General features: G+C 47.0%; 67 protein-coding genes and 1 riboswitch (1 of these 68 cut by a window edge). Of the genes, 6 read left to right on the top strand and 61 right to left on the bottom strand.

Features of this window, described 5'->3' with window-relative positions:
- The coding region (locus ACTRXG_RS11570) for a phytanoyl-CoA dioxygenase family protein (protein ID WP_474285051.1) at nucleotides 1–243 on the top strand (243 nt) is incomplete at its 5' end.
- 111 nt (nucleotides 244–354) lie between these two features.
- Here ACTRXG_RS11570 and ACTRXG_RS11575 read toward each other — a convergent pair.
- Nucleotides 355–1,737 carry a DUF2254 domain-containing protein gene (locus tag ACTRXG_RS11575; protein ID WP_474263881.1) on the bottom strand — a complete coding sequence of 461 codons (1,383 nt, stop codon included), beginning with the start codon at nucleotides 1,735–1,737 and terminating at the stop codon, nucleotides 355–357.
- Nucleotides 1,738–1,924: 187 nt separating this feature from the next.
- Nucleotides 1,925–2,377, bottom strand: a complete 453-nt coding sequence (locus tag ACTRXG_RS11580) for a universal stress protein (protein ID WP_474285052.1) — start codon at nucleotides 2,375–2,377, stop codon at nucleotides 1,925–1,927.
- A gap of 238 nt (nucleotides 2,378–2,615) precedes the next feature.
- Here ACTRXG_RS11580 and ACTRXG_RS11585 point away from each other — a divergent pair, with 238 nt between their 5' ends.
- Nucleotides 2,616–3,062: a thiol-disulfide oxidoreductase DCC family protein gene (locus ACTRXG_RS11585; protein WP_474285053.1), complete on the top strand. Its 447-nt coding sequence runs from the start codon at nucleotides 2,616–2,618 to the stop codon at nucleotides 3,060–3,062.
- 64 nt (nucleotides 3,063–3,126) lie between these two features.
- On the opposite strand, the gene ACTRXG_RS11590 is transcribed toward ACTRXG_RS11585, so the two are convergent.
- The 5 genes from ACTRXG_RS11590 to ACTRXG_RS11610 form a co-directional block, all read right to left on the bottom strand.
- Nucleotides 3,127–4,110 (bottom strand): aldo/keto reductase, encoded by a 984-nt coding sequence (locus ACTRXG_RS11590; RefSeq protein WP_474263888.1) that lies wholly within the window; start codon nucleotides 4,108–4,110, stop codon nucleotides 3,127–3,129.
- Between the two features lie 97 nt (nucleotides 4,111–4,207).
- Nucleotides 4,208–6,028, bottom strand: a complete 1,821-nt coding sequence (locus ACTRXG_RS11595) for a UbiD family decarboxylase (protein WP_474285054.1) — start codon at nucleotides 6,026–6,028, stop codon at nucleotides 4,208–4,210.
- A 102-nt stretch (nucleotides 6,029–6,130) separates the two neighbouring features.
- The gene (locus tag ACTRXG_RS11600; protein WP_474285056.1) at nucleotides 6,131–7,063 is read right to left on the bottom strand and encodes a DMT family transporter; all 933 of its coding nucleotides are present in this window, start codon (nucleotides 7,061–7,063) and stop codon (nucleotides 6,131–6,133) included.
- A 148-nt stretch (nucleotides 7,064–7,211) separates the two neighbouring features.
- A complete protein-coding gene (locus ACTRXG_RS11605; RefSeq protein ID WP_474285058.1) occupies nucleotides 7,212–8,120 on the bottom strand; it encodes a proline dehydrogenase family protein in 909 nt (302 codons plus the stop codon).
- 149 nt (nucleotides 8,121–8,269) lie between these two features.
- Entirely contained in the window at nucleotides 8,270–9,673 is a 1,404-nt protein-coding gene (locus tag ACTRXG_RS11610) for a sigma-54 interaction domain-containing protein (RefSeq protein ID WP_474285060.1), read from the bottom strand.
- 364 nt (nucleotides 9,674–10,037) lie between these two features.
- Here ACTRXG_RS11610 and putP point away from each other — a divergent pair, with 364 nt between their 5' ends.
- Complete coding sequence (gene putP, locus ACTRXG_RS11615) at nucleotides 10,038–11,519, top strand: sodium/proline symporter PutP (protein ID WP_474263899.1); 1,482 nt, start codon at nucleotides 10,038–10,040, stop codon at nucleotides 11,517–11,519.
- Nucleotides 11,520–11,569: 50 nt separating this feature from the next.
- On the opposite strand, the gene metK is transcribed toward putP, so the two are convergent.
- The gene (metK, locus tag ACTRXG_RS11620) at nucleotides 11,570–12,784 is read right to left on the bottom strand and encodes a methionine adenosyltransferase (protein ID WP_322526294.1); all 1,215 of its coding nucleotides are present in this window, start codon (nucleotides 12,782–12,784) and stop codon (nucleotides 11,570–11,572) included.
- Between the two features lie 150 nt (nucleotides 12,785–12,934).
- Nucleotides 12,935–13,042: riboswitch (SAM riboswitch) on the bottom strand.
- Between the two features lie 47 nt (nucleotides 13,043–13,089).
- Nucleotides 13,090–13,485: a thiol-disulfide oxidoreductase DCC family protein gene (locus tag ACTRXG_RS11625; RefSeq protein WP_474263902.1), complete on the bottom strand. Its 396-nt coding sequence runs from the start codon at nucleotides 13,483–13,485 to the stop codon at nucleotides 13,090–13,092.
- Between the two features lie 179 nt (nucleotides 13,486–13,664).
- On the opposite strand from ACTRXG_RS11625, the gene pckA reads away from it, so the two are divergent.
- The gene (gene pckA, locus ACTRXG_RS11630; protein ID WP_474263904.1) at nucleotides 13,665–15,248 is read left to right on the top strand and encodes a phosphoenolpyruvate carboxykinase (ATP); all 1,584 of its coding nucleotides are present in this window, start codon (nucleotides 13,665–13,667) and stop codon (nucleotides 15,246–15,248) included.
- A gap of 82 nt (nucleotides 15,249–15,330) precedes the next feature.
- On the opposite strand, the gene ytkD is transcribed toward pckA, so the two are convergent.
- The 4 genes from ytkD to ACTRXG_RS11650 all read right to left on the bottom strand — a co-directional run bounded on the left by ytkD (nucleotide 15,331) and on the right by ACTRXG_RS11650 (nucleotide 18,389).
- A complete protein-coding gene (gene ytkD / locus ACTRXG_RS11635) occupies nucleotides 15,331–15,822 on the bottom strand; it encodes an RNA deprotection pyrophosphohydrolase (protein ID WP_474263906.1) in 492 nt (163 codons plus the stop codon).
- A 57-nt stretch (nucleotides 15,823–15,879) separates the two neighbouring features.
- Entirely contained in the window at nucleotides 15,880–16,350 is a 471-nt protein-coding gene (locus ACTRXG_RS11640) for a YwpF family protein (RefSeq protein ID WP_322526298.1), read from the bottom strand.
- On the bottom strand, nucleotides 16,347–17,534 hold the full coding sequence (locus ACTRXG_RS11645; RefSeq protein WP_474263908.1) for a MalY/PatB family protein: 1,188 nt from the start codon (nucleotides 17,532–17,534) through the stop codon (nucleotides 16,347–16,349). The genes ACTRXG_RS11640 and ACTRXG_RS11645 overlap by 4 nt, the downstream gene beginning before the upstream one ends.
- Nucleotides 17,535–17,624: 90 nt before the next feature.
- Nucleotides 17,625–18,389, bottom strand: a complete 765-nt coding sequence (locus tag ACTRXG_RS11650; protein ID WP_474285061.1) for a C40 family peptidase — start codon at nucleotides 18,387–18,389, stop codon at nucleotides 17,625–17,627.
- An 83-nt stretch (nucleotides 18,390–18,472) separates the two neighbouring features.
- Between ACTRXG_RS11650 and ACTRXG_RS11655 the strand changes: the two genes are divergently transcribed.
- On the top strand, nucleotides 18,473–19,012 hold the full coding sequence (locus ACTRXG_RS11655) for a dihydrofolate reductase family protein (RefSeq protein WP_474263913.1): 540 nt from the start codon (nucleotides 18,473–18,475) through the stop codon (nucleotides 19,010–19,012).
- 162 nt (nucleotides 19,013–19,174) lie between these two features.
- Here ACTRXG_RS11655 and ACTRXG_RS11660 read toward each other — a convergent pair whose 3' ends face one another.
- The 7 genes from ACTRXG_RS11660 to ACTRXG_RS11690 all read right to left on the bottom strand — a co-directional run bounded on the left by ACTRXG_RS11660 (nucleotide 19,175) and on the right by ACTRXG_RS11690 (nucleotide 24,860).
- Nucleotides 19,175–20,029 (bottom strand): aminoglycoside 6-adenylyltransferase, encoded by an 855-nt coding sequence (locus ACTRXG_RS11660; RefSeq protein WP_474263915.1) that lies wholly within the window; start codon nucleotides 20,027–20,029, stop codon nucleotides 19,175–19,177.
- A 15-nt stretch (nucleotides 20,030–20,044) separates the two neighbouring features.
- Nucleotides 20,045–20,431 (bottom strand): aspartate 1-decarboxylase, encoded by a 387-nt coding sequence (gene panD / locus ACTRXG_RS11665; RefSeq protein ID WP_474285062.1) that lies wholly within the window; start codon nucleotides 20,429–20,431, stop codon nucleotides 20,045–20,047.
- Nucleotides 20,432–20,436: 5 nt separating this feature from the next.
- Complete coding sequence (panC, locus tag ACTRXG_RS11670) at nucleotides 20,437–21,300, bottom strand: pantoate--beta-alanine ligase (protein ID WP_474263920.1); 864 nt, start codon at nucleotides 21,298–21,300, stop codon at nucleotides 20,437–20,439.
- Nucleotides 21,297–22,139, bottom strand: a complete 843-nt coding sequence (gene panB, locus ACTRXG_RS11675) for a 3-methyl-2-oxobutanoate hydroxymethyltransferase (protein WP_474263922.1) — start codon at nucleotides 22,137–22,139, stop codon at nucleotides 21,297–21,299. Before panB ends, panC begins: the two co-directional genes overlap by 4 nt.
- A gap of 183 nt (nucleotides 22,140–22,322) precedes the next feature.
- On the bottom strand, nucleotides 22,323–22,736 hold the full coding sequence (locus ACTRXG_RS11680; RefSeq protein WP_474263924.1) for a DUF3942 family protein: 414 nt from the start codon (nucleotides 22,734–22,736) through the stop codon (nucleotides 22,323–22,325).
- Between the two features lie 45 nt (nucleotides 22,737–22,781).
- Complete coding sequence (locus ACTRXG_RS11685; protein WP_474285063.1) at nucleotides 22,782–23,399, bottom strand: hypothetical protein; 618 nt, start codon at nucleotides 23,397–23,399, stop codon at nucleotides 22,782–22,784.
- Nucleotides 23,400–24,044: 645 nt separating this feature from the next.
- Nucleotides 24,045–24,860: an SGNH/GDSL hydrolase family protein gene (locus ACTRXG_RS11690; protein WP_474285064.1), complete on the bottom strand. Its 816-nt coding sequence runs from the start codon at nucleotides 24,858–24,860 to the stop codon at nucleotides 24,045–24,047.
- 178 nt (nucleotides 24,861–25,038) lie between these two features.
- Here ACTRXG_RS11690 and ACTRXG_RS11695 point away from each other — a divergent pair, with 178 nt between their 5' ends.
- Entirely contained in the window at nucleotides 25,039–25,203 is a 165-nt protein-coding gene (locus ACTRXG_RS11695; protein WP_474263930.1) for a hypothetical protein, read from the top strand.
- Between the two features lie 852 nt (nucleotides 25,204–26,055).
- Here the strand turns inward: ACTRXG_RS11695 and ACTRXG_RS11700 are convergent.
- The 41 genes from ACTRXG_RS11700 to ACTRXG_RS11900 form a co-directional block, all read right to left on the bottom strand.
- Nucleotides 26,056–26,769, bottom strand: coding sequence for a DUF3800 domain-containing protein (locus ACTRXG_RS11700; RefSeq protein ID WP_474285065.1), 714 nt, complete (start codon nucleotides 26,767–26,769; stop codon nucleotides 26,056–26,058).
- Between the two features lie 132 nt (nucleotides 26,770–26,901).
- On the bottom strand, nucleotides 26,902–27,129 hold the full coding sequence (locus ACTRXG_RS11705; RefSeq protein ID WP_474285066.1) for a phage holin: 228 nt from the start codon (nucleotides 27,127–27,129) through the stop codon (nucleotides 26,902–26,904).
- Nucleotides 27,130–27,144: 15 nt separating this feature from the next.
- Nucleotides 27,145–28,206: an N-acetylmuramoyl-L-alanine amidase gene (locus ACTRXG_RS11710; RefSeq protein WP_474285067.1), complete on the bottom strand. Its 1,062-nt coding sequence runs from the start codon at nucleotides 28,204–28,206 to the stop codon at nucleotides 27,145–27,147.
- A gap of 1 nt (nucleotide 28,207) precedes the next feature.
- Complete coding sequence (locus ACTRXG_RS11715) at nucleotides 28,208–28,612, bottom strand: hypothetical protein (RefSeq protein ID WP_474285068.1); 405 nt, start codon at nucleotides 28,610–28,612, stop codon at nucleotides 28,208–28,210.
- A gap of 17 nt (nucleotides 28,613–28,629) precedes the next feature.
- Nucleotides 28,630–28,914: a hypothetical protein gene (locus tag ACTRXG_RS11720; protein WP_474285069.1), complete on the bottom strand. Its 285-nt coding sequence runs from the start codon at nucleotides 28,912–28,914 to the stop codon at nucleotides 28,630–28,632.
- A gap of 156 nt (nucleotides 28,915–29,070) precedes the next feature.
- On the bottom strand, nucleotides 29,071–29,664 hold the full coding sequence (locus ACTRXG_RS11725; protein ID WP_474285070.1) for a hypothetical protein: 594 nt from the start codon (nucleotides 29,662–29,664) through the stop codon (nucleotides 29,071–29,073).
- 252 nt (nucleotides 29,665–29,916) lie between these two features.
- Nucleotides 29,917–31,362: an SGNH/GDSL hydrolase family protein gene (locus ACTRXG_RS11730; RefSeq protein WP_474285071.1), complete on the bottom strand. Its 1,446-nt coding sequence runs from the start codon at nucleotides 31,360–31,362 to the stop codon at nucleotides 29,917–29,919.
- A complete protein-coding gene (locus ACTRXG_RS11735) occupies nucleotides 31,363–31,638 on the bottom strand; it encodes a hypothetical protein (RefSeq protein WP_474285072.1) in 276 nt (91 codons plus the stop codon). It abuts the gene before it with no gap.
- A gap of 15 nt (nucleotides 31,639–31,653) precedes the next feature.
- A complete protein-coding gene (locus tag ACTRXG_RS11740) occupies nucleotides 31,654–33,555 on the bottom strand; it encodes a prophage endopeptidase tail family protein (RefSeq protein WP_474285073.1) in 1,902 nt (633 codons plus the stop codon).
- A 16-nt stretch (nucleotides 33,556–33,571) separates the two neighbouring features.
- Nucleotides 33,572–34,444, bottom strand: coding sequence for a phage tail domain-containing protein (locus ACTRXG_RS11745; RefSeq protein WP_474285074.1), 873 nt, complete (start codon nucleotides 34,442–34,444; stop codon nucleotides 33,572–33,574).
- Between the two features lie 15 nt (nucleotides 34,445–34,459).
- Entirely contained in the window at nucleotides 34,460–39,550 is a 5,091-nt protein-coding gene (locus ACTRXG_RS11750; protein WP_474285075.1) for a phage tail tape measure protein, read from the bottom strand.
- On the bottom strand, nucleotides 39,543–40,181 hold the full coding sequence (locus tag ACTRXG_RS11755) for a Gp15 family bacteriophage protein (protein WP_474285076.1): 639 nt from the start codon (nucleotides 40,179–40,181) through the stop codon (nucleotides 39,543–39,545). The genes ACTRXG_RS11750 and ACTRXG_RS11755 overlap by 8 nt, the downstream gene beginning before the upstream one ends.
- A 9-nt stretch (nucleotides 40,182–40,190) precedes the next feature.
- A complete protein-coding gene (locus ACTRXG_RS11760; RefSeq protein ID WP_474285077.1) occupies nucleotides 40,191–40,616 on the bottom strand; it encodes a hypothetical protein in 426 nt (141 codons plus the stop codon).
- A gap of 83 nt (nucleotides 40,617–40,699) precedes the next feature.
- Nucleotides 40,700–41,158 (bottom strand): phage tail tube protein, encoded by a 459-nt coding sequence (locus ACTRXG_RS11765; protein WP_474285078.1) that lies wholly within the window; start codon nucleotides 41,156–41,158, stop codon nucleotides 40,700–40,702.
- Between the two features lie 12 nt (nucleotides 41,159–41,170).
- A complete protein-coding gene (locus ACTRXG_RS11770; RefSeq protein WP_474285079.1) occupies nucleotides 41,171–41,551 on the bottom strand; it encodes a hypothetical protein in 381 nt (126 codons plus the stop codon).
- Nucleotides 41,552–41,902, bottom strand: a complete 351-nt coding sequence (locus tag ACTRXG_RS11775; RefSeq protein ID WP_474285080.1) for a minor capsid protein — start codon at nucleotides 41,900–41,902, stop codon at nucleotides 41,552–41,554.
- Complete coding sequence (locus ACTRXG_RS11780; RefSeq protein WP_474285081.1) at nucleotides 41,902–42,243, bottom strand: putative minor capsid protein; 342 nt, start codon at nucleotides 42,241–42,243, stop codon at nucleotides 41,902–41,904. Before ACTRXG_RS11780 ends, ACTRXG_RS11775 begins: the two co-directional genes overlap by 1 nt.
- Complete coding sequence (locus ACTRXG_RS11785) at nucleotides 42,236–42,631, bottom strand: head-tail connector protein (RefSeq protein ID WP_474285082.1); 396 nt, start codon at nucleotides 42,629–42,631, stop codon at nucleotides 42,236–42,238. The genes ACTRXG_RS11780 and ACTRXG_RS11785 overlap by 8 nt, the downstream gene beginning before the upstream one ends.
- A gap of 10 nt (nucleotides 42,632–42,641) precedes the next feature.
- Nucleotides 42,642–42,845, bottom strand: a complete 204-nt coding sequence (locus ACTRXG_RS11790; RefSeq protein WP_474285083.1) for a hypothetical protein — start codon at nucleotides 42,843–42,845, stop codon at nucleotides 42,642–42,644.
- Nucleotides 42,846–42,877: 32 nt separating this feature from the next.
- The gene (locus tag ACTRXG_RS11795) at nucleotides 42,878–43,771 is read right to left on the bottom strand and encodes a hypothetical protein (RefSeq protein ID WP_474285084.1); all 894 of its coding nucleotides are present in this window, start codon (nucleotides 43,769–43,771) and stop codon (nucleotides 42,878–42,880) included.
- Nucleotides 43,771–44,436, bottom strand: a complete 666-nt coding sequence (locus tag ACTRXG_RS11800; protein ID WP_474285085.1) for a hypothetical protein — start codon at nucleotides 44,434–44,436, stop codon at nucleotides 43,771–43,773. Before ACTRXG_RS11800 ends, ACTRXG_RS11795 begins: the two co-directional genes overlap by 1 nt.
- Nucleotides 44,433–44,696 carry a hypothetical protein gene (locus ACTRXG_RS11805; protein ID WP_474285086.1) on the bottom strand — a complete coding sequence of 88 codons (264 nt, stop codon included), beginning with the start codon at nucleotides 44,694–44,696 and terminating at the stop codon, nucleotides 44,433–44,435. Before ACTRXG_RS11805 ends, ACTRXG_RS11800 begins: the two co-directional genes overlap by 4 nt.
- Nucleotides 44,697–44,741: 45 nt before the next feature.
- The gene (locus ACTRXG_RS11810; RefSeq protein ID WP_474285087.1) at nucleotides 44,742–45,851 is read right to left on the bottom strand and encodes a phage minor capsid protein; all 1,110 of its coding nucleotides are present in this window, start codon (nucleotides 45,849–45,851) and stop codon (nucleotides 44,742–44,744) included.
- Nucleotides 45,851–47,350 (bottom strand): phage portal protein, encoded by a 1,500-nt coding sequence (locus tag ACTRXG_RS11815; RefSeq protein ID WP_474285088.1) that lies wholly within the window; start codon nucleotides 47,348–47,350, stop codon nucleotides 45,851–45,853. Before ACTRXG_RS11815 ends, ACTRXG_RS11810 begins: the two co-directional genes overlap by 1 nt.
- 13 nt (nucleotides 47,351–47,363) lie before the next feature.
- Complete coding sequence (locus ACTRXG_RS11820; RefSeq protein ID WP_474285128.1) at nucleotides 47,364–48,641, bottom strand: PBSX family phage terminase large subunit; 1,278 nt, start codon at nucleotides 48,639–48,641, stop codon at nucleotides 47,364–47,366.
- Complete coding sequence (locus ACTRXG_RS11825) at nucleotides 48,628–49,536, bottom strand: terminase small subunit (RefSeq protein ID WP_474285089.1); 909 nt, start codon at nucleotides 49,534–49,536, stop codon at nucleotides 48,628–48,630. The genes ACTRXG_RS11820 and ACTRXG_RS11825 overlap by 14 nt, the downstream gene beginning before the upstream one ends.
- A gap of 237 nt (nucleotides 49,537–49,773) precedes the next feature.
- Complete coding sequence (locus ACTRXG_RS11830; RefSeq protein ID WP_474285090.1) at nucleotides 49,774–50,250, bottom strand: hypothetical protein; 477 nt, start codon at nucleotides 50,248–50,250, stop codon at nucleotides 49,774–49,776.
- A gap of 220 nt (nucleotides 50,251–50,470) precedes the next feature.
- Nucleotides 50,471–50,677 carry an XtrA/YqaO family protein gene (locus ACTRXG_RS11835; protein WP_474285091.1) on the bottom strand — a complete coding sequence of 69 codons (207 nt, stop codon included), beginning with the start codon at nucleotides 50,675–50,677 and terminating at the stop codon, nucleotides 50,471–50,473.
- Nucleotides 50,678–50,811: 134 nt separating this feature from the next.
- On the bottom strand, nucleotides 50,812–51,003 hold the full coding sequence (locus ACTRXG_RS11840) for a hypothetical protein (protein ID WP_474285092.1): 192 nt from the start codon (nucleotides 51,001–51,003) through the stop codon (nucleotides 50,812–50,814).
- A complete protein-coding gene (locus ACTRXG_RS11845; RefSeq protein WP_474285093.1) occupies nucleotides 51,004–51,228 on the bottom strand; it encodes a hypothetical protein in 225 nt (74 codons plus the stop codon).
- A gap of 121 nt (nucleotides 51,229–51,349) precedes the next feature.
- Complete coding sequence (locus tag ACTRXG_RS11850; protein ID WP_474285094.1) at nucleotides 51,350–51,736, bottom strand: hypothetical protein; 387 nt, start codon at nucleotides 51,734–51,736, stop codon at nucleotides 51,350–51,352.
- 16 nt (nucleotides 51,737–51,752) lie between these two features.
- Nucleotides 51,753–52,202 carry a DUF1064 domain-containing protein gene (locus tag ACTRXG_RS11855; protein WP_474285095.1) on the bottom strand — a complete coding sequence of 150 codons (450 nt, stop codon included), beginning with the start codon at nucleotides 52,200–52,202 and terminating at the stop codon, nucleotides 51,753–51,755.
- Nucleotides 52,144–52,287 (bottom strand): hypothetical protein, encoded by a 144-nt coding sequence (locus ACTRXG_RS11860; protein ID WP_474285096.1) that lies wholly within the window; start codon nucleotides 52,285–52,287, stop codon nucleotides 52,144–52,146. Before ACTRXG_RS11860 ends, ACTRXG_RS11855 begins: the two co-directional genes overlap by 59 nt.
- Complete coding sequence (locus tag ACTRXG_RS11865; RefSeq protein WP_474285097.1) at nucleotides 52,280–52,453, bottom strand: hypothetical protein; 174 nt, start codon at nucleotides 52,451–52,453, stop codon at nucleotides 52,280–52,282. Before ACTRXG_RS11865 ends, ACTRXG_RS11860 begins: the two co-directional genes overlap by 8 nt.
- Nucleotides 52,450–52,926, bottom strand: coding sequence for an SAM-dependent methyltransferase (locus ACTRXG_RS11870; RefSeq protein ID WP_474285098.1), 477 nt, complete (start codon nucleotides 52,924–52,926; stop codon nucleotides 52,450–52,452). The genes ACTRXG_RS11865 and ACTRXG_RS11870 overlap by 4 nt, the downstream gene beginning before the upstream one ends.
- 13 nt (nucleotides 52,927–52,939) lie before the next feature.
- Nucleotides 52,940–53,389: a hypothetical protein gene (locus ACTRXG_RS11875; protein ID WP_474285099.1), complete on the bottom strand. Its 450-nt coding sequence runs from the start codon at nucleotides 53,387–53,389 to the stop codon at nucleotides 52,940–52,942.
- Between the two features lie 123 nt (nucleotides 53,390–53,512).
- Nucleotides 53,513–53,704, bottom strand: a complete 192-nt coding sequence (locus ACTRXG_RS11880) for a hypothetical protein (protein ID WP_474285100.1) — start codon at nucleotides 53,702–53,704, stop codon at nucleotides 53,513–53,515.
- Nucleotides 53,697–53,825, bottom strand: coding sequence for a DUF6011 domain-containing protein (locus tag ACTRXG_RS11885; protein ID WP_474285101.1), 129 nt, complete (start codon nucleotides 53,823–53,825; stop codon nucleotides 53,697–53,699). Before ACTRXG_RS11885 ends, ACTRXG_RS11880 begins: the two co-directional genes overlap by 8 nt.
- A gap of 16 nt (nucleotides 53,826–53,841) precedes the next feature.
- The gene (locus ACTRXG_RS11890; RefSeq protein ID WP_474285102.1) at nucleotides 53,842–54,111 is read right to left on the bottom strand and encodes a DUF3850 domain-containing protein; all 270 of its coding nucleotides are present in this window, start codon (nucleotides 54,109–54,111) and stop codon (nucleotides 53,842–53,844) included.
- A 1-nt stretch (nucleotide 54,112) separates the two neighbouring features.
- Nucleotides 54,113–54,460, bottom strand: coding sequence for a hypothetical protein (locus tag ACTRXG_RS11895; protein ID WP_474285103.1), 348 nt, complete (start codon nucleotides 54,458–54,460; stop codon nucleotides 54,113–54,115).
- A 4-nt stretch (nucleotides 54,461–54,464) separates the two neighbouring features.
- Nucleotides 54,465–54,607, bottom strand: partial view of a zinc-finger-containing protein gene (locus ACTRXG_RS11900; RefSeq protein ID WP_474285104.1) — the end only. It continues 265 nt past the right edge of the window; the window shows 143 of its 408 coding nt (coding positions 266–408); its start codon lies beyond the right edge, outside the window; the stop codon is at nucleotides 54,465–54,467.

The raw sequence follows: 54,607 nt of genomic DNA on the forward strand, positions 1-54,607 counted from the left end.
GCGACCGGCCCGGCGGGCTCGGTGCTCTTCTTTGACTGCAACACGATGCACGGCTCGGCCGGCAACATTTCGCCGTACCCGCGCAGCAACGTCTTCTTCGTGTTCAACTCGGTGGAAAACAAGCTCGTCGATCCTTTCAGCGGCCAGGAGCCGCGTCCGGAATTTCTGGCCAACCGCCAGGATACTTCCGCGATTGAACCAACCTCGGAATCCCTTACAGAAGGTACAAAATCTTTTAAGTAATATTCAAACCCCTCCCGGGCCGCAAATGCGGCCCGGTTTTTTTGTTTCTTTGCCGGCTTTACAGTACAAAAAAACCGACCCAGTCATTTTTGCTGACGGATCGGCTTCGGTTTATCCTTTTTCTTGTTTTCTGCGCTCTACCAGTTTCTTTTCCAGTAAATCTTTTTCTACAAAATCATCAATCATTTCGTAAAATTTACCTTTATCATTCACCGATCCTGAAAGCTGCTCCAAATGGTTCATAAACGTGATTTGGTCATAATCCTGTGGAAGCTTTCCGGAATAATTGCGGGCAATGCTTTTGCCGTAATGCCAGCAGCAGTTTTTGTCCTTGGTTTCCAGGGCTTTTGATAAAATGACCAACGCTTCAAGGAGCGTCAAAGTTACGCCGGGCTTTTCTTCTGCATAAGAGGCAATGTAGGTGAAAGCGGAATATACGTAATATGAAAACTGTTCGTCTTTCATAATCAACCGGAGCGTATCGTTATCGTCGGTTAAATAAGAAGTAAAGCGGGTCACCTTGGAAATGGAAAATATGAGGTCCGTAAGCTGATAGATAGCGTCCTGCGCTGTCATTGGTTCGTCGTTTCCAAGCGCTTTAATCGCAATTTCGGTCAACTTCCGGATCCCAAATTCGATATCCTGAACTTCTGTTTTACTTTTCCCGAGATACATCAGGTTACGGTACTTTTTTTCATTCACCGGCAGATCCGGCTCTTCATTTGTCTTCCAATAAGAAAAAATAGGAATGCCTTCAAGCACAAAATCTCCAATCCGGCGATCCAGCCGTACTACAATGCCGTCTTTGGCTGCTTCTTTCACGATTTTGCCAAAATCAATAACCTGGATAAAGCCCGTCGTTTCACTTGCAACAATATAAGGCTCTCCTTCTGTTTCCGGCTCACGCACCTCGTTTTTATTCTTAGCGCGGTGTGCTTCAAGATCATAAAGCAGCGTATTGAGAATCCGCTGCTGTGATTCTTCTTTCATGTTCGTCGTAATGCTTGGCACCTGCATCCATTTCGTTGCATGGTTGATAAACAAAATGAAGTTTATTACCGATACGGCTGTAGCTAATACGCCGAGTACGGGAAATACTGTGTACTGGTCCATCGAGGAATTCAAGAAGAAAAATCCGATTAGCAGGAAAAAGAAACATAAATTAAAGATACCGATAGAATGCTGGGTTCTTCGGTCAGAGATAAAATTAAACAAAACCCGTGGTGTAAACTGTCCGGAAAAGCTCGTCAAAACGACGAGTATTGAGTTAAACGTAAAGGCGTTTAACGTGAGTACGCCTGAGAGCAGCGTACTGTACATTGTCTGGGTTAATGAATACCCTGTTGATAGGATTGGTGCCATGGCGAATGCAGGCTCGAGCCCGAATTCCACGTAGTAAGCGCCAATGGCTAAAAGCACGGCCAGAATGATATAAATGGCCGGGAGCACCCAAAGACTTGATCGGAGTTCGTACCACCGCTGTCTTGAAGACATACTTTTAATCTGCCGTAATTTTTTAGGCATTAGCTGCTGTAAATAATATTTCAATTCGTTCACCTTTTCTATTGCTTTAATCTATTGGCAGCATCATCTGCTGTGGAAAATTCCCATACATGGAGCCTTCCCCCGCACAAGCGGGAAGAAGGCTCTGAAGCAGTTATGCTGCTTTAGTTATTAGCGTTTATTCTTTTACTGCTTCTTTAGTTGATACGACCTTCACGTCACACTTTGCTTTTTTCTGAATGGCTTTAGCTGTGTTACCGAGAAACAGCCGGTCCACTTTAGACGATCCAGTCTCGCCGATAACGATCATGTCGATATTATATTTTTCACACAGATTTTCCATTTCTTTTTTTGGAATTCCTACCTCAAGAACGGTTTCCACGTCTTTGACCCCGTTCTGCTCTGCCATTTCTTTATAAGCCTTCAAGCGTGATTCCGCCTGGTTTTTCAATCTTCCGAAGCCATGCGGGTCCATACGCTCCAGGGAAGCATATCCATTTTTGTCCATAACAAATGCAATGATCAGCGTCGCATTGTTTTCCTCCGCCAGTTCCTTTGCTTTATAAAATGCATCATTGGACGCGCCTTCGAGAGCTTCTACTCCTACGAGTATACGATTAATTTGTGCCAATTTCATCTTTCCTTTCTTATTTTAAATTGCCTGTTTCAGTCTTCTGCTTAAACTTTCGTAAAATAGCCCGTACCTGCTCTGTTTTTCGTCGTTTGACCCTGCTTTTCGTCTAAAAAAATATAAAAAGCCAGAAAAAGAACGATTATCCTTTTTCTGGCTTATGTTCTGGCTTTTATATCCATCCATTTCCGCCGCATATGAAATTGTCGCCCTGCCACACCCGGACGTTTTTGTTTTTATGGCGTTACTGGGAAAATACCCGTACAATATACGTGTTAAACGTTCACAGATTCATGTGTTTGAAATTCTTTCAAAGGACAGATGCTTTATCCATTACTTATTTTTCGACAAATACTGCCCGCCCTGTCGTGCAGCCGTACGTATTTTTCAATTTTTTGATCTGTACGGCCGATGCCAGTGGGTTCCCATTCAGGAAGCCCGGCTTCTTCCTGAAGACTATCCTTATCTATCCTCAAGAAATGCGGCCCACGAGCTGCACATGTGCACAGATCAGGGAGTGGTGCTTCATGGTTTTTATGCCTTACGCCGGCTGCTGCTTGCTATTCCGCTCAGCTTTCTTCCGGCTGTTCTTCTCTACCTCCCTTACGCTGATCGTATCGGAGTGCCGCTGTACAGCCTGGTCTCCAAAAGCCGTCTAAAGCACATCTCTTTTAAGAATAGTTAGCAGCCTGCACATACAGAAAAAGCCCATCTCTCCGGATACACCTGGAGGGATGGGCCTGCTTTTATTACCGGTTCACCGTCTTCATTCCTTCTTCATGATACCGCATACCTGCGGCAGCGCCTTTAGGAGCAATGTCATCAATCGCTTTCATATCGGAATCCGTAAGCGTTACCTGCAGACTGTTAATATTTTCTTCCAGGTACGTGCGCCGCTTTGTCCCCGGAATTGGCACTACCCCCTGCTCCCTCAACCAGGCAAGGGCCAGCTGGGAGGCTGTACATTTCTTTTCTTCAGCTAATTCCTTCATTTTATCCACGAGTTCAAGGTTCTTATTGAAATTTTCTCCCTGAAACCTTGGAGAAAAGCGGCGGAAATCATCTTCTTCCAGATCCTCAAACTGCTTGATCTGTCCGGTTAGAAACCCGCGCCCGAGCGGGCTGTAAGCTACAAAGGAAATTCCAAGGTCTTTGCAAAGAGGCAGAATTTCATCCTCCACGTCCCGGCTCCATAACGAATATTCTGTCTGCAGAGCTGTAATCGGATGCGTGCCATGAGCCCTGCGAATCGTTTCAGGAGCTGCTTCTGACAACCCCAGGTACCGGACTTTTCCGGCATCTACGAGTTCCTTCATCGCACCTACGGTTTCTTCAATAGGTACATCAGGGTCCACCCGGTGCTGATAATACAAATCAATGGTATCAATACCGAGCCGCTTCAGGCTGGCATCGCATGCCTGCTTAACGTATTCCGGGCGACCATTTACTTCGCCTGTAAGTTCACCTTTATTGCTGTAGACGTTCCCGAATTTTGTGGCAAGCACCACCTCTTCCCGCCGGTTTTGGATAGCCTCACCCACCAGGCGTTCATTTGTCATGGGGCCGTACATATCAGCCGTATCGAGAAAGTTAATGCCGTGGTCAAGCGCTGTGTGTATCGTTTTCTTCGATTCTTCATCGTTTAATTTGCCATAAAAAGCGGACATTCCCATACATCCCAGACCGATAGGAGACACATGCAGGTCACTGTTGCCAAGCTGCCGTTTTTCCATTACAGGTATTCATCCCTTCTGGATTGTTGACTCTGCTTTTTCAAACAGGTGTCCTTCTGTTCACGCTTCTGTTCCATTTTAAACATTTTTCAGCAGACTATTTTTTTCTTAAGTCAATTCGTTCCATCAGGCTGTCCACCCGGCGCTCCACATTTTCATCTGGAAGCAGCGGCGGTGCATGATGTGGCTTGATGCGGGCATCGATGATCAGACTGTCGCATCCCCAGTGCTTGTTTTCATAAAAGCTGTTCACGCCATGGATATCGTGGGAAGGATTGCTGCGCGTAAAAACGGCCCACAGGAAATTTCGCATCGTATCACTGACAAAGCTGCTGTCATCACAGATGATAATCATCGGCGTTTCTTTAACATCCCATTTCTGGTCGAGGCTCGAAGCGAAAACAGCTATTTCTTCAGCTGCCTGTTTGTAACTGGAAAATTCCGGTGCTTCCACCGCAATTACGCCCGGCATGACAAGCCTGGGCGAATGAATCGGACTGTCAGCCGGAAAGCCGTCCGGCACGCGTTGACAAAGATCCCGCTTCACATCCCCATAAGCTGCGATAACTACCTTGCTTCCCTCATTCAGCCCTTCTCCGCTGTAATCAAGTGTATCGATCGTCGTTTTAGTCTGAAAGTGAAGATCGCGGCGCAGATTAATCCGCTCAAGCATGTACGTGAAAAAATCCTCCTCCTGATGCGTATCGAGCTCTCTTTCCTGTTCCGCTGTGATAAATAAATATTTGGCTAGACTTAACTGGCCTGTGCCGAGAATACGATTGGCGATTGTCAACAGCTCTGCCGGCTGCTTTACGCTTTGAAACGGCGTATACCGCTCACTGCCAATTGCGAGCAGAAGTGGATGCACCCCTGCAGCGTCTACTGCGTGTACTTCTTTGACTCCGGTAATTTCCTGCTTGATCGCTTCCCCCGTCATTTCGTGGATCACTGCACCAAACGACGTGTCCTCCTGCGGCGGCCGCCCGACGACAGTAAAGGGCAGGATAGCTTTATCTTTGGCATACACCTTATGAACCTTCATGACCGGGAAATCATGCGTCAGGCTGTAATAGCCCAAATGATCGCCAAACGGTCCTTCTGGCTTCGTGTCTTCCGGATAAATATCGCCGGTAATAACAAAATCGGCATCTTGGTTAATACAGTAGCCGTCTTCGTAGCTGTACTGAAAACGACGCCCGGACAGCATGCCGGCAAACATCATTTCACTCAGCCCTTCCGGAAGCGGCATCACCGCTGAAATAGTATGAGCGGGGGGCCCGCCGAGAAAAATACTGACCTTCAAAGGCTCTCCCTTGGCTACGGCCTTCGCCTGATGCACACCAATCCCCCGCTGAATCTGGTAATGCAGGCCCACCTCTTCATCGGAGACAAAGTCATTTCCGCTAAGCTGTACCCGGTACATGCCGAGGTTGGCATTCATCGGTCCCGATTTTTCCGGATCTTCTGTATACACCTGTGGCAGGGTGAGAAACGCGCCGCCATCCCGCGGCCAGTGCTGAATCATCGGCAGGTCACTGATGCTGACTTCCCGAAAGTCTTCCGCACCGCCTTTCTTTTTCTTCGGAAGTGCTTTTACTGCCGTCAGGCCGCTCGTCATATTACGGAGCGGATGCTTCAGTGCCTGTACCGGGTCATTTCTCATCGTGATAACATTTTGAACCTGCTTCCAGTTTTTCCGAAAAATGAATTTGCTGCGTTCAACCGTGCCAAATAAATTAGAAACAGCCTGGAACGGGCTTCCTTTTACATTTTCAAATAAAATGGCCGGCCCTTCCTGTTCATAGAACCTTAAATGAATGGAAGCCATCTCCAGGAAGGGATCGACTTCTTCCTTGATTCGTACTAAATGGCCGTGCTTTTCAAGATCTTCTACGCATTCGTTGAGGTTTTGATACATATGCAGCTTTCCATCCTTCCGAATTGTATTTCACTTTCTCTACTTATTTTAGTACATTTTCCCTTCAGGCTGTGTTTATTTACCCTTTGCCTTCTGTTTTCTTTACACCGGCGCAGGCTTTGCCCGCTGCTTTTGCGGCAGTGACAAATAAACGACCATGCCAAGTATCAGGCACGTGCCCACGCTCTGATAGAAACCAAACGGTACGTGCAGCCACCATACCGAAGCCAGAATAGCGGCAAGAGGCTCCAGGCATCCCAAAACACTTGTTTCCTGCGGCTTTAAATATTTCAGACTTTCCAGATAAAACCAAAAAGCAATCATAGTGCCGAAAATAACGACAAAAATTACGCTCCCGGCCATGCTCCATGTCCAGCTCTCCCATGCGGCGTCCCACGGGGCATGCAAAAAACTTACAGCTGCTCCTCCAACAGTCATCGCCCACCCGATTACATTCATAGAGCCCCACGCTGCCAAAAGAGGGCCTGCGTAAAGAGTATAAAAGGCAAGCGCCACACCGGAAAGAATACCCCAGACTACTGCTTCCGACGGCACAGATAATTCGGCCAGCTCTCCATTTGTCAGCAGCAGAAACGTGCCGGCAAGTCCCATCAGCACAGCGCCCGCGTCCCGTATATTCCAATATGTATGCCGGACGGCAAGCAGGTAAGCAAGAATGAACACCGGAGCCAAATATTGCAGCAATGTAGCCACAGCTGCGTTTCCGCTCTCAATGGAGGCCATATATGTATACTGAACAGCGAGCATGCCGAATAAACCAAATATAAGCACTGCTCCTGCGCTCTTTTTCTGCTTCCAGATTCCGGTTACTTTTTCTTTATTTCCAAGCATTAAAGAAATAGTTAACAGAAGGATGCCGGAAAGAAGCAGCCTGACAGCCACCAGCCATTCCACAGGCAGGTGGTGAGTTTCAAAAATATACTGCGATACTGTTCCTCCAATACCCCAAAGGGAGGCTCCGCTTATCACCAGCAAAAAGCCTGCTGTCCGTCGTTTTTGTACTGTCTGCATCATCGGCGTCCTTTCTATTGCCAGTTTCAGCTGCGTGTCACCTCCATTATACGCAAAAAGCACTGCCTGGTTAAACTGTTGCCTTAAGGTTTTCTGCCTGTCTGGATACCAAAACGCCGCCCCTTTTCAGGAGCGGCGCAGCATGAACTTTTTATTTCGTAATCATCCCTTTAGCCACGGATACAAGGTTTTGCGGACGTTCCGCCAGTCTTCTCATAAAATAACCGTACCATTCTTTGCCAAAGGGCACGTAGACTCTGACATTGTAGCCTTCCTGCACGAGCTGCAGCTGCAGTTCTGTTCGAAAGCCATACAGCATTTGAAATTCAAATGTGTCGTAAGCTATATCCTGGTCTTCCACAAAAAGCTTAACCGCGTTAATAATCCGGTGATCATGTGTCCCAATAGCCGTAAAACCTTCCTGAAGCAAATGTTTTTGAATCATCAGAAAATAATTGGCGTCAATTTCATGCTTGTCTTTGAATGCAACCTCTTCCTTTTCCTGATAAGCCCCTTTTACAATCCGAAGAGGCACCCCGGCAAGGCTGTCGAGATCCTCAAGCCCCCGCCTTAAATAACCCTGTAGGACCGTGCCTACATTATCATATTCCTTTCGGAGCGTTTTCAGTACATTCAGCGTCTTTTCATAACGGGAATAGTCTTCCATGTCGATGTTTACGAAATTCTGTTTTTCCTTTGCTGCCTGCAGAATCTCCTTCATATTTTCTGTACAATAGTCTGTATCTATATCAAGACCAAGCTTCGTCAGCTTTACTGTCAGCTCTGACTGTACGTTTTTCGCATAGACGCTCTCAATAATCTCGATAGTTTTCTGCTTGGCTTCTTCCACCTCTGATTTTTCCGTTATAAATTCCCCAAGATGGTCAATAGTCGCCATCAGGCCCTGCTCGTTCATCGATTGAATGGTTGTTAATGCTTCATCAATATCTTCCCCAGCCACTACTTTTGAAGCCCCGAGGTGAATGCCCCACTTTTTGGCGCCCTTTGTCAGCGTCTTATTCTGGGAAAGAAATATAAAAAACGAACGTGAAATTGTCATAGGTGCACCCTCCTGATCTTTTCAGTACTGCCCTATACTGTTGCAAAATACGTGCCAACATGGCTGCACCGGTATCCGCAGGGGTTTCCGTAAAAAAGAAAAAGCCTGTTCGTCAAAACCGCAAGAAATTTTGCGCTTTATGCAAAAAATTATAAATGAAATTTACTCATCCGGTACTGCAGACTCTGCCGGCTGATGCCAAGCTCTTTGGCTGCCTGCATGACGTTACCGCCGCTTTGGTTCAGCGCATCTTTAATCAAAGCAAATTCCATTTCAAGCAGACGTTCCTTTAAACTTCCTTCGCGGTTGCTTATTCCAGCCGGCCCGCCTTTCTCTATCTCACCTGTTTCCAGAAGATCGGTGCGTTTGCGGAAATGGTCCGGCAGGTGGCTTTCTTCGATCATTTCTTCATCAAGCATTAAATTCATTGCTCCCTCGATGACGTGTTCAAGCTCCCGGATGTTTCCCGGCCAATGATAGGACTCCAGCCTCGCTTTCACCGCAGGTGAGACACGATTCACGTCCATTTGAAAAACACGGTTGTACTTTTCCAGAAAGGCTTCCACCAGCGGCTCGATATCTGTTTTTCTTTCCCGCAGCGAAGGGACATACAGCGTAACAACACCAATACGGTAAAAAAGATCCTCACGAAGTTCATTGTTTTGAATAGCCTCTGCCGGCTCTTTGTTCATCGTGGCGATAATGCGGACATTGATGGACTGCTCTTTGTGCGATCCTAAACGGGTGACCTTTTTTTCCTGTAGGACTCGCAGAAGCTTTGCCTGCAGTGCCACCGGAAGCGAATTAATTTCATCGAGCAGAAGCGTGCCGCCCTCTGCTTTTTCGAACAGCCCGGCCCGTTCGGATGCCCCTGTAAAAGCTCCTTTTACCGTCCCAAACAAAATGCCCTCAATCAGCGTTTCCGGAAGAGCAGCGCAGTTCTGTGATACAAACGGCTGGCCGGCCCGCTCGCTTTCACTGTGAATGCTCTGGGCAAACAATTCCTTCCCCGTGCCCGTTTCTCCTACAATTAACACCGAAGACGACGTTCTCATTGCCCGCTTCGCGTTCTGCACCACCCCTGTGATTTCAGCCGAATGCCCGATAATCTGGTCAAATGTAAAAAGCCCGCTGTCGGTTTTTTTCTGGTTTTCCCGGACCAGCTTTTCCATGCGGGTAACGTCCTTTGCGATCTCGGCTGCTGCGACAATCCGTCCCCCAGAATAAATCGGAAAAATTTCGTTGATAGTCGTGATGTTTTTCCCGCGGCTCGTTGTATAATGCTGTTTTTTTTCTCTCGTTTCCACTCCCTGTTTGATAGCCTGGAGCAGTCTGCTGTCACGTTCATGCTCGAAAAGGAAAACGTCCATCATACCTTTATTATTAAAATCTTCGTATGTCATGGACTCAATTTCACGCATTTTGTCATTATAAATAATCAGGTTTTCATCTGCATCAATAACACGGATCCCCTGATCCATTTTTACCATTAAATGATCAAACACATCGTTCAGCTCAGGATAGGATAACGAATTCGTACCTTGATATACCATGGACCCACCCTCTTTGTAATTTATTCTTGCTCTGATTTTATCATGAAGTGCGAAGTCTCCGTACGCAAAATCCCAAAACTTAGGAATGCAAAATTTTGCACCTTTAATCTCTTAATTTTTCTATTTGTGCTTCTATCCACCGAAGTATTCAATTATAATGGACGTCTCCGCCGGTTTTGTTAAGGCCTGTTGAAGTTAAGAATATTGGCACTATTCTTGCAACATATAATAGTACATTCAAGGGGAGGTGTACTGAATGGAAGGAATAACATTATTCACATGGCTGCTAATATTAATACCCATGCCGATTACTGTGGTTTTAGCAGCAATCAGTTATGTTAAATCAAAAAAGGAGAGCACCTAAATGGATATTTCTGTACCAACAATTGTGACATTTATCGTTTACCTTATTGTAATGCTTAGCATTGGTTTTTTATTCTACAAGCTGACCAATAACCTCTCGGATTACGTTTTAGGCGGACGAAAATTGAACGGACCCGTAGCTGCGCTCAGTGCCGGTGCGTCTGACATGAGCAGCTGGCTTCTGCTCGGCCTGCCAGGGGCCATGTATCTCGGCGGGATGAGTGAGATATGGCTGCCGATCGGCCTTACCATTGGAGCTTATTTGAACTGGCAGTTTCAGGCGAGAAGACTCCGCAGGTATACAATCATCGCCAACGATTCAATTACGATACCCGACTTTCTTGAAAACCGCTTCCACGATAAAACAAAAGCACTGCGGATTGTTTCGGCATTATTTATACTTATTTTCTTTACTTTTTATACCTCTTCCGGACTGGTCGGGGGCGCCACCCTGTTTGTGAGTTCGTTCGGCCTTTCCTATCAGGCAGCTCTTTGGATCGGCGGCGCTGTTATTATTACGTATACGTTCCTCGGTGGATTTATGGCCGTCAGCTGGACTGACTTTATCCAGGGCATTCTGATGTTTCTGGCGCTCGTTGCTGTTCCGATCGCTGCCGTTATAGAAATTGGTGGATGGGGAAATTCTGTCCAGACCGTGGCATCCATTAATCCGGATGCGTTAAGTGCCTTTACGAATGTGAGTGTTATTTCTGTGGTCTCCCTGCTTGCCTGGGGGCTCGGGTACTTCGGCCAGCCGCATATCATTACGAGGTTTATGGCGATACGTTCCGAAAAAGAAATTCCGATGGCCCGGTTTGTAGGTATGAGCTGGATGGTTATTTCTCTTCTCGGTGCTATTTTTACAGGATTTATCGGTATTGCTTACTTCTCCGGCAACGCCCAGCTCGGAGAAGGGAATCAGGAAACCGTCTTTATTCTGTTTACCCAGGTACTTTTTAATCCGTGGGTGTCCGGCGTTCTTCTCGCAGCCATTCTAGCTGCTATTATGAGCACGGTGGACTCCCAGCTGCTTGTATCCTCCAGTGCCCTTGCGGAAGACTTTTATAAAGGGATGCTCCGCCCCAAAGCTTCTGACCGCGAGCTCGTCTGGGTCGGCCGGATTGGCGTTATCGTCATCGCCCTCGTCGCCCTGCTGCTCGCCTCCAACCCGGGAAGCACGGTACTTGAACTTGTAAGCTACGCATGGGCCGGGTTCGGCGCAGTATTCGGGCCTGCAATGCTTTTCTCCTTATTCTGGCGCCGGACGAGCATGTGGGGTGTGCTTGCCGGGATGATCGCCGGCGGCACCACCGTCATTATCTGGGTTCAGCTTTCCGGAGGATTGTTTGATCTCTACGAAATTGTGCCAGGCTTCTTGATCAACGTCTTAATCATCATTGCCGTCAGCCTGCTTGGGCCGAAGCCTTCAGACAAAATTCAAACTGAATTTGATTCTGTCGGCACGTATACGGAGAAAAACTGAGCAAAAAATACCCGCTTCCTGATATAGACAGGAGCGGGTATTTATTATATTTATTGCTGTTTTTCGGTGAATGCCTGTTCCTGAAGCGCTGCCGCTTTGTCCGTGCGTTCCCAGGGCAGATCAACGTCATGACGTCCAAAGTGCCCGTAAGCGGCTGTCTGCCTGTAAATCGGCCGGCGGAGATCAAGCATTTTGATGATGCCTGCCGGCCGGAGGTCAAAGTTTTCATTGGCAAGCTTTACGAGCACCTCTTCTGATACTTTTCCCGTACCAAATGTAGCGATTGAAATGGAGACAGGCTGAGCTACTCCGATCGCATACGCCAGCTGAACCTCGCATTTATCTGCAAGACCTGCTGCAATAATATTTTTGGCTACATACCGGGCTGCATACGAGGCGGAACGGTCGACCTTTGTCGGGTCTTTACCGGAAAACGCACCGCCGCCGTGACGAGCATAGCCTCCGTACGTATCAACAATGATTTTTCTTCCGGTAAGGCCGGCGTCCCCCTGCGGTCCGCCAATAACAAAGCGGCCGGTCGGGTTTATGAAATAGTTGGTTTTAGCGTCGAGAAGCTCTGCCGGCACTACCGGCTCGATAACGTATTTGTGCATATCCTCTTCAATCTGTGCAAGCGTTACGTCATCCGAATGCTGGGTAGAAATAACGATCGTTTCCACCCGGAGCGGCTTCCCGTCGTCTCCGTATTCCACGGTAACCTGCGTTTTTCCATCCGGACGCAGATACGAAAGATTGCCGTCCTTCCGGACTTTTGTTAACTGACTTGCTAGCTTGTGCGCAAGCGAGATCGGCAACGGCATGAGTTCATCGGTTTCATTATCTGCATACCCAAACATCAAGCCCTGGTCCCCCGCTCCGATCGATTCCAGTTCATCCTCGGTCATCGATCCTTCACGGGTTTCAAGCGCCTCATCAACGCCCTGGGCAATGTCGGCCGACTGCTCATCTATAGACGTCAAAACCGAGCACGTTTCGTAATCGAAGCCATATTTTGCCCGTGTATAACCGATGTCTTTCAAAGTTTCCCTGGCAATTTTAGGAATATCCACGTATGTAGATGTCGATATTTCTCCTGCCACTAATACGAGACCAGTATTTACTACTGTTTCCGCTGCCACCCGGGCATTCGGATCATCCTTTAAAATTGCATCCAAAATCGCGTCGGAAATCTGATCACACACCTTGTCCGGGTGTCCTTCTGTAACAGATTCCGACGTAAATAAACGTCGTCCAATTGTAGACACGCTGCTGCCTCCTTTTTAACTGCCTGCTACGGTTGTACTCTCCCATTCTTCGGGTAGACGAAAAGAAAACGGCAGTAGGCCGTTGTGTACAAGAAAAGCCCCTTGTCCCAAAAATTGAGGGAAAAGGGGCTGTCAGTTCAGCTTTTTCGCCTCTTATCTTTCAAGGCATCTGTCTGCCTCTCCAGGTTAGCACCTTTCCGTTACCGGATGGTTGCTGGGCTTCTCAGGGACTGTCCCTCCACCTGCTCAGGATAAGAGTATCCGTTCGTACAAAATCTTAACGCAAACCCTATTTGATGTCAAACCTAGTGCCCTCCGCGCTGGCACGTTTTGTCATCGCAAAGGAAATGAAACCACTGATACCGATTTACAGAAACAGTATGATACAGCTTGCGGCCAAGCGTTTCTACTCCCGGCAGTAAAAATACTGCCTTCAGCGGCTTCAAAGCCGGAATAGTATAACATAATTTTTTCACCGTATAATAACCAGCGTATACGTACGTATTATCCTCTACACTGTGCATCTGCTCTTCAAGCGGCTCTCCCTTGAGCATCGGGTACTTTTCAAATAAATCCTCATCATATATAGGCTTCCATTTCACCCTGTTCGTCTTATCTATCGCCGAGAGATAAGTATGGAATCTGGTGCATAACGGACAATCACTATCATAGAATACAATAAATTCCGGTTGTTGTTCCATAGTTGTTCCCCTTTCATTGCTTTCCTACATCTTTTCCCTCTTAGTCCTAAAAATATTCATGAACTTTTTTAACGAATAAGTATGTACTATTAAACCAAATGTGTTACACTATTTTATATTCTATCCATCATTCATGATGAATAAATCCAACTTCCCCCTCATTAAAGGAGTGATTGTTTATGAAGCCGCCGTTCGCTTCCAAACCCGAAACAAATCTATTGAATGAAGCGCACGTCCAATGGAATCTCTCTGTCCCTGCGCTTGTGAAGCGCTCGCTGGCTCTGCAGGAGGGCTCACTTACAGCAGAAGGTGCTCTTGCCGTGAAAACAGGCAAATACACCGGACGGTCTCCAAAAGATAAATATATTGTCGATGAGCCCGGCAGTTCTCCTTATATTGACTGGGGAAACGTAAACCAACCAATGTCCGAAGAAGTGTTTGAACGGCTTTATAAAAAAGTGACGGCTCATTTGAACAGCCGGAATGAAGTATTTGCAAGCGACGCCCTGGCCGGAGCTGACCCCGACTACCAGCTTCCTGTCCGGGTCATCACCTCCTGCGCCTGGCATCAATTGTTCGCCCGGCAGCTGTTTATCCGACCAGACGGAAGAGAAAATCCTTCTGCTCCGCCCTTTACGCTCATAGCTGCACCGGAATGCAAAGCAAATCCTGAGACAGACGGCACCTCGTCGGAAACATTTATCGTCATCAGTTTTGCGCAGCGCACAATTTTAATCGGCGGCACAGAATACGCCGGAGAAATGAAAAAATCAATCTTTTCTGTCATGAACTACCTGCTTCCTGAACAAAACGTACTGCCGATGCACTGCTCGGCAAACATCGGCAGTGATGGCGCAAGCGCTTTGTTTTTCGGTCTTTCCGGCACCGGAAAAACAACCCTTTCCGCAGATCCTTCCCGGCTTTTGGTCGGCGACGATGAACACGGATGGTCCGAAAACGGTATTTTTAATATCGAAGGCGGATGCTACGCAAAATGCTCGAACCTGTCCAAACAGAAAGAACCACAGATCTGGAACGCTATCCGTTTTGGCGCTGTACTTGAAAACGTTGGGATAGACGATGCCAGTGGAAAAGTTGACTACACGGATACTCAGATCACGGAAAACACAAGGGCGGCTTATCCGATTGAACATGTCGATGGGATTGTTCCCTCCGGCACAGCCGGTCATCCTTCGGCGATCATTTTTTTAACTGCAGATGCATTCGGCGTTCTTCCGCCAATCAGCAGATTGACGAAGGAGCAGGCCATGTACCATTTCCTCAGCGGCTACACAAGCAAGCTCGCCGGCACGGAAAGAGGCGTCACTTCTCCCGAAGCAACCTTTTCCACCTGCTTTGGGGCACCGTTTCTTCCACGGCAGGCTTCTGTCTATGCAGAAATGCTCGGTGAAAAAATTGATGAACACAATGTGCCTGTCTTTTTGGTGAACACCGGATGGAGCGGCGGCGGTTACGGAGTCGGCAGCCGCATGGATCTTTCATACACCCGGGCTATGGTGCAGGCAGCCCTCAACGGAGAGCTGACTGATACAGCCACGGTCGAGGATCCTATTTTCGGACTGCATATCCCTGAGTCCTGCCCCGGAGTTCCCGAAGATATGCTTCAGCCGAAAAAAATGTGGGCAGAAGCCGGCGACTATGAGGTTCAGGCCCGCATGCTTGCCCGCAAGTTTGCGGAAAATTTCAAGCGGTTTTACGACGTGCCTGCTTCTATCGCAGACGCGGGACCAACCCAGTTGTAGGAGCTATTTTTCATCGGCGTCAGGAAGATGCAATACGTCAAAAAGGAACCGGTGCCTGTTTATATGCAGGCATCGGTTCCTTTCATTTTAATGTAATATATCCTGCTTCCTCCGCATATTTCACACTACGGGGAAGCACTTCGTCTTTCATAATAAAGCTGTAGCCGGGATGGTCACGAATATTACTTGGAAGTGTTTCTATCAGCACCGGACCGTCTGTTTCCATATAATCCTCATGAGGAATCAGCGACTCCACCACAGCGATGTATATATTTTTTATTACGTCTTCACTCCGGCCAGCCACCTTGTACTGGCCAAGAGAGCGTATCACTTCAACCCGGCCTCCGGTTTCCTCATCAACCTCCCGTACAGCTGCTTCTTCGGGGGCTTCTCCCTCTTCGATCTTCCCGCCCGGAAACTCCAGCCCACGCTGGGAGTGACGAGTGAGCAGCCACTTGCCGGCATATAAGCATATAACCCATACATGTCCCGGCTTGTCTGAAAATGGAGTGTCGTTTAACGCCAATTCCACTTCGTTATTGTAGTAGTCCCGGAATTTATAGCAGGTCGTCATATGGCCAGTTCCTCACACATACGTATCACTCCACTTCTATCATCTCTCCGGGGGCATTTATTTTTCCTGGCGGCTGTATAATCTTGCCGCCATTGCTTTAGACCAGGAGCGCTGATCGTTTTTTCGCTCGTGAAACTCTTCCATAAGCTGATCGCCTTCATACCCTTCGGTAATCAGCTCTTTCAATATCAGTTCGGTGATATTTTCATCTTTTCCAGCCATATACGCCTGGATTAAAACGCCAAGAGAATGCTCGAGTCTCGTCGTTTTTTTCACAACTCCCCTCAAAAGCGCCGGGGCATTGTCAGGATGAGTGATGACCGCTTCCATCAGCATTTCCTCTTCGTGTCTTTCCCACTCGTGAATAATGTCTTCATATTCTGTAGGTATGACCGCATCAAGGAGCCATGATCTATCAGGCTCCTCCCGATTAATAATGAGCCCTTCTTTCATTTTTATCTCATGCATTTCAATTGCGTCACCGTCTTTTTGAAACAGGCTGAGGCGGACTAGACGGAACGTTTTCATGATTTACGGCCGGCGGCCTGAATTGTTCGTTCATATGCTTCTTTTAAGCGGCGTACGCCCTCATCGATATGCGTGCGTGGGCAGGCCACGTTAATGCGGACAAAGCCAGCACCTTCATCGCCAAAGATATGCCCGTCACTAAGAGCTACCCCTGCTTCTTTGCGCAGCCATTCCTCGAGCTCTTTTTTATCCATCCCAAGGTTACGGAGATCAATCCAGACAAGATACGTCCCTTCCGGCTTAATAACGTGCGCTTCCGGGATTGCCGACTCCAGTTGATCCTTTAAATAATCAACGTTTTCCCGCAGATGAACGAGCAGTTCTTCCAGCCACTCGCTCCCATGCCGGTATGCGGCTTCCGCAGCTACTGTGGCGAACGGGTTGTCGATTCCGACAAAATTACGCTGCAGATGGGCTTCGTATGCTTTTTGTGAAGCTTTTTTCTCAAAAACCACATAGGACAGCTGCAGGGCTGCAAGATTAAAGGTTTTGCTCGGCGCCATGCAGGTGATGGTTTCCACATCATAACCATCCGCCGCCTTTGAAAATGGTACATGCACGCCGGAGAGAATAAGATCTGCGTGGATTTCATCAGATACCACCAGCACGTTGTATTTCTCTGCCAGAGCGGCGATCTGCTGCAGCTCTTCTTCGGTCCACACCCGGCCGATAGGGTTATGAGGGCTGCACAATAAAAGCATTTTCGCGCCGGCTTTCATCTGTTCTTCAAGGTTTTCCACATCAATAGTAAATCCTTCGTCTGTTTCTTTCAGCGGGTTCTTATACAGCGTTCGTTCATTATTATTTACTAGCATATAGAACGGGTAGTAGACCGGGGTCTGCAGAATAACGCCCTCACCTTTTTCCGTAAATGTCTGAATCAGATGACTGATCGCCGGCACTACGCCCGGGGTGAAGACAAGCTGCTCGTTACTTATATTCCAGTCATGGCGCGTGCGAATCCATTCGGTTGTCGCGTCCTTCAAAGATTCCGGACGACGGTGATAGCCGAAAATCCCGTGATCAACTACCTCCTGCATGGCATCAAGTACAGGCTGCGGTGCCTGAAAATCCATGTCCGCAACCCACATCGGCCAGAGCTCCGAAGAGCCATAGCGTTCGGCCGCAAAGTCCCACTTCATTGAGTTTGTATTTTTCCGATTTAATACCTTGTTAAAATCCATGCTTAAAAAGCCTCCTCGTTTCATCTTCCCATGTCTATTCCGTTCTTTATTTTATCACTTTCTTTTTAGGAAGACGAATTCAAACGGCTTTTAAACGATGAATCTTTTTGACTCCACCACGGATTCCTTCCAGTAATCCGAAAAATCAGTATAGCCGACACCGTCGGATTCTGTGGCATGAAACAGTGTTTCGTCAGAAATATACATACTTACATGATTAATGCTGCCGTCTCCATTCGTATCGAAGAAAATCAGGTCTCCCCGCTTCCAGTCTTCTTCAGCAACATCCCGGCCCTCCTGCGCCTGATCCTCCGAGACCCTTGGAAGATCCACGTTTTCTTCAGCATACATACGCTGCGTAAAGGAGGAACAGTCGAAATATTCGGTCGTAGTCTCAGACGCTCCCCATTTGTACGGAACACCTGTAAACTCTTCCCCCTTCTCAATCACTCTGGCGATTCTTTCCTGGGCCGGGCTCCAAAGCTCTGTTGTATAGCGGTTTCCGGTCTCTTCTTCTTCGAATGCCAGTTCTTTCGCGGCTTCTTTCACAGGAATATAAGATTCTCCCCTCCAATTGAACCAGGCGGGACTCTGTTCAAGCTCCCCCTCCCACGAAGCGCCGTTCACAGATAAACGCACGGCCCGGCCTTCTTGTTCCAGCTCCGCTCCGTATAAAGATGCGGCCGTTTCGGGACGAAGGTAGAGCTCTTCCTCTGCTTTTCCGCCCTCGATGTACCAGGCTTTGTCATTGCCATCGACAGTGGTGATTAAAACGTGCCGATCCGCCCAGTAACCCGCGCCACCCGCAATAACCATTGCTGCAGCAACACTTACCCAAACCCAGTTTTTCTTCATGTTTTATCTCCTTCCCGTGCAATTGTTCTGATTGTTGTTTTTTTCATGATAAAATAAACGTATTAACGGAGGGAGTGGTCGTAATGAAACCAACAATCCTGTTTATTGCCGCCAGTCTTGACGGCTATATCGCTGATGCAAAAGGAAATATTGACTGGCTGCTGAAAGCCGAAGGCGAGGGAGACAATGGCTACGATGAAATGTACCGGCGGGTGGATACGGTCGTAATGGGAAGAAAAACCTACGAAGACGTGCTCGTTTTAACAGATGCCTTTCCCTACAGTGACAAAGACTGCTATGTTTTTTCCACCAGCCGCACGGGCAACGACGGTTACGTCTCCTTTGTCCAAGGAAACGTGGCAGAATGGCTTCAAAACAAGCAGCAGGAGTCTGGAAGTGGCATATGGGTCATTGGGGGCGCAGACATTATAGATCCTCTCCTAGAAGCAGAACTGATCGATGAATATATTATTACCTTTACGCCTGATCTTTTAGGAAGCGGCGTCCCGTTGTTTAAGCAACGGACCGGGCAGCCAAAACGGCTTCATCTGCACGAAGTGAAGCGTTGGGGAGAACTGGCCCAGCTCCACTACAAACGGGCTGAAGATCTGCCCGGGCAGTAGTTTGGACCCATTCGCATCTATAGGTAAAAGCATCATTTTTTCTGAAAAGTGTGTACTTTTCTTACTCTTTAGGTAATAATAAGCATATAGAGTAGCATTCGTCCAATTTGTTGCTCTTATCCCATATTTCATTTTGCTCCTGCTGCCTGCAGGAGCCTTTTTTTATTTTACCGCGTGTTTGACCTCTTGAATATATTGCTTCACCCGTCGCCCTTCCTGCTCATTCAACGCAAACCCGCATTCGCTCGCAACGAAAGCAGATTCCCGTTCAAACATAACTATCGCCTTTTGCAACGAGGCCCACACGCTATCGTAAGAGCCCGCTGCATAAGTAGCTGCCAGTTCTTTATTATTCTTGGCCCCGAGGTGTTTTTCCAGATGCTTCGCCTCCTGGCCGAAATTTACTGATGTCTTTTTTTCGAGTACAACCTTCCACTTCAGCATTTGTATCAGCATACGGCGGATAATATTCAGGTGGGCCTGGGCGTAGAGCATTTCTCTCCGCCCCCAGCCTTTGACTACATACACCGCCACCCACCAAAACTCATTACAGCATTGGTGAAAGAATCCCTCTTCCGGCACCTTTGTTTTGTAGCCTATGTCGGTAGGAGCAGGAAAATCAGAAACTGGGCGATCTTTATCTAGCAGGCAGCGGGTCAAACCGTCCTGCTCCCAGTGCTCATACCTGTTCTCTGCGCGCTTTAAGGTTAAATCAATGCGGTTACCATCCTGAAAAAGCATCAGAAAGGCAAATGACTCTCCCAACGGTTCACGGTATAAATTCATTTCATCCGGGGTCTGCATAACCAAAGGCTTTCCAAACACTTCAAGCCAGGTCCGGTCCTGAATCATTTGTTCCATATTTTCCACAAAATAAATAATATCAAAATCACTGAAAAGATCAGGACTGCTGCTTCCGGCGGCTGCACGGGATCCGCTTAGAGCTGCGGCCCGGACCCGTTCATCGTTTCTGGCAGTCTCCATTATCAGCGCCATCACAGCCTCAGGCGTGCGCACAGGCAGCATCTCCTTTTAATCCAGGCTCGTCGATGCAGGCTCATAAGACAGCATCTGTCTGATTTGATTATGACTATCAAGCACAGCCACCGCCGGTTTGAACTCCCGGGCCGTTTCATTTTCCATCAATGCATAAGCAATAATGATGACCACATCCCCCGGCTGCGCCATTCTCGCGGCTGCACCGTTCAGGCAAATTACCCCGCTGCCCCGGGGGCCTTCAATCACGTACGTTTCCAGACGGGCCCCGTTCGTATTATTGACTACCTGCACTTTCTCGTTTTCCCACAGGTCCACCGCCTCCATCAGATCCCGGTCAATGGTAATGCTTCCTACATAGTTTAAATCTGCTTCTGTAACTACAGCCCGGTGAAGCTTTGATTTCATCATCGTACGGTACATCAGTGTCACCCCCTTTCTTTCTGGTCAGGAGAAAGAATAATATTATCGATGAGTCTCGCTCCCGAAAACTGCACCGCTCCTGCGATAATTATCTGCCCGTTCCATTCCCTTACAGGTTTAAGACCGGGATAAGTTAAAATATCCATATAATCAATCGTTCCGGAAATGTTAGCTTCTACTGTATGTTTTGCTTTCTTCAAAATGTCCCCGGGTCCATAAAACCCCTCTTCCATCCATAACGCTCCCTGCTTTAATCCTTCATACAGCCAGACAGCTTCCCGGCGCTCCCTGCTGGTTAAATTCACATTTCTGGAGCTCAGAGCCAGGCCGTCAGCTTCCCGAACCGTCGGGCCAGTAACAATCTCTGTTGGAAGATTAAAATCACGGGCCATATTCGTCAGTACAGCGGCCTGCTGCGCATCCTTCTGCCCAAAGTAGGCCCGTGCCGGCTGAACAATCTGCAGCAGCTTCAGCACCACGGTCGCCACTCCGTCAAAATGTCCCGGCCGGCTTTTGCCGCAGAGCACATCACTTCCCTCATGCACGCGCACCCCTGTCTGCATCTCTTCGGGATACATCTCTTTCGCTGACGGGGCAAACACTATATCGACGCCCCGGGCTTCGGCTTTTTCAAGATCCGCTTCGAGCGTACGCGGATACGCTTCGTAATCTTCATCCGGACCAAACTGCAGCGGATTGACAAAAATGCTCACCACTACTGCATCGTTTTCTTTCAAAGCCTGCATCATTAATGAAAAATGTCCTTCGTGCAGTGCTCCCATTGTCGGCACAAAACCAATTATTTCTCCCTGCTGTTTTCTCTCATTGATATGTGTGCGAATTTCCTGAATTGAAGTAAATACTTTCATGACGATGCGCCTCTGCTAAGATCTTTCAGCACAGAGGCATCCATGGAAAAAGTATGCCTCTCCTCTGGAAATGCTTTCGCTTTTACATCACTTACATAGCTCTCAAGGGCTTCGTCAATTTGTGCCTGCACATTAGTGTACTGCTTAGCAAAGGAAGGGACAAAGCTCTCTCCCCATCCGACAGCGTCGTGAAAAACCAGCACCTGACCGTCAACGCCGGCCCCGGCGCCTATGCCGATAACCGGAATCGAAAGATGCACTGCAATCCGGGTGGCAAGCTCTCCAGGAACACATTCAAGCACCAGCGCAAAAGCTCCCGCCTGTTCGAGTCTCTCTGCTTCTTCCATCAATCGCTGTGCTTCTTCTTTTGTTTTCCCTTGTACTTTGTACCCGCCAAGCACCCCTACGGACTGGGGAGTAAGGCCGAGATGCCCTATGACCGGGACGCCGGCAGCCGTTAAGCGGGCGATAGTCCCTCTGGTAATTTCATCTCCCCCTTCAAGCTTCACTGCCTGGGCACCGCCTTCCTGCATCAGACGTTTCACTGCTGTAAACGTGCTCTCCATAGAGGAATGATAGGTTAAAAAGGGCAGATCCACTACGATAAATGTGCCCGGAGCCCCCCTGCGTACCGCACGTGCATGCATCACCATATCATCAAGCGTTACCGGAATCGTGGAATCGTAGCCGTGCACCACCATCCCTGCCGAATCACCCACAAGTATCATATCCATGCCAGCTTTTTCCGCGGCCTTTCCCGCCGGAGCGTCGTACGCTGTGATCATCGTAATCGGCTCCTGCCGTTCTTTCATCTGTTTAAATACCGCCGTGCTTTTCATCTCTCTCCTCCTGCTTCACTCAAAAGATATAGAATTATCTGATATTTTAGCCGATACATACTGCTTAGACCGACTTGTATTTACACATGTATATTATCTGACGCCCCTGCCATTTATTCAACCGCCGCGACTTCGTTTATCCAAAAAAATTCTTCAATAAAAAAATGCCCCCGTAAGAGGACATCAATAAATATTACTTAAGTCGAGCGAATCCCCAAATGTCTGAATCAGATACCGGCGGATCAAATCACGGCTGAACGGGGTTTCGTCTGCTTCACTGCGGGCTTCATCGTCTTTGGCAATAATGTGATCTATATGGGCTTTATTACCATTCACTTTTTGAATGACAGTGATGCGGTGGGAAGGGATATGCTTCAGCTCAAAAGAAAGCTTTCGCTTATTGATCTTAATATAGCTTTCGTGAAAGCCTGCTTCAATATGAAACTTGCGGTCGTTTATATTTTTAAATTCTTCTTCAAGATCCATAAAATAATACATAATTTCTCTAGCCGTCGAATCGATTAGCTGCTGCTCGGGCAGGGCATCAATATTTAAATATTTGCGTGTTTTAGTAGCGAATGTATTTTCAAAGCTCATTGATTTTCTCCCCTTTCAATTGCGTATCAAGTATTCAGTGCCGGCTCACATTACGGGCCTGAACACCTTCACCCTTGTCTGAACCCTGGTATTAACCGCTGCAGGAAACGCTTCTGCAGCCCTCCGGATGAACCACCCGGCGGACTCCCGGACGTGGTCCGGAGTAATTGTTTTCTTATCGAGCTTTTCGTCCAGCTTTTTTCGGAACTCGGTGACCCCTTCTTTATCTTCACCAAAATACGCGTGATTGACTTCCGGCACCCGGCGGTCGAACGTATATGGGTTGAACTGCTGGTCTCCTTCATCCGTGCCGACATAGCAGAAAGCCACCTGCGGATTCCCAACTTCGTCAAACTGCATAATCGCAGCAGTCATATTTAAGCCAAGCTCCTTTTTCACGGCCAGACTTTCGTCGTATACCAGCTGCATTTTTTTATCAATTGGCTTTTCTTTATGTGATTCGAGAATCTTTACAAGCTGGGACCGGTGGGCGTCTGTTGCCACACCACTCACAGCCAGCAGCGCATTTCCGGCATCAAATACCTTCTGCGCCTTTTCATCCGCCGGCCCGCCCTCAAGGCTTGCCCCCTTTGAGTCCGTAGCAATCATCACAAAAGGATCCCCTTTGGGAGGTACGGCGCTTAGTAATAGTCCGGCAGTCATACTTTCACCTCTTCCAACATTCCTTGTGTCTATTGGTAATTACCCTCTGAGCGCACGGGCAAACGTCCCCCAGAAGCACTGTTATTTTTCATTTTTATAAGCCAATGTTGTTAATTTCCCGGAAAATCCATTTTAAATTTTTCGTAGCAAACCTTCCAAAATTCTTCAATACTCAGCATATCGGCGTTAAGTTGAGTACTTCTTTTGCCTGCTGAAGGAAAAATCGAGACAGTTACTATTTTCGGTTCACATTGATACAGGTACGAAATACGGCTCCAGCAGTTACAGGCCTGGCTGAAAACCAGTTCACGCGCAGTATAGCTCATAGAAAACTCCTTCCTGTTTCTTTTGGCTATGCTTTTCTTCTATTTGGGTGTATACCTTTATCTTACCTAATATCGAGAGGAAATGAGTTGTTTTTCCTCATTCTTCCTAAAACAGTACTTCTTTCACATGTTCTTTCGTTAACCTCCGGAAGCCAAACAGAGGAATTCGTGAAAAGCCCGGCAGCTTCCCTGCTGGTACTGAACTTTCCTCTTATAATCTACTAATTGCATTTGTAAACAGTTTCAGGGGAAGGCCTGCAAAAAAAGAACGCCCTGCCTTCGCAGCACGTTCTTTCTATAAAAGCACTTTATGGATCTTTTAATCGGATGCTTCTGCCTTCTGAACGGGGGTCTGCTCAAAATACGCATCCATATGCTTATACCAGAGCCGATAGCCTTCGCTGTTTGGGTGAATGCCGTCACCAATATACTGTTCCATTTGACGGCCGTTTTCTGCATTTTCGTGAAAGGGCACAGAGGCATCTATAAACAAGACTCCCTGATCGAGCTCAAATTCTTCTTTGAGCTGATCCGCAAACTCCTGATAGCCGCTATCCAGCTCCGGAGTCGTGCTTTCATAGGTGATTGCCGGGTTTGGGTTCATCACCAATACTACGGCATCCGGCGCTTTCGTTTTCGCTTCCCGGATCAACTGATGGATATTATCAATACTTTGAGCAGCCCGAATGCCCCGATAGAAATCATTCAGTATACCTGTCTCAATAATCACAAAATCCGCTTCTTCAGAAAGCTCAGCATCAATCATTTCCCGTTCAAGCATATCCTCCGAGGAATAGCCATCAACTCCATGATTGTTCAGCTCTACGTGCTCGCTGTCATCATTAATCTGCTGCAGTCTCTCCTCTAATAGGCCGGCCCATGATTCGCTGTAGCTGTCCGCTCCGGTCCCGGCAGCCACACTTGATCCAAACACTTCTACAGTAGACGTATGATATGTATTTAGGCGGTGCTGCAAAAATGAATAAACATTCATCTCTTCCAGTTCTGAAAGCTCCTCGTCCGGGGTTTTAATTCTCTCACTGTTTTCATTTACAGATTCTCTGTTTAAAGAAACGATTATCCATATACCTCCAGCTGCGGCTGCTGTAATCAGCAGTATAAATCTTTTTCTCATCTGTCCTAACTCCTTTTGCTATGTTCGATAGAGAATTGATCATAGCATAATATATTTCAGCAGCCTCCTACAAGGTCTAAAGAATCAGTTCTTCTCATTTATCAAATTTTTCTTACAATAGAAGTTATAACCCTCTGACGGACGGGAAAACCGTTATAAAAAGTGAGGTGAATAATTAATGTTAATGGTGAAATGCCCGGAATGTGGACACGAAAACACAGCTTCCATTCAAATGCCGCCCGAAACGTTAAGTACTGATTCCAACGTTTCCGGAAACGAACAGCCGTGTGAAAACTGCCATGCCTCGATTCCATTGTCCAACGAAAACCTCTACTATAAATAGGCAACCACTGTCAGCCTAAACACATACCGCCGAAACAAAGAACGACGCCGGGCCGAGGATAGTCCCTCAAACCGGCGTCGTTGGCGTGGTATGTATCTTGGAATGAATATATAATACCCCAACGCGTTTCAAACAGCAAGTTTTGTAACTAAAAAAAGTACATATACTTTTATAAGCCAATACAAAAACGACACCAGGATGAGAAGAAGCTCTCAAACCGGTGTCGTTGACGTAATATGTATGGTGGAGCCTAGCGGGATCGAACCGCTGACCTCTTGGCTGCCAGCCAATAAAAGCCGGTTTTTTCAGCTTTCGTGGCATATTTGATTGAATTGCAAACATGGCTCTCCGCTAGTAATCCAGTCGTTTTTCCCGATAGTGTATTTATCTATTTCGTTATGGCGTTTGCAATTATGTTTGCAATCTCCTGTACATACCAAAAAACAGCCCCAAGGGAGGGCTGCTTTCTGTAGACTTCTGACAGTGTGGAAAACAATAAGACAATGGTAGTTCCTCGAGGTAAGGAACTTCTTTAGTATAGCCAGAAGCTCTACGTTTGGAAAATGTCGTATTTGCTCGCCAGGAGGAAAATAGAAGATTCCTGGGTGTTTAGCGTAAGCTGATGATGTTTCTTGGTGTTCGGTATAACTTTAGGCATATTATATTATACGAAAAAACCGACCTCCTTAGAGATCGGTTTAATTACTATGTAAAAAATTCAAGGATCCCTTAACTTAGAGGCGGCTACCACACAGGCAGCTTATGAATCGTCTCACGCCTTCTAAAGAATTACAAGTGGATCCTATCACAATATTAACCCTTTACTTTTTAATAGTCAAGTTAATTATTACCTTAAGTTTGTTGATGTAATTCTTCAAATTTCACAACGCAATCACTTAAAGGAAATTTAAAGATACATTTTAATTGCTGTTGTAAAATCTTATAACTAGTTAAATGGTGTTCTTCAAATTCGTCGCCATAGCTTTGGCAGCGCATCATTTTATAAACAAAGTTAGAAAAAACATCCGCAACTTGTACTAAATCATTGTTGTGAGATTCCGTATAGTCAACTATTACTTTATTAGCTTTTTCTCTTACATATAATTCTGTAGTTAAATAGTGTTCTAAATCTTTTAAGTTGGGCAACTTTTTATTTCTATTATCTATTATAATGTCCAACAAATCCACCGGTGTATCAATCTTATGTGATAAATAAAGTTTTATTAAATAATTAAAAGCGATATGGGGGTCCTGCTTAAGCCTCTCCGTAATGTTGTGATTATCGACTATTATAGTATCAAAAACTATATCCGTTTTAGATACTAATCGCTGAAAAATAAACTCTCGAAAGTCAGCTGGCATTTCACTTCCTTTTATTTCATCTGTAACTGCTAGGCCTTGGACAGGGTTATTCTTTAGATAATCAACTTTAGCTTTTCGAAATTCTTTAGCAACTTTTTTGGGAGTTTTTGTCTCAATTGAACCAATAATAAAATAACGTAATTTCGGTAATTTATTTCTAGTTATAGAGCCAGATTCATCCATATATAATTTTAATGATGGCATGTATATTCTCCTTGTATATGTAGTACATTAATACTATGTTACCATCATTTTCATAAATTGAATACTTTGAATTATGTACCCACCCGGGCTTTGCCGAACCCGGGCTTCGATAAGAATGATGCACACGTTCGTTTACTTCAGTCCGTTTTCCTGTAGAACCGCTTTCTGCTTCTTGCCTTTGTCCGAGACGTAGTTGTTCTTCCAAGCCGCATAGACCACAAAGAGAGCCCCTGCGGCGTTTGCAATGCTATCTGCGAGTTCCTGTGGTATCTCAATGCCGAATGGCTCCAGAATGAGTTTACCGGCGGCAAGAATGGCTAATACGAGTCTTGTCACACTCGCTTTGTCGAGATTCTTCATTATACTGTCACCTCCTTATTTGACTCTCACGTAATGCTCATGCCCCGTGATGAATAACCCGGACTTGAGTTCGTACATGCTCGTGCCATCCACCTCAAGCTCATCGACAATCGTAAAGGCTTCGCCCTGCTGGACTTGCCCGACCACATCATCTGGCTCCCAGTTCCCTTTGTCGCGAACATTTAATGGATCATCGTATGTCACGATCACCATTTTACCTACCGGCTTGGCTTCTTTTTCGAGTTTTGCTGTCGTAGAAGGACCTGGCACGCCGTAGTAATCACCGGCCGGAGAAGAAATGTCGTGATCTTCCTGGAATTGACGCACCGCATCGAGCGACTTCTGTCCGTAGATGCCGTCTACCGGTCCAGGATTAATGCCGACTTCCTGCAGCAGCTGCTGGACGTCTTCGATAGCTTTGCCTTTCTTCCTCCACCATTCGGGATGCAGGTTCGCAAATCCCTGCTTTTTCGAGGTCGAAACGCCTTTCACATTGCTGCCTTTGTATTTGATACCTGCGTACTCGCAGACCGTTTTCGCTGCAGCGATTCCGCATTGCTTCCGGAATTCTTCTGACTTAAGCCTCTTCAAGTCTTGCGGATTCGTCATAAAACCATGCTCCATGAGTACCGCTGGCATTTTGGTTTCCCGTACCATGTGGAAGTTGGTCCAGCTGCCGCGCTTCGACTGTTGATTGCCTCTATGACGAGTACCTGTCTCATTCTTAAGGTTCTTGGCCCATATATCTGCGAGCTTTTTCCCTTCTTTGGACGTGTGCCAGTAGAAGCCCCAGAAGCCACTAGCTTTTTCGTTTCCGTTTGCATCCGCATGGAAGGACATTACAATGTCGCAATCTTCCGCATTGTAGATATCTGTCCGTCTTCGGAGCGACACATTATTCGCGTCAAATGGCTGAGCTTTCACTACTTCGACGCCATGATCTTCAAGAATTTCCTGAGCTACTTTAACGACTGCCTGGTTAAAATCAAACTCTTCCATGCCTGGCACGCCTTTACCACCTGTTTTTTTGTACGTGTCTCTTCCGTGGCCAATGTCTTTTCCTACTCTAATGCCCATATTAATGTTCCCCCTTGGTTTTTTGCTCCTGTATTTTGTCCCAACGCACCAAGTCGGTGTCTCGTACAAACGACCAGGCGACAAAGCTAAAGATGGCCAGGCTTAAGGTCACACCGGACATCAGGTTGGGAAATTCAAACGTATTGATAAAAAACAAACACGCAAAAAAGACGCCGCTTATGCTTAAGCCGACGTACCGAAAAATGCGTATATTTGCGATCAAGCCAATCGATTGAAAAATAACCGCCAGAAAGCACATAAGCCCCCAGGCGCCCTGGGGCATAATGCCCGCCATCAGCCGGTAAAACTCCGACCGCGGGGTGAAAATATCAAACGCCACCAACGTCACTGCTTCCAACCACATCACCACTAACACAAACGTTTCAAATAAGGGGAGATTCCTCACATGATATCCCCTCCCTTCTAAAAGATGCCCCATACAAAGGCCCCGATCCGCCCGCAGGCCGCCAGCACCGTGGTGACTAACACGCTGACCACGACTTTATTCAAGACCCCTTTCCACCAGTTCTCCCGGCTTTTCCACCGTTCGACTTCCCCCTCGACGGCCTCCGTCCGAACAAGCAGCCCCGTGTCTTTGTTGTGAATCAAATCTTCAAGCTTTTCCAAGCGCTGGCCGTGCTTCTCCATGCGTTGTTCTGTTAAATACTGCCTGGCCTCCGGCGGCAGCTCCTCCTTTTTTTGGCTCAATCCTGCCACCCCCTAGTCGTTGCACATCGATGTGCTCGCCTCCTTTCGTGGAATAATCAACACCGTGTCCCCAAAAGTCATTTTATCCAGTTATTGTAAACGTAATGAAGGCATAAAAAAGACGCCCCTTTGGGCGCCCCTGGATTATAAGTTGTATTACTCTTGTGCTGAATACAAATAATCTTTAAATTGTTTCTTTAAATCTCCTTTTAGCTCCTCAGCTTGCTCTTTATAAGTGCTTAATAACTCTTGACGTCTATCTTCTCCAATATATTGAACTTTTCTTTCCACAATTTCAGGCATCATATACATCCCAAAAAAACTTTTGAGGCTTTCATTCAATTCTTTTAATTTATTTTCCATTTCATCATCTAATAAAATATAGGCACGAAACGATACTCTTTCTAATTGATCAAGGGTTTCGGACGCCTTTTGTATGCTTCTTATGGTGTGTCCATCTTCAAGCTTTGCCTCCGCTTTATCAGTAAGCAAAAAATCCAAACGCCGCCCTAGCAGCCCAATCATTTCATAAAGCTCTACCATAGTTCCTAACCGTTTCTCATATAACTTAGTGTACCGGTAATGTTTTTCTTGATGTTCTGCTTTTACCTCTTCTAAATTTTTCTGGAGCGCAGAATTATCTTCCCTTGTACGTTTGTTCGATCTCAGGGTAAACACTAAAATAATAATATTACTAATAGATACGACGACGCTTGCCCAAAAGGCAGGAGAGGTAACGATATCGCTCATGTCTTGTTTCTCTTTCTTGATGATGGGTATGTCACTGTAAATATTGAATTCATTTTGATTCCCCCTCGTATAAATAACCATTTAAATTATACAAGCAGGCCCTACAAACTAATACCGCCTTGAAATGAAAAGTTGTACGTTTTCACTCACTTTTCCTAATAAATGTGCCTTTTTATATCAACCTTTTATTTTCATCTCCGTATACTCGTCTTCTTTTATAGAGATTTCTTTCATATTTTAAATAGTCTTTAGTTATTTCAGCTGGGTCAAAAAACCGAGTAACCGTTCAGCCATTTTCTTCTGCCCGGCCCCATTCGGATGAGTGTAATACTTGTTACCGTCCCCGTCATCTTGTTCTTGATAATGTTCTGTCGCTAGTTCATCATCGAATGGGAACAATCCGCTTTCGGCATACATATCTAATACTGGGATACTATAATACATACATACTTCTTTGATAATCTCTCCATATTCCTTTAGGGTTTTTCCATTTCCATTTGTGGCTTCCGGAGTATCATGAGAATCCTGCCTGCGCTTGATAGGCGTAAGAAACAAAATCGTTTCGTTCTTATACTTCTTTTTCAGCCCTAAACATAGATTGTGTAAAGCGCCGTAAAAGGTCTGGTCATTTCTGTCTTCCATGTCTCCTAGAGGGGTCGCTGTGTAATGCCAGTCATTAGTACCGGCAGCAATGATGATCAGATCTCCATCATCAGCCATGTCCTGGTACCTGGATACAATAGGATTTCGATAGTCTGGATCATCTTCTCGAACGGCAATAATTGATCCACTAATGGCATAATTATCTTCTGCAGCCCCTAAAGCATCCACTACATAAGCAGGATAGCGAAACGAAAGGTTGCTGTTATAATTGGGATCGGTGATGCTGTCGCCGTTAAAGATAATCTTTTTGTCCCTCCAAGCATTCGACTGAATGGAGGATATATCCGCTTGATCTACAAAGTTTTTCACCATTGCCTGCGAAACAACTAACTCATAACTATCTCCATACACCCCCAGAATCATTTCAGTAGCGCCTTCCGGCACAATTGCTTCTACGTCTTCATATGTTTCAATTTCGCCGCCCTCTAAATCATAAGCTTTAATCCACATATCTTCATTGACGAAAATAATACCGGTTTGGTTCGAACTAGAACCAATCCGAGTCGAGATACTGTAAATTTCTCCTTGGGACACCGGAATGATTACTGAATGGTAATCTGGATATTCGTTGCTTTCAGCATATCCATCTATTCGTCGGTAGTGAACGTCTTCAATTAATTCATAGGAAATATGTTCCCATTTCAAGATGCTCTCTTGAATCGCTTTTGTTAGTTTGCCAGGCGTAACAGACTCGTCTTTGGGAATAGAAAACAAGTCAAAACGTGCACTCTCCCCGCCCTCAATCGCTGCAATCATTTCCTCGTTCAAATCTTCTAAACCAATCGCTTTCGCTCTTAGTCTTACAGCATTCCTATCAGCTTTGGTATTCATAGTATGATCGTTCGCATTTAATCGGTCGCCTAATCTATCATATTCTTTCCTAGCGTCAATCATTTCTTCAATCGAACTGCCTTCCACGATCTCCCGGCTGATGCGTTGCTGGGCGGCTTCGATTTCATTTTTTAGTAGTTTTGTTCGCTCGATAAGGTTTTTGCGTAAACCTGCAAGGCCTAAAGGTATATCCGGTAAATTCATCTATTCCGCCTCCTTTGTCCCGTCGTCCGTGGTGGTTGATGTTTTGTCGATGTCTTCCACCTCTCCATCCTTCACTGCCAATGCCCTTACTTCGAGTGGGACCAACTGCCGCGTCTCGAGATCCACCTTGTAGTCCTCCGGGTGCTCGAGCTTATCCGCGTCGTTGTCTTTATCCAAAAAGAAAAAGAAATCGAATTGGCGGTCCGGCACGACGTACTGGCCGACCAATACTTCTCGGAGTTCTCCTTCATCGTTAGTATTGCAATAAAACAGCATGGTCTTCCTCCTTTGTTATTGTTCTAGGTAACGACCAGTCACACGCCCCCACGCCCTCGTACCGGACTGCCCCGCTCGAAGCCGCAAGTAGACATAACTTTTACTACCATCTGGGACCCCAAGATCTATAGTGACGATATGAAGCCGCGGATCATCCTCGCTCCCTTCATAAACACCGTTGTCCGTATTCGTGGTCGATACATGAGCCAATGTTTCAGCTGTGCCATTCGCTGGGACACCGCGTTGCACATATGCGTGACAAGGACTGTTTTCATCAGAGGTATATAGAAATAGCGTCAACACTAAATAACGAGCTACATGCTTGAACGTATAGTATTGAGCTGTTTGGGGTTCACTAGAGGTACTTGTATGCCAGTAGCCGTCCGTACTGTTGTCGTAATAAACGTTTGGTCCGGTTAACGGCGGATCAGCACCTTGGACATCAAAATTAAAAGTGAACATACCGTTCCAGATCGGAGCATATCCGTCTTCGCGGACCATCCGTAATCCTTTGCCTTTGAATTCTTGTAAGCCTGGTTCCAAGATACTGTAGTTATTTTCTGGATTATCATTATCTCGTAACGTAATCCGATCTCCTTCGATAAACATATTGCCGGAAGGACCTTCGATTTTGATATTGCTTGTATGAATGGTGCCGGCATACAGCAGATCAGCAACCATCCCTTTACCAGTAAAGCCATATCGATATTCTTGGCCTCCGTCTTCACTTAAGCCGATACCTCGAGATTCTAACCGGATCATTAGATTAGGATCATTTGGATCCCGTAAGATCAATCCGCCGCTTTCCGGATACTCGATCTCCGACTTGGAATTATTAATGTCCTTCGATATCGTTTGCACCATGTAGTTGAGTGCTTCAAATGGCAGCGGCCGCCGTCCTTCAATGGCGTCCATCGTGGCACGTACGGCTTCGCCCATGCGTTGCTGCTGTGTCTTGCTTCCCGAGAAGCTGGAGAAACTGACATCAGAGTCCACCATTTCTTCCCGTTCGTTTAACCATTCCACGACTTCGACAATACGAGCTTTCAATGCAATGCCCAACCGTCTTTCGTACAGCAAAGCTTCATCACCGGGTTCCGGCTGCGCTTCCGTGTAGCCGTTCGCGACCATATCCACATACTTGATGGTCATGGCGATATCTAAACTATCATCCACCCGCTTTTTTACTTTGGCATCTAAAGAACTCTGCACCGTAAACCGTTCATCATGCACAGCTTCGGCTTCAATGCGCCCGAACTCTTCGCCGTAGATTTCTGCTAATGGTGACGTGTACGATGAATACAGCCCGTCTTTCCCAAAGCCTTCGCCATGCGTGGCAAAGTCCACGGCATCAATTTCCTGATCGGTACTCTGAATGTTAAACGGGTGCCGGTACTGAAAGTCCAGGTCTCGACCTATTCGCTCTCGAAAGGTAATAACGGTGCCGTCGATTTCAAACTCTGCGCCATAACGTTCAACGGCTTTCAAAAAACAGTTTAACTTTCGATCTTTGCCAAAATTCTCAAACGACTGCGCTTCAAAGAAACCAATAATATTAAAGGTATAGCCGGAGTCTTTTAAGATGAACTCCATGATATCGTTGAAGGTTCGGGAACCGCTAAAGGATTCGGTGACATTGAGCTTTCGTAAATCAACGAACGGCCGCCAGGTGGCGCCTATCTTAATGACAAAGCTGTCGCCTTCCGTCCGCCGGTCCAGCAGCGTAATCACAAACTCTTTGCCTTTCACGATGATGCGCCAGTAGTGAGCCACGTTCTTGAAGTAATGTTCGTTGGCACTGGTGAGATGAAGATCGAGGGAAATTTGCTTGGTGCTGTTTTTGGTGCGACTGTATTTGATGGTATCGAAACCCACCAATCGTTCAGCGTTTCCTTGTAAGTCGTAAATCATCGCCATAAGATTCCCTCCCTTCCTATCTCAAGTACCAACGAAAGTCCGAGCTGAATGAGCTACCTGCAGCTGCGCCCACGACCTCAATGTCATTCATGCCAGGTGCCAGTCGGAGCAAATCCCCGCTTGTGTCTCTGGTCGCCGGCGTATCATTTCGGCGCACGCGTATGCCTTCAATGGCTAACGTGTCATCGCTATTCAGATCAATGTTGCTTTCAAACTCCGTGCCATTCGTTCGGTTGTACATCTTCAATTTGCTTACGGGTCCTTGAATATGCCAATCAAGCATCATGCCATAATCGGCATCCACTTCTTCGTTGCCTCCGTTGTAAATCTTCATGGTGCTCGGATTGGTGTAGTCATAAATATAAGGGCCGCCGAATATTTCGGCCTGCCCTATCGTCCAAATGCTATCTTGTTCCGGTTCGCCGGTGTCTCCGATGACCATTGGCGTTTGAGTGGTCGCCACGCTTTCCCCGAAAGGAAGCTCCCATGTGGTCATTGTTACGGAGACATCGCCATATTGCGTGTTTTTCACGCGCTGAATGTCTAAGTTACTGGTGTACACCTTGTACCGAACGCCGAACATGATTTCATTGCCGACCGGCTCCCAGAGATAGAACGGCTCGGCAGGGTTTAACCATCGACTAATCAAATCCCGCACAAACGACCAGTCTTTCGTGTCGTAAGCCGTAAAGCGAAACTTCCAATCAATCTCCCGGACGCCGTGCCGGATACCTTTAGGAATCTGACCAGGGCGACTATCGTTGTTTTGAGCGACGATTTCTTTTTTGATCGGTTTGATATCGAATGCGCTGTTTCGAATACCGATCTCTTGTTTCATTTGTTCCAGTGTTAACCGGGAACCATCTAAATATTCAATGAGACGTCCCACCTGTTCACCTCCCTCTTAGTACCGACTGCCGAGCGCGTCGTCCATGCGCTGATCGAAGTTGTCTCTGCGGCGCATCGAGGTGTGCACCTTATCGCCGTCAAAGCTGTTATAAACAGCGACATTCATTTTGTCGCCCAACTCCTCAATCGCCCGCATCATTTTTTCGTTGTTCTGCGACTGCTTGCTGTTGGAATGCACCACTTGATGCGTCTGCGTTTGCAGGGATCGCATCTCCGGCATGCTCGGTGTCATCCACTGGGCTAATTCATCCGCCTTTTTCAACACGTTGCCTTTTTCATCATCCAGGCCTTTCGTTAAACCTTCCCCGGTAAAGGAACCAATCTCCATGAATACGCGAGACGGCGATTTGATTTTCAGAGCTCGTTTGGCTGCGTTGACAGCGCCTTTCGCCATCGAACGTGCAGCTCCTACCGCACTGCCGGCGGCGTTTCTTATACCGGAAGCAAGCCCACTGACCACGTTCGCGCCTGCGCTTCGCATGTTGCCAATAAAGCTGGTCACGGTGGAGACCATGTTGCCCATCATCGTGCGGACATTGGAGACCGCATTGCTCATGCCTCTGCTGACGGCAGAAACCACGTTCGAAAACGTCGATTGCATGCCGCTGACGACATTGCTTCCGGCTCGGGCAGCTGTGGAAACTACATTGGAGAACCCGCTGCTCACCGAGGATAGGACTGTCGACATACTGCTGGTCACGGTGGAAACCGCACTGCTAAAGCTCGAGCCGATCGAACTGACCACGTTGGACATGGACGACCCTACCGTCGATACGACCGAGGAAAAGCCACTCGCAATCGAACTACCCACACTCGACATCGAACTGGCGACACTCGAAACGACAGAAGAAAAGCCGCTAGCGACAGCGCTATCGACGGATGAAATTGCGCTTCCCACGGTCGATGTGACCGAAGAAAAGCCGCTTGATATGGCACTGGCCACGCTCGACATCGCCGAGCCGACCGATGAGGTGACGCTGCTAAATCCACTCGCAATCGAGGAACCGATACTGCCCATGGCACTCGAAACCGCGCTGGTCGCACTGGAAAATCCGTTGGATATTGCGGAGCCAAGCCCGGACATCGCCGAGCCTGTAGCAGAAACCATGCTGCTAAATCCGGACGATACCGACGCCGTCATTGAATTGAGCGCCGTCATCGCTGAGGTGGACGCTGCGGTAAAGGCGCCGCTGACATTCCCGCTCAAACCACCAAGGGCTGAGCCAACCGATGCCGGCAGGCCTCCCATAACCGAAAGAACACTTTCACCCAGCGCGTTGGACGAAGATTCCGCCCCACCTTTGGAGTTTTCGAGCCCTTGTTCCAATCCGGCGCCGGAGTCTTCCCCGACGCTGATCATTTCCCTCGCCGGGGAGGCAATGCCCAGGAAGCTTTTGATGCTGTCCAGCATGCCTTCGCCTAATTCTTTCGCCGCGTCCCAGGCATCTTGCGCTTTCTCCTTGATGCCATCGACCAAGCCCTGCACGAAATCGGCCGCGATTTCATCGACCTGGGCCCATTCTTCCTTCATGCCGTTGATGAGTTCCCCGAGCATTTCAATGCCCGTTTCAAAAAGCATGACGACTAATTCAAGAAGGCCTTCGACCAACGCATCTATAATCTCGTTCGCTGCGTCGTAGAGTTGAGGCAGAGCCTCGATGATGCCCTCGACCAACGCGACGATAATTTCAATTGCTGCCTCAATAATGACCGGGAGCAATTCGATGATCGCCTCGACTAAGGTGGTAATGATCTGAAGCGCTGCATCGATTAATTCAGGGAGCATATCCACAATGCCAGTTACGAGCGCCAAAATTATTTCTATGGCTGCTTCGATGAGAAGAGGTAGCAAATCAATAATCGCTTGGACCAACGTATCTATAATCTGAATTGCCGCCTCGATTAATTGAGGTAGAGCTTCAATAATTCCCTCAACCAATTTAACGATTAATAACAGGGCAGCACCGATCAATAACGGTAAAAACTCAATAATCCCATCGACTACTGCCGTTATAATGTCTAGGCCAGCGCTTATTAATTGCGGTAGTTGCTGAATAATCCCCTCAAGCAACGCGGTTACAATTTGCAGAGCTGCTTCGATTAGTACAGGTAAAACAGCTATAATTCCTTCAATCAAAGCTTCTAAGATTTGAATGCCAGCGTTCAATAGCTCCGGGAGCGCCGAAATGATAGCATCAAGCAATGTGGTTACTATCTGGATAGCCGCTTCGATAATTGCTGGAAGCGCGGTCGTTATCGCGGACACTAAAGCATTGATAATCTGGACTCCAGCCTCCACCAATGAAGGTAAAGCAGTAATGATTGCTTCTAAGAGACTGGTAATAATCTGAATGCCAGCATCGATGAGCATCGGCAGAACAGTTACAATGCTTTCGATAAGTGTAGTAACAATTTGCAGCCCAGCCGATAGTAATACCGGCAAAGCTTGAGCAATAGCTTCCACTAGCGTATGAATAGCTTGGGTTCCCGCCTCAATAATCTGTGGAAGTGCTTCAGTTAAGCCTTCAATAATTGACTTCAGCATGTTTATGCCTGTTTCAATCAGCGAAGGTGCTTGCTCCTCTACACTATCTTTCATCTTATTTGAGGTTTTCGTCCCAGCTTCCGCTACGTTTTCTTGTTCTTGCTCTGTACCTAATAGAAGATTCGTAATCATATCCACGCCAGCTTCAATAAGCTGTGGATATGTCTCTGCCATCGTTTCAATATACGTGGTGATAGCTTGAGTTGCAGCTTCAACAATGCTCGGTAACTTTTCCGATAAACCTTGTACAAAGTTTTCAATCGAAGCGGCTCCGGTTTCTATTAACTCCGGCAACCGTTCAGCAAGCGATTCAATAAAATCTGTCATTGCTGTAGTACCTGTTTCAATCCAAAGCGGAAGATTCTCAGCGAATCCTTGAATCAAATTCGTTAATATTTCAGCACCTTTAGTGATAGCTTCTGTAGCCATCTCAGCTAAACCAGTAATAAATTCTCCGACCATCGTAGCGGCGTTTTCAATAACCTCGGAAAACTCCATTTCTCCTTTAAAGAAAGCAATGGTGTCGGAGACGATATTTGTTTGTGTCACCAGCATCACTAAGAAGCTGATTAAAGAACCAATCGCCGGGTTTACACCGATCAGTACAGCTGCAAGCCCTGCTAATGTTCCGGAGAAATTACTTAAAAACTCCCAGGCAGTTGAAAGGTGTTCTCCAATATTCTTAAAGAAGTCAATTACTGGAGAAACAATAACCTCATTTAGCAATCCCGGAATTGGTGAAACAGCCTCTACGAAGCTTTGAAACATTTCTTGAGCTCTTTGTACGGCGCCAGTTACACGCTCACCGATCAGCACAGCCCACTCAGATAATGTTGCTTTCGTTTGAGATATGGCACTACTGACGCGCTCGACAATCGTGTTAAAGGTTTCTATGACATTATCTCGGAAATTCGCTAGTGCTTCTCCGATTTGAATAACCGCATCTCGCCATGATTCAGGCAACGCCATCAGCCAATCGTTCATATAATCGCCTTCAGCAATAACGAAAGCGAAATATTTAGCTAAAGAGGCTATATTTTTCCCGAAATTAACAATGGCATCGATCGTATTGTCTACCGCATCTCTAAACCAATCCACTCTTTGATACGCCTGATACACCACAGTAATTAATCCCGCTACAGCAGCAATCGTTAATCCTATCGGGCCTGTTAAAGCAGCAAAAACGCGCACTAAAATTTGTAGTGCGCCCCTTAAAACAGCCGCTGATTTACTGGTTGAGGCAAACCATGTCATTATAGTTCCAATGCTTTGTATTACCATCCCGATAACTATAGTGACTCCAGAAAAAGCAAGACCTAAAGCGCTGAGAGCTGTACCCACTAATAATGAATTACCTATTAACTGTTTTGTTCCATCTGACAAACCCGAAAATTTCTCAGCAACTTTTTCAGCTAAATCTGCTAACTTTGTAAAAGTAGGAGCCATGCCACTGCCAATGTCTTTAGCAAAGACCATAAAATTAGCCGTTAGCCTCTTTAAAGCTTGCCCAAGCGTTTCTTCAAATTCCTCATAAGCTGCTTTCGTAGCTCCAGCAGAATCGGCCATCGCGTCCAGGTTATCTTCAAATATAGACATTCCACTACCTGTTAATGATAGTGCAGCATTACCTGCTTCTACACTGCCAAACAAATCAGATATTGAAACATTATTATCGTCAGCGTGATCACTCATTAATTGGAGGGCTTCTGCTACAGTGCCACCTTCTGATATAAAATCCGGAAATGATTTACCTGCAATCTCTGAAAAAGTATCTGCGGCTTCTCCGCCGTCTTTGCTTAATTCGATCAATAATTGTCGCAGTTGCGTAGTTGATTGGGCTGTTGGTACGCCTTGCGCGGTCATTGTTGCCATGGCTGCGCCAATTTGCTCAATCTCTACTCCCGTTGAAGCTGCTTGAGGGATGACATTATAGAGAGAACTGCCAAGCTCGTCGAACGTTGTCTTACCATTTTTCACTGTAGTAAATAACACATCAGAAACGCCTTCAGCTTCACTCGCATCCATACCATAAGCATTTAAAATAGTACTCAGCGTATCTACAGCTACCTCAGTTTCTGTCGCACCAGCAATGGCTGACTCACTAGCGACTTCCATAAACTCAAAAACATTATCGCTAGGTACGCCGGCAGAAAGAGCTTGATAAACAGCAGGTATTACATCGTTGGGCAGTTCTCCGTATTTTCTGCTTATTTGATCGACATCTGCCATTAGCTGATCTCTTTGTTTACCTGAAGCGTCAGGAACTAAGGTAAATACTTCTGCCATGCCCGTTTCGTAATCCGAAAAAGCTTTTAACGCGCCCCCGACTGCACCCCCAGTAAGAGCAAAAGCAGCAGCGCTAGCTTTGCCTACTTTCTGGCCGGTTTGAATCATGTTTGATCCAACTTTTTCGAATTTCCTGCCCATACCATCTAATGATTCATTACTTACTTTCGAGATGCTTTGCTCAAGTTGACTTAAACCCTTCTTGGCACCGGATGGGTCTAACGAAGTATCAATGACAATTTTTCCATCAGCCACGGCGGTTCACCTTCTTTTTCCGCTTGTTCGCGTTGGTGAGGGTGTCCGCTATAGCGTCCATCTTGTCATCGGCCGTATGAATCGATTTCTCTTCATTCAGCGCGTATTCTTTCTTAAGCGCACGAATGCGGTCAATCTCTTCTTTGTTGTGTTTGTTCGGCCGAGGTATCTTTTGCGTCCGTATGTTGATCACTTGCTTGAACTTGGTTTTATCCGACAAGCCGTTGAGCAAGGCTAAGAATTTCTCCCAGTGCATGACGCCCTGCATTTCAAACAAATCAATGTTGTAATCCTGTAAAAAAGACGCGTAGATATACTCCGCGTCCTGGTCCATATCATATACTTTCTTTTGGGGAGGAGCGTTTGCTTGCTTGGGTTGGAAGTATTCATGGAAGATATGAAGGATCACTTCTTCTTGCTGTTCCAGTGTGACCTTCTCTTCTTCGTCGTAATTGACGATGAACATATCCCAAAGCGTACATACCTTCGTCACCATATCCATGTAGGTATCCTCAAACAATTCAAACGCCCGCAGAACCGAATCAAAAGCCATATTAATGTGTGCAGTAAATATATCTCCATCAGGCATTTCAAGCTCTACGAATTCTTGAAGGTCGTCTGTTAGTTTCATTGGATTCACCTACTTTTTGGTTTTCGTATTTTTCCTCCGGCCTTCACGATTCGCCGTATACTGTTCTGCTCGTTGTTGGCTTTGGTTGTTCGTTTTCTTTTGAAGAACTTCCATGAGCTGGTTCAGTACGTTTATCATTACGATCGTAGATTTGCCAACTTCTTCGTATATCTTTTCGCCAGCACCCTCTTCTAAAATGACGTCCAATGCTTCAGCAATTTCGTCTTTTACCCGAGTGAAGATCTCCGCTTCGGTTTGAGCATCTTGCGCTTCGCTAGATTGTATTTCTTGAAGAATCGTGTTCATTTTTTCTTTCTTTTCATTCGCCACTCGGTATTTCTTCTGTAATTCTTCATCCGATAAATTCATACGAAATTCTAAAGAACCGACCTCGATATCTTCATACGCCTGTTGAATATTTAACTTAATTGCCATGTGTTGTTTCCTCCCCAAAAGAAAATAGATTTGATAGAAAAAAGGCGGCGAGAAGCCTCGCCGCCTGTCGTGCTATGAATGATTTACACTGCTGTTTCTGGATCTTCGACTTCCGGTTCGCCGTTAAAGTGAATCTCGAAGCTGAAATCCGACTTGGCGTTGGCATCGCCACCACCGTTTTTAATCGCTGCTACGGTCACGCGGCCCGTAAAGATTTTGCCACTAGGCGGCGTCCACCGGAAGTACGTCTTACGACCTTCACCAATTGCTGTCTGGAGCCCGACAATGAAATCCTGCGCGGCGTCTCCAACTTTGCGGTGTCCTTCGAATGTAATCACAAGCTGAGCGCCTGTGACATCAGACGAGTTAAACCCGTTCCCATCCAGGTACGCGCTTTGGTCAATCTCTTCGTTCCATTCCGGGTCAAAGTTCATGAGGCCGGCACCCAGCCGTTCAAATGTTGCAGAGTCCATGTCTGCTGCCTGGTCTACGTCAATTTCAAACAAGTGGGACGACTGTAATACGAAACCGTCTTCTGCCATTGTTTATTCCTCCTATTTTCGGTGTAATCGAGCCTGCATCAGCCCGGTATATAAATACTCGCCGCGGTCATTGACCTCGACGAGCTGTGCACTGGTGTATATTTCGCAATCAATGAACTGGTAACTGTCGTTGCCGGAAGGAATATTTTCCGCTTCCTCCAGCGCTTCCATCATGCGTTCTAACTCGGTGATCGCCTGCAATTGATTCGAGTGCTTGGTGAGCAGTTGAAACGTAAAGGTATCGTCTCTTGATTTATCAATGAACCGTAGCGGCCCTACCGACGGCGCATGACGAATACAAATCGCTTGGCCTTCCCGTAATTCATCAAAAGCAATTGGAGCAAACAACTCCAGCTGCGTCAGGAAATTATAGAGTTGATCTCGAAAGTCCATCTATATCCCCCTCTTGATCGCTTCTTCGGTCAGTTTGATCCAGTCGCTAATGAAACGAGATTTCGCTGCTTCGTACCACAGGCCCTGGGCGTTAGGATTGCTGTCGGTCGAGAAGTTATACTGCGGATTGTAGTACAATCGCTTCGCATACGGCGTTTCCCACGCGACTTTCCCTTCCCCAAAGATCGTCGCTCGGATGCCGGAGCCTTCCAGGTTGCCGGTATCTTTCGGAATGTAGAAGTTACTATCTTTAACGACTTGTTGGTCCAGTGCCTTCTGTCCATCTTTGAATGCGCCGGTCAGTCGTGGCAGAATCCCCGTTAAGTCGGAGCGCATATTAAAATTCAACATTATACCAACTCCACTTTGTAATGATGAGGATCCGGCCCGAAGGCCCGCACCGCTTTCACGTTCTGGACGATCATATCTTTACCCTCATAGCGGATCGTCCCTTGTGATTGAGGCTCCACAAAAGGCCTGGAATGCTCGGCATCAATGTACAGCACTCCAGCCAACAGCTTTTCTTCATTCTGTCCGGTTTTCTTTACCGAGGATGACGACTGCAGCCGTACATGCTCAATGGTTTGTGGCTCTCCCTGGGTGCCTCCCCACGGCCCTTCGTCTGCAGCCGGCGGCGTATACGTGACGGTATGGTTCAATAGCTTCTTGGGAATCGGCCGCACCTTAGCCATTCGCATCCACACCGTTGTACAAGAGCCCGGTATACGCTAAATATGCTAAGGCATCGCTTGATACCCGCTTTTCGCTTCGGCTCATGTTGCCGGATCCAGCTCGCTTCGCAAAGTTGAAGTCTCCGATGCCCATGCTGTCGTAATCATCTTCCGTCACGCCGACATCCGTCGTACCATGCAAGACATAGTATTCGGTCTGTGCCGCTGCCGCCTTCTTCACCTGCTTTTGCATAAACGAAGGAAGATCTGAGATATCATCTCCCACCTTCCCCATCGTGATCTGCTGAATAACGTCTGACGCTTTGCGAATGTACCGCTGAAGCGTAGCGTCATCCTCTTCCGGTTCCCCGTAAAACTCATCGCGATAATAAGCCATGTCGATAAGCATCGGCTTTCACCTACTTATCTTCTGGATTGTCGTTCCCGCCGGTTTTCGGAGCCTGTTTCTTCTTCCCTTTTTGTGCTTCTAATTCTTTTTGACGTTTTTCACGCGCTGCTTTGGCTTCTTCCGGGGAAAGAAACCCGTTCGCTTTCAGCTGACTAATCAGCGCTTTATCGTCCGTTTTGTATCGTTGATTGCCTTTTTCCAATACTACAGCCATGCCAAATCCCTCCTAATGGTTAATATTTTTACTTACGTTGTTTCTGGCGTTTTGAACGATGCGACCAGACGATCTTCTTTGTTCTTCATCACGAACAGGTCATGGTAGATGCGGTTCTGGTACAGATAACCATCACCTTCCGTGTGGGAGCCTGGCTGATGCAGGTACACGGAGTTGAACTTCGCTTTTGCGGTAATTGCTGGACGCATCACAGCCATGAAGTTGATGTCTTTCGCATCGTCAGCCGGAGCAAAACCTTCCGTGAAATCATATTTGTCTTTGAAGCGAGCGCCGTCGAATACTTCAATCAACTGCACGCCGTCAATGCTTGTGACCCGTGTATCGAGTCCAGTTGGTCCTGAAGATACGTCAATGTGGCGCGTGAACTTCTCGGAGTCTTCCAGCGCGTCCATCGTTTCGCTCGATACCCACATCACGATATTCTGCGGGCCGAACTTCCGGAGCTCCCGAAGGCTCGCTTTTACTTCATCAAACACGTTCGTTTTGGTGAGTGTTTGCGTTTGGTGCAAGCCGAACGAAGAGTCTTGAATGTACGTCGCCATCTTAGAAAAACGATACGCATCCATCTCCGGAATCGCATGGGCACGAGTGAATTCGCGTGTGATGTTGGCAGCGGAGAGCGCCTGACGGGTTTCATCCACGTCGGCTTTATCTACGAAGAACTCCACGTCCCGGTCAAACTCAAGCGTGTAGATCTCTTCCGTGTTCTCGACGTTGCCTTCGTTGTAGCCTTTGTTGCGTGTGTGCGGCTTATAACCGGTGGTCGAGATGGATTGCACCCGGAACGACTTCGCATTGAGCCAGTCCACCTTCGGCGTCTCAATCACGGACGTGTGAGCCCCTTCTTTCCATAGCTGATCCAATTCATTTTGATACTTATCTGCATAGTTCGCGTTTACTGCCATTATTTTTTCCCTCCTGCAATTGGTTTAAGGCCAGCGAGAAAGTCATCACTGGTGCCTGCTTGTTGCTGATAGTTGTCCTGGCCGAACGATGGGCCTTGGCCTTGCTGCGGGGCTTTCTTGAAGTGTGGATAACGTTCAAGCACCTGCCCGATCGCATCGTCCATCGACACTTCCTCGGACGTTTTTGCTTTCGCAAGTAGAATCACGTCGTCCAGGTACTCCCCGTTAACGTCCTGCTTCATGGCCGAGATTTGCGCATTGGCATTTTGAAGCTGTTCGTCTTTGGCCTGTGTGTCTTTTTCCAGATTCGTAAGCTTTTCCTGCTGCTTTTCCTGCTCCGACTTCTGCGAGTCAAGATGCGCCTGATAGTTGCCTAGCGCTTCTTTCATGGCTTCTGCGCTCTCATAGCCCTGCTCCTTGGCGAAAGCATCTGCCGCTTGTTGCTGTTGTTCTTCGGCAGAAGGCTGATTTGTTTCTTGATTTTCACCTCCTTCAGAGCCTTCACCTGGGTTAGGATTGTTATTTTCTTGTTGAAACGGGTTTTCTTCTCCACCTTGATTATTCTCTTCGCCCGGATTACCTCCACCAGGGTTTTGTTCCCCGCCGGCAGGATTTTCATCAGCAAAGTATTGTAAGTTAAGCGGATATTTCAGTGGTGACTTCATGCTTTCCCCTCCTCATCTTTCGTTTGTTCGACAGTACTAAAACTACTGTCTTCGCCATGAACTAACTCCCAATCTTCACGAAACAAAAAGCTAATCGTGTAATCCACATCATTCGTCTCTCGAATATCGAGCACATCACCTCGACGAGTATGCATATCGATGCTTTGCGTTTCTTTATTCCAGCGCCAATAACCGCCCCATTCGGGTAAACAAATGTCATGGCCTCGCTTTAAATAAGAATAAGCTGCTTGAAAGTGCATGTGTTCTCACTCCTTTATTAAAATTAAGCATAAAAAAGAGAGCAGCTATAATAACTGCTCCCGGTCTCTGGTTCGTGTGCGGTCAGTGCGATCAATAAAGTCACGCATCTTCTTCTGACGATGTCGCACGCGAGCATTAGCGTCTCTAATGGATTTCTCATCCCCGAGGCCTTTCATCATCGTCTGCTCCCGCTTAGCAGAACGAATCTCCCGCTCAATCTTGCGCTGTTCCTGCGATTCTTCATAGATACGAGCGTTATCTTCTTCCGGTATCGGCTCATAGGTTTGACGATCGATACTCGGAAAGAACTCGTAGCGAAAATGTGTGCAGTTAATGCCAAATAGGCCGGCGACTTCTCCATAACTCGTATCCGAATACAGATTAGGATAGTCCGACCGATCATTACTGGTAGTGTAAACCTGCGATTGGTAGGGAGCGCATAGTTCGCGGGCGCCAGCGTGTCCGCTGACCTCTACCAGATCATGACCCCAGCTGTTCATACGTTCATCTTGCATCTGATTGGTCGTGTTGTTAATGGTCGTACGCATGTTCATCTGCACGTACGCTTCCGTACTCCACTGGCGACCGTCTTTCACAAACGCCGGCATGCCTTTTCGCGCCCATTCTTTGGCAGATTGTTGCATGGCCTGCCGGGGCGTAACATAACCCGCAGCGGCTTTGGCTGTTGTTTTGTTTAAGATATCCGTGTACACCTGCGGTACCTGTCGCATGAGCGTGGTATTCACCAGATTCATCTTATCGGCGGCTTGGGCCTGCATGGCATACAGCACTTGATTCAAGGAACTATCTTCCGCTGCTTCCGGCGGTGCTTCTAATTGATATCCGGCGGCTTTCGCCTTTTGAAACCGATCATCGGACTCCTGGACTTGTGCATATCCTGCTTTGGAAATAGCTTCATAAACAGCCTCCTCCGTTTGCCCGTTATACTTGCTGATGATCTTCACCGTGTCTTCCGTAAGGGAGCCTAAGCTATACAGCTGCTGCAAGCGCCACTCGAGAACATCGTTATTCAACAGCTCCTCTTCCTTTGCTAAATAAGAGGCAAGCGTCTGAATCAATTCCTCTTCAATCTGCCCGTAAAGTTTCTGCACCGGAGCCATAAAGAGATCCGTTTGGGTTCGCTTATCACGCATTAGCGGTCAGCTCCGAATAATTCCTCATCCGAGGGAGCGTTCATTTCTTGCTCCTTCTTGATCTCCTCCAGCATCTGCTTCGCTTCATCCTCGGTCACTTTATGAATCTTCATCATGCCTCGTACTTTAGGGTACAGCCCGCCATTTACTAGCTTCGTATAGTAGTCCGCGTTGCTGTCCCGGTCCTCAGCGATACTGTCATCAAAGTTAATCGCCACATCGTACTCTTCGGTGTCTGCTGGATATAGATTATAAAGCTTTGCGACATCTACAATCATATGCACGAGTTCGACCAGGCTTTCTTCCACAAACGTTTCATGGCTGTTCTTGGTCCGGAAGGTCTGGCTGTTTTCGCTCACTACTTCCGTAGCGGTCTTCAAGCCTTCGCTTCCATCAAACGCAAACGTACCGGCACTAAATCCAATCTGCATGCTGAGGATGTTTAGCAGGCTGTTGAGCGCATCGATATGTTCATCCACTCGCAACTCTACGGATAGATCATAAATCTTGTCGCTGTCCTGCCCGCCAAAGCCCATCGCTTGATACACCGGATTGGTGGCATCGAAATAACGCTTCTGCTGACCGCTTTCTGGATCCACCACCGACTTAACTGCAGCTGCAGGAACAAGAATCGTCTTCTGTCCAAACTGAAACTCCCGCTTATAGCTATCAAACGCGGTATCGATCAGCTGCAGCGTGTCTAACGCATTCGCAAAGATCGATATACCGAGTGGGCTTGTCATATCAAAGTTATTGGCGGTGTTGGGCTTAAACATGACAAATAGTGGACGCTCCAACCCATCGATCGTGACCCGTTCATCCAGGTCGGGGTAGATAGTAGCTAGAGCGCGCCGAACGCCTAAATCATTGTTATTAATCGATGTCTCATACAACTCGTTTTCGATCACGTACTGCTCGCCTTGCCAGGTGTGCCATTCCAACAGCGTGTATTTCTTATCACCACGCTTGCTGACATTCGCAAACACGCCTTCTTTCACCACATCGTTTTCGCTACTAATGGGATAAAAGGCATTGGCATCCACATAAGCGATTTTAATCTTATCGTTCTTCACGAACACCTTCGCCACCATGCCACCGGAAGCAAACATATACTCCAGATAGCGCTGGAATCGTTTAATGAACCGATTGTCTTTCAGGACATTCTCGATAAACTCACCAAGCGGCTGTTCTTCGCTTTCGCCCTGGGTTACGGAGATATCGCAGTTCTCATTAAAGACCAGCGAGGCCATTTCCGCTGATGCAATCTTCGGCATGTTCAGTGTCATCTTGCGGCGTGGTTTCTGTCCTTCAATCGTATGATCTACCGTTTCATGGAACGGCTTGTAGTATCCGCTATACCAGGCGGCCCATTTCTCAACCAGTTGGTAGTGGTCATCTGTCACCATCACGTCTCGTTTCTCCGTAATCGAATTAATCCCTTGAATCAAGCCCATTTTATACATCAGCCTCCTTAAACCGTCCACCATTCGAGTCCACACAGCCTCACCACCTTTAGAATTTCAAATTCAGTTTGCTCAGGTTATCCATTACGAAATATTGTACGCCGTCGACAGTATGATCATCCTCTTTGATAACCTTCGGATCGTCACTCTGTAAGGTATCCGGGTCCCATTGATATTTTTTGTGCTCGTCATACACAATGCGATTGTTCGGGGTATCCAACATAAAAAAACGACCTTGCGCCAGCAGGTCTTGAACGTGTTCGATCATATCGACTTTTTTCTTCTTAGCGACCGGATGCAGGTTAATGCCATAATCGTTGAAATACTGGTTCCGCAACGCGCCCTCCGCGCTATCAATCGTCTGCATGTCGTAATACAGGTTATAGCGCTCCTGTTGCTCTTGCGCGAATTCACTAAGGTCTTTCGCAAACTCACTCGGCGGCTTTTTATTCCGCTTGTTCTCCGGCGAGTAGTAGTACGTATCCAGTAGTATAACGTTCTGTCGCTTCGTGAAGCCGAACGAAAGGAACGTGGTGCTCGACACCTGATGCCCGGTATCAATCGCTAAATCTAACAGTATTAAGCGGTCATTATCCGGAATCTCATTCAGCCAGTGGAAATGATCCATGTTGTAGACCATGTCGCCGAGTCCGATGACTTCGCCGGCGTACATCCACTCCCAGTATTCAAAATCGTTCTCTTTGTACTTCTCAATCTTCCGCAGCATCTGATTCGAGAGAAAGCCTTTTTCGTCATCCAGATAGGTGGAATGATGCAGCAGGAAATCATCATCGTCTTTCTTCGAGTCTCTCCATTCGTTCACCCAGCTGTAGGGATTCCGTGGCGGGTTATACATGTAAAAGACTTGTACTTCTTTATCGCCCAGGTCTTCCCGAATGAACGTATCCTCCACCACGTCCAGGTCTTCCAATCCGTTAAATTCCGCGGTTTCTTCAAAGACCAGCTTCATCACATAGCCTTTGGCTATCTTTGCGGACTTCAGCTTAATCGGATCATCGACGCCAAAGAAGTAGAACGCCGTATTGGTTCGTTTATGAATGATCTTGAGCGGACTGGAGAGAAACCGAAACTCCTGCTCCACGCCTAGCGTAAAGATCGCCCATTTCACTTGCTCATAGACCGAGGTGGACAGGTATTTCCCGACTTTCCGGAGATAGACCACGTTGCCCTGGTCGTCTTCTAAAAAGTCCGTGACGGCTTTCAGCGAAACGACCGAAGACTTCATGGAGGAACGGCCGCCGCTTAAGATGTTGTACGGCTTATCGCTCAGCCACACCGGATAGAAGTTCGGATTAATCAGGTCCATGATGTCCGTCGTCTTCACGGCTTCGGCTTGCACGTCGCTCCATCTCCTTTCGCATCGCTTCTTTGTCGTTCAGGATAAACACGCCCGAGGCATTCGCCTGCTCTTTTTCCTGTTCCTGCTCGATCCGTTTCGTTTCCGCTTGGGCTTTGGTGATATCAGCTTGCATCTTCTCTTTCTGGACGCGGTGCTTCATGTTCTCCGGCAGCAGCTCAAAGTATTGCTCCAGCTTCTCCAGGGCTTTCATTTTGTCGGCTAGCTTGATCGACACGCCGTCTTTGCCCTGTTTGGCTTCGGTAATAATCGTACCGTCCACAGCTGCAGATTCTTTAAAGTCCACGTAATTGACTTCCTTCATGATCGTATTGCCGTCTTCATCTGTTAGCGGGCCGAACATACCCATCGCTTCGATTTCCTTCTTGCCAAAGGTCATGAAGTCGGTAATATCAGCAAACGCTATGGCTGCGTACTTGCGGAGAATGTCTCGGGCATCTAGGAATAAATCGTCAGTCATATTGGCTTTGAGCTCACGAATATAATCCGCAATCTTAGGTTTTCTAAGGTTTTCATGCCCGATGACAAACGCCGTATCCGCACTATAACCTGCCTTAATAGCAGACTGTGTCGCATTAAACGTCCTGATGTAATGCATACAAAAAAGCCGCTGTTTCTCGGTCAGATTCTCCGGTTCAGCGACTTGAATCTCTTCTTTTGGTTCAGCTGTTTTTTTGGTTGCGTCCTGGGATGCATCTTTTTCATCCGAGGATGCATCTTTCTGCCATTCCTCTCGACGCTTGCGACTCTTTAAGGTAGGCAGTTTAATCTCATGCTTTTCTGCTAGAGCCTTCAACGTAATGCCCGTCGTTTCAAACTCGTCTCTGATTGCTTTCCAGTCCATGTCTACATCAGCCCTGCCTCCTTTGTGTTATTTGCTCAAAACAGGTCAGGAACACTCAGCTCCCATGTACGACCTGTTTTCAACAAACAAAAAAGCACCCACCCGGAGGTAGATGCCTTTTTCTCAATTCTTTCGTTCTTCGGTGCTCGCAAGAGCGCCTGTGTATGCATTGGAGATAGAGCACGTCTCTAAGAGATGCCCTACCACCGCCAGTGTACCCGAAAAAATGGGGAAAACCTAACTTGTTTCGTTTGTTTCGGTATTCTGTGGATAACTTGGGGACAGCATGACTTCCGCACACTCTGTAATCAACCGAAAGACATGACCTTTCGAGCGATTCATCACCTGGGCCGTTTCGTAATACGTATAACCCTGGAGCCGTAATGCAAAAGCCATGGCATGCGAGTCTTTCGATATCCGGTGCTGCCTATGTTCGATATAGCGGACCTTATGTTCTAATTCATGAAGCATGACATTCTGACGCATCAGGTGCAGCACGTTTTGCGCCACCACATCGCTATGGTCGCCGCCCTGCGCTTTCGGCATCCCTGCTTCTTCCCCGTACTGCGAAACCAATCCCATCCCCACATCTTCCACATACGATTGCTGGAGCTCCCGGATCGCTTGGATGTTTTCTCGATAACTGCCGATCCACTGTACGATATCTTTCACCTGTGGTGCTTGAAGTTCTGCTTTGATTTCCGTCGCCTTCATCCAACCGCCCCTTTATTTCGCCCTCAGCGCCCCGCCTTTGGCTCGTTTGTATGTTTGCTTCGTTACCCCCATGAGCTCTTTCAATTCTCGTTCTGATAGCTTCTGCTTCTTCTCCTGCGGTTTCTTTTTCATACATGCCTCCTAACAAAAAAGAGGACACCAAACCACAGCGTTGTGCTGTCGTTCAGTGTCCTCCAGTGAGCTGGTAGAACGTCTTTCGTTAAAATTCTTCGCCTTCGTCCCATTTCACGCGTTTCACTTTCCCCTGGTGCGTGACAATCTTCGTCTCTCCGTGTTCAGGAAGCGGCGCACATCGCACACGCCCCTGAGACACCACCAAGACGAATGGTTCTTCTGAACTAAGTATATCAAAATTTAGTGTACCTGTAACTTCATCCCAGCTAATATCGGTCATGCGTTCGGCCATGCTCTCACTCCTTTTCTGTCTCAGCTCCAAACCCATTGTATGGTGTTCCATCCCAACCCCACGACTATCGCTAATATGATGGTAAAAATCACAGCCACAATTAAAACGCCGAACACTTCCCCGAACCGTTTCATCTACTCGTCCTCCTCAATCATTTCATTTAGCTTTTGCACTAGGCCCTGGATATTCTGTTTACGGAGATTAGTCATCTTAGCGGTTCCTTTTGCATCTGAAAGGCTAATATAAAAACCATTGGCTGGATTATTCATTTTTCCTATTTCTACTGATCCTTCAGAAGTCAAAATCCACTCGCTGTGTGTTTTCATTTAATGCCCCTCCTTGCTTTGGTACGTCCGGTAGCACTGCTTCCAGAACTCCGCCACGCTGACTACGTCTGTTGTATAATGCATGCTGTCGGTTGGCAAATATCGTTTCTGTAAGGGAAAGGCTGCCTGAACCACGACTTTGGGTTCACACTGAAACGCATAGGTCACGATCCCCCACCGATTCATGGAATGGCAGTACACCAGCTCCCCCGTCTGGTACTGCATGCTATCTCCCCTCTCTAGGCCCGCTCGGACCGAGCAATATCCACACCACCATGCCTACCGATGCTGCCATGTATAACCATTCCATCGCGTTCCTCCTTATCAAAGCTAGGTTTTATCGGTTTTAAATCCCCATTTCTTTCTGTTCTTCCATAGTTAAATCCTCGGTGTCCGGCTTTTCACCTAACGTTTCGCGTGTCCACCTAGATTTTTCTTCAACAGCCCCCGCAATGTCTTTCTCCGTAAACAGAGCTTCAATCCTTTTCCCTATCTCTTTCAAAAGCTCCATTGCTTCCGATTTTTCCATTGTCAAAAACCATGTAGCATCATTCATAGGCACATCAACTAATTTCGTGCCGGATTCAACTTCAATTATGCGAATATACTTTTCAAAGGGAATAGCAGCAAAGTCTCTGCCGTTGACTGTAACCATGTGTCCTATCCCTGCACGCCAACTATTTTTCAGTGCTAAATAAAATCGCTGTGGCGTTTCATTTACTTTTACACTCATATCCTCACCTCATAAGTTAGGTTTTATTATTCTTCTTAAACTTCTTTACATCATCTAACTCACACCAACCACCGAGTCCTGCATGATACGTCACGAGCGACAACTTCTGCGGGTACTTCTTCTCGAACAGTTTGCGCTTCAGTTTAAAATCCGCCGTCTCCATCCCTTTCACGTCCACCGTTTCAATACTCCCGTCTTGATGCATAATCTCAAAGTCCGCCACGTACTCGATCTTCCGGTGTGTTTTGCCGTTCTTCGTAAACGCCTCCTGGAGCAGATAACGTGGCTGGAGCATGAAGTCCTGAATGGCTCCGTGCTGTTTCAGCCACAGCAGTTGCCTATAATAGCCGGCTTCGAGCTTACTATCGAAGGAGATCCCGTCCACCGTGACTTTCTGCGCCGAGTACTTATGCTTTTTCTTTTTCTGCCGGAACTGCTGGGCGTTCATGCTCTCGGTTTTGTTCATACAGCACCTCCGCCGCTTGTAGTATTTGCTCTTTGCCTGCCCCGGTTTCTTGCTGCAGCTGCTTCACCAACTCTTGGTTACTCATCACGAACCTCCTCATCAAAGCGGAGTTTAAAGGAATAGTCTGTCCGACATTTGCCGGTATCTTCAAACATCATCCGTGTGAATTTCTCGTTGCTGTACATCACTTCATAGATCCGCCCCTGTGGTGTTCGCCAACGGGAGTATGGTGGCTTGATATTTGTACTCATGAACTAGCACCTCCTTCCAGCTTCATAAACACCAGCCAATGCGTTTTGCTTCGTTTGTTGCCAAACAATGGAGCGTAAGGGATTACTTTTTTCAACTCGCCCAGCTTGATCTGATCCTCGTTCCATTTGAATATCAATGTGCCGTTCGGCTTTAAGACTCGCATACATTCGTAAAACCCCTGCTTAATATCATCTTTCCAATCGTGGCCAAGCACGCCGTACTTTTTGGCCAACCATGATCCGTCGCCTGCTTTGAGTAAATGAGGAGGGTCAAATACCACCATGTAAAACGATTCATCCTCAAACGGAATATCTCGAAAATCTGCTTGAATATCCGGATTAATATTCAGCATTCGTCCATCACATAACTCTGTTTCTAATTCACGGTTGTCCATGTAAATCGTGTCCTCTTGTTGTTTGTCGAACCAGAACATCCGACTGCCACAACTTGCGTCTAATATCCTTTCTTCCATCTGCTTGTCCTCCTTAGTATTTGCTCCAATCCACATACATCGCTTGCACCTGATCTCGATGAAAGTCCCATTCCGTCAAACATTCGCCGCAGAAAAACCCATTCACCCACTCGCCAAATTCTCCGGCGTAGCGTATCTTGCGGGAGTCGCACGTGGGACAGTTATGTCCCGGTTTCCATTGCAGAAGCAGTTGCGCTTGCTTACCGATCTTGCCGGTCGGTATCGTGATCGCTTGCAGTTTCGTCCAGCCGTCGCTCATACGTTTCTGCGCCGTCCGTTTGGAAATGCCATGCTCCTGGGCTATGCGTATATCATCTTTATGCAGCCGTTCTTTCTTATAGGTTTTCGCGAACTCTTTGCTCCATCCCGATCGAAGCCGAGCGCGAAATGTTTCCGCCTGAATGCCATTTTGTTTTGCTTCTAATAAATCTGTTGCCGAGTAATCATAGATGCGTGTGGCCATGTGTACCTCCCCTTTCTAGCTTCTCTCCGCCAATCTCCGCCATTTTTGTCGAAGTCTTGAATATTTGTTCGTTATTGACAGTTCAAGGCGCAGAGAAGTCCCTGTGATTGTCTCTGGATGTCCTTAAGCGTTCTGCCCGCCGTACCATTCCAGGTGATCAGCTGGAAGCTGTACTTCTTTCTGCTTCAAATACGTCCGCTTCGTTTGCTCCTTCCTCGTTTCCGCTGCTCGTGTCGCTAATTCCATGCCGGGCACATGCTGCAGCTGCTTCACGGCTTGCTCCTGCTCCTGAAGGAGCTGATACGTTTCATTCATGAGAGGACTCCTTCCGTAGTTCCTTCTCTTTCTTCTGCTCCTTGCGATAGCATTTTGGCCCCATGCCGCGCTCCTGGCTTTTCTTGTCCTTCAGTTGTCTGCCGCAGATGGCACATTCCATATGATTCACCCTTTCGTTATACTTCTGAGGACTCGTAATCGCTTATGCCGGTGATCTTTCTCATGCCCAGGACTACGCAGCCTTCTTTCTGCTCATAATCGATCATATAGCAAACTTTCCTTGTTTCAAAGCTGCCTGTGTATTCTTCGGTATCCGGATCCCATTCTCGTAAGATTAAAAGGTCGCCTGCGTTAAAATTGCGGTCGTTTTTTCTAATTTCAAATGTCTTTTGCTCTTTATAAACAGCATCAAAATGCTCGGGTAGTATTTTTAGTTGGTGTTTCATATTAATTCTCCTCTCTAATATCTTCAGGCAACACATAACGGATCGTTGAAAGATTGACAGCCACCATATAAAAGGTTTCAGGATTGTCTTTGTGTACCATTAATTCACTTTCTGCATTATCTGCAGGAATACCTAAAGTGTCTCTTTCTTCTGCTGGATGTACGCGGTACATGGTATTTAAAATCCGCTTTCCGCAAATGTAACCTTCTGTTTCTGCTTCTACTTTTTCAAAACGCGGGAAAAACTCACAGTCGCTATCATCAAACTTCTCTTCAAATTCATCACGATTAATTCCATGAAAGCACTTCTTGCGATAACCATTCAGCAGCACTTTATCTCCGACTTTCATACACTCACCCCTTCTCTCGTTTGGCAGCTTCGTTAATTTGTTCAGCGGTAACTTCTTGAGCATGGTATAGAAGATTCAAACACTCTGTTTCGGTCAGCATAGCAATGTGCGCACGTTCTTTCGGTAACTGCATCACCGTCATCATCC

Source organism: Marinococcus sp. LNSP9103-4 (genome assembly GCF_056034345.1).

Excerpts from the sequence above, each read along its gene's own strand:
- ACTRXG_RS11575 (WP_474263881.1), bottom strand. The coding sequence starts at position 1,737 with ATGTCTTCAAGACAGCGGTGGTACGAACTCCGATCAAGTCTTTGGGTG.
- ACTRXG_RS11585 (WP_474285053.1), top strand. The coding sequence starts at position 2,616 with ATGGCGTTACTGGGAAAATACCCGTACAATATACGTGTTAAACGTTCA.
- ACTRXG_RS11590 (WP_474263888.1), bottom strand. The coding sequence starts at position 4,110 with ATGGAAAAACGGCAGCTTGGCAACAGTGACCTGCATGTGTCTCCTATC.
- ACTRXG_RS11595 (WP_474285054.1), bottom strand. The coding sequence starts at position 6,028 with ATGTATCAAAACCTCAACGAATGCGTAGAAGATCTTGAAAAGCACGGC.
- ACTRXG_RS11600 (WP_474285056.1), bottom strand. The coding sequence starts at position 7,063 with ATGATGCAGACAGTACAAAAACGACGGACAGCAGGCTTTTTGCTGGTG.
- ACTRXG_RS11605 (WP_474285058.1), bottom strand. The coding sequence starts at position 8,120 with ATGACAATTTCACGTTCGTTTTTTATATTTCTTTCCCAGAATAAGACG.
- ACTRXG_RS11610 (WP_474285060.1), bottom strand. The coding sequence starts at position 9,673 with ATGGTATATCAAGGTACGAATTCGTTATCCTATCCTGAGCTGAACGAT.
- putP (WP_474263899.1), top strand. The coding sequence starts at position 10,038 with ATGGATATTTCTGTACCAACAATTGTGACATTTATCGTTTACCTTATT.
- ACTRXG_RS11625 (WP_474263902.1), bottom strand. The coding sequence starts at position 13,485 with ATGGAACAACAACCGGAATTTATTGTATTCTATGATAGTGATTGTCCG.
- pckA (WP_474263904.1), top strand. The coding sequence starts at position 13,665 with ATGAAGCCGCCGTTCGCTTCCAAACCCGAAACAAATCTATTGAATGAA.
- ytkD (WP_474263906.1), bottom strand. The coding sequence starts at position 15,822 with ATGACGACCTGCTATAAATTCCGGGACTACTACAATAACGAAGTGGAA.
- ACTRXG_RS11640 (WP_322526298.1), bottom strand. The coding sequence starts at position 16,350 with ATGAAAACGTTCCGTCTAGTCCGCCTCAGCCTGTTTCAAAAAGACGGT.
- ACTRXG_RS11645 (WP_474263908.1), bottom strand. The coding sequence starts at position 17,534 with ATGGATTTTAACAAGGTATTAAATCGGAAAAATACAAACTCAATGAAG.
- ACTRXG_RS11650 (WP_474285061.1), bottom strand. The coding sequence starts at position 18,389 with ATGAAGAAAAACTGGGTTTGGGTAAGTGTTGCTGCAGCAATGGTTATT.
- ACTRXG_RS11655 (WP_474263913.1), top strand. The coding sequence starts at position 18,473 with ATGAAACCAACAATCCTGTTTATTGCCGCCAGTCTTGACGGCTATATC.
- panD (WP_474285062.1), bottom strand. The coding sequence starts at position 20,431 with ATGTACCGTACGATGATGAAATCAAAGCTTCACCGGGCTGTAGTTACA.
- panC (WP_474263920.1), bottom strand. The coding sequence starts at position 21,300 with ATGAAAGTATTTACTTCAATTCAGGAAATTCGCACACATATCAATGAG.
- panB (WP_474263922.1), bottom strand. The coding sequence starts at position 22,139 with ATGAAAAGCACGGCGGTATTTAAACAGATGAAAGAACGGCAGGAGCCG.
- ACTRXG_RS11680 (WP_474263924.1), bottom strand. The coding sequence starts at position 22,736 with ATGAGCTTTGAAAATACATTCGCTACTAAAACACGCAAATATTTAAAT.
- ACTRXG_RS11685 (WP_474285063.1), bottom strand. The coding sequence starts at position 23,399 with ATGACTGCCGGACTATTACTAAGCGCCGTACCTCCCAAAGGGGATCCT.
- ACTRXG_RS11690 (WP_474285064.1), bottom strand. The coding sequence starts at position 24,860 with ATGAGAAAAAGATTTATACTGCTGATTACAGCAGCCGCAGCTGGAGGT.
- ACTRXG_RS11695 (WP_474263930.1), top strand. The coding sequence starts at position 25,039 with ATGTTAATGGTGAAATGCCCGGAATGTGGACACGAAAACACAGCTTCC.
- ACTRXG_RS11700 (WP_474285065.1), bottom strand. The coding sequence starts at position 26,769 with ATGCCATCATTAAAATTATATATGGATGAATCTGGCTCTATAACTAGA.
- ACTRXG_RS11705 (WP_474285066.1), bottom strand. The coding sequence starts at position 27,129 with ATGAAGAATCTCGACAAAGCGAGTGTGACAAGACTCGTATTAGCCATT.
- ACTRXG_RS11710 (WP_474285067.1), bottom strand. The coding sequence starts at position 28,206 with ATGGGCATTAGAGTAGGAAAAGACATTGGCCACGGAAGAGACACGTAC.
- ACTRXG_RS11725 (WP_474285070.1), bottom strand. The coding sequence starts at position 29,664 with ATGAGCGATATCGTTACCTCTCCTGCCTTTTGGGCAAGCGTCGTCGTA.
- ACTRXG_RS11730 (WP_474285071.1), bottom strand. The coding sequence starts at position 31,362 with ATGAATTTACCGGATATACCTTTAGGCCTTGCAGGTTTACGCAAAAAC.
- ACTRXG_RS11735 (WP_474285072.1), bottom strand. The coding sequence starts at position 31,638 with ATGCTGTTTTATTGCAATACTAACGATGAAGGAGAACTCCGAGAAGTA.
- ACTRXG_RS11740 (WP_474285073.1), bottom strand. The coding sequence starts at position 33,555 with ATGGCGATGATTTACGACTTACAAGGAAACGCTGAACGATTGGTGGGT.
- ACTRXG_RS11755 (WP_474285076.1), bottom strand. The coding sequence starts at position 40,181 with ATGAAACTAACAGACGACCTTCAAGAATTCGTAGAGCTTGAAATGCCT.
- ACTRXG_RS11760 (WP_474285077.1), bottom strand. The coding sequence starts at position 40,616 with ATGGCAATTAAGTTAAATATTCAACAGGCGTATGAAGATATCGAGGTC.
- ACTRXG_RS11765 (WP_474285078.1), bottom strand. The coding sequence starts at position 41,158 with ATGGCAGAAGACGGTTTCGTATTACAGTCGTCCCACTTGTTTGAAATT.
- ACTRXG_RS11770 (WP_474285079.1), bottom strand. The coding sequence starts at position 41,551 with ATGGACTTTCGAGATCAACTCTATAATTTCCTGACGCAGCTGGAGTTG.
- ACTRXG_RS11775 (WP_474285080.1), bottom strand. The coding sequence starts at position 41,902 with ATGTTGAATTTTAATATGCGCTCCGACTTAACGGGGATTCTGCCACGA.
- ACTRXG_RS11780 (WP_474285081.1), bottom strand. The coding sequence starts at position 42,243 with ATGGCTAAGGTGCGGCCGATTCCCAAGAAGCTATTGAACCATACCGTC.
- ACTRXG_RS11785 (WP_474285082.1), bottom strand. The coding sequence starts at position 42,631 with ATGCTTATCGACATGGCTTATTATCGCGATGAGTTTTACGGGGAACCG.
- ACTRXG_RS11790 (WP_474285083.1), bottom strand. The coding sequence starts at position 42,845 with ATGGCTGTAGTATTGGAAAAAGGCAATCAACGATACAAAACGGACGAT.
- ACTRXG_RS11795 (WP_474285084.1), bottom strand. The coding sequence starts at position 43,771 with ATGGCAGTAAACGCGAACTATGCAGATAAGTATCAAAATGAATTGGAT.
- ACTRXG_RS11800 (WP_474285085.1), bottom strand. The coding sequence starts at position 44,436 with ATGAAGTCACCACTGAAATATCCGCTTAACTTACAATACTTTGCTGAT.
- ACTRXG_RS11805 (WP_474285086.1), bottom strand. The coding sequence starts at position 44,696 with ATGCACTTTCAAGCAGCTTATTCTTATTTAAAGCGAGGCCATGACATT.
- ACTRXG_RS11810 (WP_474285087.1), bottom strand. The coding sequence starts at position 45,851 with ATGCGTGATAAGCGAACCCAAACGGATCTCTTTATGGCTCCGGTGCAG.
- ACTRXG_RS11820 (WP_474285128.1), bottom strand. The coding sequence starts at position 48,641 with ATGGACCTGATTAATCCGAACTTCTATCCGGTGTGGCTGAGCGATAAG.
- ACTRXG_RS11825 (WP_474285089.1), bottom strand. The coding sequence starts at position 49,536 with ATGGACTGGAAAGCAATCAGAGACGAGTTTGAAACGACGGGCATTACG.
- ACTRXG_RS11830 (WP_474285090.1), bottom strand. The coding sequence starts at position 50,250 with ATGAAGGCGACGGAAATCAAAGCAGAACTTCAAGCACCACAGGTGAAA.
- ACTRXG_RS11835 (WP_474285091.1), bottom strand. The coding sequence starts at position 50,677 with ATGGCCGAACGCATGACCGATATTAGCTGGGATGAAGTTACAGGTACA.
- ACTRXG_RS11840 (WP_474285092.1), bottom strand. The coding sequence starts at position 51,003 with ATGAAAACACACAGCGAGTGGATTTTGACTTCTGAAGGATCAGTAGAA.
- ACTRXG_RS11845 (WP_474285093.1), bottom strand. The coding sequence starts at position 51,228 with ATGCAGTACCAGACGGGGGAGCTGGTGTACTGCCATTCCATGAATCGG.
- ACTRXG_RS11850 (WP_474285094.1), bottom strand. The coding sequence starts at position 51,736 with ATGAGTGTAAAAGTAAATGAAACGCCACAGCGATTTTATTTAGCACTG.
- ACTRXG_RS11855 (WP_474285095.1), bottom strand. The coding sequence starts at position 52,202 with ATGAACAAAACCGAGAGCATGAACGCCCAGCAGTTCCGGCAGAAAAAG.
- ACTRXG_RS11860 (WP_474285096.1), bottom strand. The coding sequence starts at position 52,287 with ATGAGTAACCAAGAGTTGGTGAAGCAGCTGCAGCAAGAAACCGGGGCA.
- ACTRXG_RS11865 (WP_474285097.1), bottom strand. The coding sequence starts at position 52,453 with ATGAGTACAAATATCAAGCCACCATACTCCCGTTGGCGAACACCACAG.
- ACTRXG_RS11870 (WP_474285098.1), bottom strand. The coding sequence starts at position 52,926 with ATGGAAGAAAGGATATTAGACGCAAGTTGTGGCAGTCGGATGTTCTGG.
- ACTRXG_RS11875 (WP_474285099.1), bottom strand. The coding sequence starts at position 53,389 with ATGGCCACACGCATCTATGATTACTCGGCAACAGATTTATTAGAAGCA.
- ACTRXG_RS11880 (WP_474285100.1), bottom strand. The coding sequence starts at position 53,704 with ATGAATGAAACGTATCAGCTCCTTCAGGAGCAGGAGCAAGCCGTGAAG.
- ACTRXG_RS11885 (WP_474285101.1), bottom strand. The coding sequence starts at position 53,825 with ATGGAATGTGCCATCTGCGGCAGACAACTGAAGGACAAGAAAAGCCAG.
- ACTRXG_RS11890 (WP_474285102.1), bottom strand. The coding sequence starts at position 54,111 with ATGAAACACCAACTAAAAATACTACCCGAGCATTTTGATGCTGTTTAT.
- ACTRXG_RS11895 (WP_474285103.1), bottom strand. The coding sequence starts at position 54,460 with ATGAAAGTCGGAGATAAAGTGCTGCTGAATGGTTATCGCAAGAAGTGC.